Origin of the sequence: Halorubrum aidingense JCM 13560, from assembly GCF_000336995.1 — an archaeon.
GTDB lineage: Archaea > Halobacteriota > Halobacteria > Halobacteriales > Haloferacaceae > Halorubrum > Halorubrum aidingense.
In genome coordinates, this window is record NZ_AOJI01000024.1 from 57,672 (window position 1) to 112,899 (window position 55,228).

The window sequence follows — 55,228 nt, forward strand, 5'->3', positions numbered from 1 at the left end:
CCGAGACACTCGCGCGTGCCGTCGACAGCGCCCTCGCCCAGACGGTCGACGACATCGAGGTGCTGGTCGTCGACGACGGGAGTACCGACGGGACACAGGCGTTGATCGAGGACGGTGAGGATCCGCGGGTCCGGTATCTCGCACACGACACCAACCGCGGTGTGAGCGCTGCCCGGAACACCGGCGTCGAGGCCGCTCGCGGCGACTACGTCGCCTTTCTCGACTCCGACGACGAATGGCTTCCCCGGAAGCTCGACCGCCAGCTCTCGGTGCTGGACGACCGGGGCGAGGGGTGGGTCGGCGTGTACTGCGACATCGTCTCGACCGGACTCTCGGTGGGCGGACGGATCGCCGGCGCCGCTTCGGAGGCAGTCTTCCGCTCGCGCGCCCCTCGTGAGGGAGGCCAGGAGTTAGCTGAAGCGTTGCTATCGATGCAGGTGTTCATGGGGCCAGGGTCGACGCTGCTGGTCGAACGCGACGTCATCACTTCGACCGGCGGCTTCGACGAGGGGCTCTCGATCTACGAAGACTGGGACCTCGTTCTCCGAGTGTTGTCCGTCGGCAAGCTCGCATACGTCGACGAACCCCTCGCCGTGACGCACTTCACGGGTGATGCGCCGGCGGAGGCGTACGTCGCAAACGATCAGCGGTACCTCGAACGGAACGCCGAACTGGTCGCGACCCTCGAACGTCGTGGAGTTCCGGTGCGCCAAGTCCATCAGATGGGGCTCGTCGGACACTTCCTCTCCGAGGGTCGGTTCGGCGAGGCTACGGCGTGGCTCGACGCGTCGATGCTTCTGCGTCCACGGAACCTCATTCGGCTGGCTTTCTGGTCGGCGTTGGGGCTGCGAGTGCTCGCCTCTGGGAGGTCACAATGACGGATTCGAGCTATACCGGCGAGAGGGGTGAGCCGTACAGAGTGTTGGGCTGTTGTATTCATCACCAGAGCCACGCGCTTCCGGTTCGATCACCCTTTAACCACCGTTCGTTCGACGCGTTGAACCGCACTGACGCGGAGGTCGATCTCGTCGTGCCGACGCCGTTTGCCCCGCCAGCGGGTCCGTACTCGGAATACGCCCGAGTCCCGCAAACCGAGCGGTGGGGGACGTACGTCGCCCACTACCCCCGATTCTGGTACCTAGTGCCCAAGCGATTCCTCTACCACGTCTCGGGAGACTCCATCCAGAAACGCGTCACGCCGTACATCGAGCGCACGTTCGAGACGCCACACGACATCGTTCACGTCTCGGACATCTATCTCGACGGCTACGGCATGTTGAAGTACTGCCGCCGGCACGACCTGCCGCTGGTCGTCAACAGCCACGCGGTCGATCTCCACAACTACGAATCCTTCAATAAAGGCGCAAAAAAACGCCTCCGGGAGACAATCGAGTACGCGTCGCGTATCCTCGTGGTCAGTGACGAACTCGCCGGCGTCGCCAAGCGGTTTACATCCGAAGACAAGATCCTCACGGTCCCGATCGGCGAGGACCCCACGAAGTTCCCGACCGACCGCCGCGAGCAGATCCGCGCGGAGCTCGGTATCGATCCCGAAACGAAGGTGCTGTTGTCGGTCGGCGCCTACTCGGAACAAAAGGGGATTCGAGAGCTGGTTAGCGCAGTGAACGCACTCGATCGCCAAGACGTGCTGCTCGTCACGGTCGGCCACGAGGGGGACCTCCGCTGGTGGCTGCTCGATCAGCTCGGGGAGTCACCGCATCCCACACGCTCGTTTTGGCAGCTCGATCCCGTCGCACTTCGACGCTGGCATATCGCCGCCGACGCGCTCGTTCACCCGAGCTGGCAAGAAGGCCGTCCGACAGTCATCTACGAGGCAATGGCGGCGAAGACCCCGGTCGTGGCGTCGAACGTCGGCGGCATCCCGGAGATGGTCGTCGATGGCGAAACGGGGGTCTTAGTGCCGCCACACGATCCCGACCGACTGCGAGCGGCGCTCGAGACGCTCTTAGACGACCCCGACCGAATGCGGGCGATGGGAGACGCCGGCCACCAGCGGCTCGTCGACCAGCAGTGGACCTGGCAGCACCACGCCCGACGGCTCAACGAGATTCACCGCGAGGTGATGGCGGAATGGTGACCGAGCCCGTGTCTGTCGTCGTCCCGTACAGCCCGCGATACACACCCGAACAGATGCTCGAGGAGGCCAGACAGACGGTAGCCGACCAAACCGTCCCGACAGAGCTCATCGTCGTCGACGACGTGGACACTGGCCCCGCAGACGCGCGGAATGCCGGCCTTGACCGCGCCGAAACGCGGTACGTGGCGTTTCTGGACGCCGACGACCTGTGGACGAGGGACAAACTCGACCGGCAGCTCGATCGGATGGCCGAGACGGGTGCGGGACTGTGCGTCCAGGGGTCACCGGGGACGCTCGACGATTTCGTCTACGACGTGTTCGTCGGCGATCTCTCGGAGGTCACCTCGGCTATCCTCGTCGATACCGAACAGGTGAGCGTCCGCTTCGAGACCGGTCTAGATCGGGGAGAGGACCTCTTGTACGTCCTCGAAGCCGCCACTGAAGCGGGGGTCTGCTGCTGTCGGGACCTCTTCACGCGTCGCCGCCACGATCGAAGCATGATGGCCACGGAGATGGCCGTCGACACGTATCTCGACCATGCAAAACGCTTCGGCTACCTCGTGAGCCAGCGGGTTCCGGCGGCACAGCCGTATCTGCCGATCTATTACAACCAGTTGTACACGGACCTCGGCCGGGCCTGCCACGAAGCGGGCGACTACGACCGCGCGGTCACGTTCTTCTCCCGAGCAGTCCGGATCTCCCCGCACCCCGTCTCGATGCTCGCGCTGGTTCGGAGCGCGCTCTACCGAGCCGTGCCGTTCGTCCCGTAGACGTCTTCGAAGCCGTCGTCGCTTCGATACACCCGAACGTGCGTTGTGGTATACACCTTATCGTGTCGCGAATCGGCGGCCGCGAACCGAGAATCGGAAACGGCGAAGCTGTTCAGTTCACCGCTTCTGAGCCCCTGCCCGAGCGCGACAAGGTGGTCGGTCCACCGTTCACGAACGACCAGATACGTTCCGTCGGTTCGTATCCCGCCGGGACGCGCCTGTAACGGACTGGTTGCGTTGAAGCCGCTCGTCTCGAACGCGCGGTTCGTCACGCGGTCGGTGGCGGCGGGACCGTCGCCGTATCGCTGGAGGAACGACGCCGTCATCCCAACCGAGTCGAACTCGGAGTCGGTCATTTCCACCTGCTCTCGGGGTTCGTCGATGTACGTCTCCGGGAGGTCGTCGGCCACCAACACCGTGAACCCCGTCGCCCCGCCGAGCATGGCGATGACGACGAACGCGGCGACGGCGTGGCGGCGATCGACCGAAAGCGTCCGCCGGAGACCCACGCTCAACGGGAACAGCACGACGAGCGCCACGACGAACTTCAGCCGCTCTATCTGGGGGATCGCGACCGGTATCGGGAGTAACAGAGCCGAGAGACCGAGCCCGGTCACGGTGAGCGTGAACCCCTGTCGGTACGATCGGTGTTCGGTCAGCAGTTCGTAGGCCGCGACCAACAGCAGCCCGCTCAGGCCGACCGCGTAGATACCCGTCGGCGTCAGTAACCAGGCGATCGCTCGACCGACCGTGTCTGCCGGAAGCGACACCCCGTAGGTGTATAACTGCTCGGCCGGGACCGTCGCCACGTCGAACAACACGCCGGCGGTCAGTTCGACGATACCGACAGTGATGAGACTCGGTGAGTACGACCAGTAGACGAGGAGTAACACCGCGCCGATCACTCCGGGGAACAGCCACCGGTACCGAAGGGACCCGGCACTCGAGACGGGCTGGCCGAACAGCAACGGACGGACTAAGGCGACCGGGACGGCGACGGCGGCGACAGCGGCAAAGAGGATGTACGTGAGGTGGTGGGTGAGAACCATCGTCGCGACGAGGGCGATGACGAACACCGAGAGTCGACGAAAGGTTCGTTCATCGCCGGCCTGACGCAGTTGGCTGTTGATGTAGAGGGCGATCAGGAGGAACACGGACGCCAAGGCCTGTGGGTAGAAATATACTGCATGGTACGAGAAAAACTCCAGAATCGGCACCGACAGCGCGGCTGTTAACCCGAGTCGCGTCGACCCGAGTATCGACTGGCCGAGAAGATATGCGATCGGCACGACGAGCGTCATGAGTCCGATGCCCGTGAGAACGAGCGCGTCGTACGCCGGGAGCCCAGTGGCGTGTTTGACCGCGCCGATGAGAAAGTGAAAGACCGGATACAGGTCGTAGCCGTGTGGAATCGCAGTCGTATACCGGGCTTCGATGAGCGTGTCGACGGCAGCGACGTGAGCGAACGTGTCAGTTCCACCGAAATAGAATCCCGTGGTGACGTACTTGCCGAGTTGGAGGGCCGCAAACAGCGAGCCCAGTTGCGTCAACACCGCGGGAGGCGACGGTTCGCCGCGGATCTGGTACGCGACGACGATCAACCCCAACGGGAGGACGATTCCGAACGGAAGAAGCCGCGAGTTCAGTTGCGCCGCAGCGATAACGGCCCCCGCGGCACCGATGAAGACGACCTTCGTCGCGAGAGACGGCGGAAGGCGCTTCGAGTGGTCGGGAGGCTCCGCTTGTGAAACGCCGAACAGAATCAGCGCGACGACGGCACCGATACTGGCGTACCCAGCCCGGAGCACTGTTGGCCGCGGTAGAATCCGAAGAGCATCTAATGTCAACAGGCCGACTGCCGCCGTTACGCAAACAAGAACGGGAAGCGTAAGCGGACGACGAAGGTAATCTAGAAGATCCATTGAAACACGATGGTTGCTGGTGATTCCATCGGCGGCGCCAAAAGTGTTTGTAGGCGGTTATCCTTATCCTACTGGCTTCCAATCGGTACACATGTACGACCGACGAACCGTGCTACGGTTGAGCGGGGCCGCACTCGCCACGGGCGTGGCCGGCTGTAGCGGGTCGACCCCCGACGATGGGGGGCCACCGACGGGGAACACGGAGCCGACGACCGTCGCGATGACCGACGACCTCAAATTCGACCCACAGGTGGTGCGGATCGGAGCCGGTGAAACCGTCGTCTGGGAGACGACCGGTGCGGTCCCCCACAGTGCGACGGCCTACGAAGCCGACCTCCCCGACGGTGCGGCCTACTTCGCGTCCGGCGACTTCGAAACCGAAGCAGCCGCGCGCTCGGCGTATCCGAGCGGCGGAAGCGTCGGAGAGGGAGAGACCTACAGCCACACCTTCGAGACGGTCGGCGAGTATCCCTACTTCTGTATTCCACACGAGGCCGGGATGCACGGCACCGTTATCGTCGAAGGTTAAGACAAGTAGCGCTCTAGCCCCTCAGCGAGCGAGACGGTGGGCTCGTAGCCTAGCAGCTCGCGGGCTTTTTCGATGTCCGCAACGCTGTCGCGAATGTCGCCCTGCCGCGGAGAGACGTGTTCGATGTCGGCAGACGGTGCGATCTGATCACGGACAGTTTCGGCGACGTCAGTCACGGTCGTCGCGACACCGGTCCCAACGTTGAACGCTTCGCCCGTCGCGTCGGTGGTGGCCGCCAGCAGGTTCGCCTGGACCACGTCGGCGACGTTGACGAAATCACGGGTTTGGTTTCCATCGCCCTGTACCTTCAGCGGTCCGCCGGCGCGCGCCTGTCTGGTAAACGCGGTGATGGCCCCGGCGTAATCGCCCCCGGACTGGCGGGGACCGTAGACGTTGAAGTACCGGAGCGCGACCGTGGGGAGCCCGTAGAGGTCGGCGTACAGCCGACAGTAATGGTCTCCCGAGAGTTTCTCGAGGCCGTAAGGGGAGGTCGGCTCTTTTGGAGCCGTTTCGGTCACTGGGAGAGCCGTCGGCATCCCGTAGATCGCGGCGCTCGACGCAAAGACGACTCGGGCATCCTCGCGGCGAGCCGCCTCAAGCACGGTGAGAGTGCCGTCGACGTTGACCGCGTGACTCGTAGTCGGATCGTCGACGGACTGAGAGACACTGACGATCGCGCCCTCGTGGAAGATGATGTCGACGCCGTCGACAGCGGCTTCGAGCGCCGTCTCGTCGCGGATATCTCCCTCGATAACCGTCGCCTCGTCCGGGCAGTTGGCCCGGTCGCCGTTAGTGAACGTATCAAAGACGCGGACGTCGTTGGCCGGACAGAGCGCGTCGGCGATGTGGCTCCCGATGAAACCCGCGCCACCGGTCACGAGAACCGTCTTATTGGCAACAGTCGGCGTCATGATGGGTTCTCGTGAGCCGATTGTAAATAGGCGGTGGTCGGCCCGACGCCTATCGGGGGAGGGGTTCGGCACGGACGAACTGGACGACGAAGCCGAGTCCGACGGCGGTCGCGGCAATAAAGATGATTACAAAATTTCGAGTGATTGCCACTTGAGAGAAGAAGTCAGTCAGCCCGACGAAATCGTCGTAGGGGTACGGCGGGAGCAGCGGCCACAGGAGGTAGGTGAGCTCCTCGGGTCGCCAGTAGTAGAGTGCGATATAGCTGTCGCCGACTAAGTGGCTAGCGTAGCCGACGCCGAAGGCGAGTCCCACTTCGGGATGCGTCAGATACCACGCGATCGCGAGGATGATAAGCGAGAGGGGAACGGCCACCAACAGTGAATGGGCCAGCGAGCGTCCCGACGGGAGGATGCTAAACCACCACGCGAGGGGTTTGTCGACGAGGTCCGGAAGCTGGGTCGCGACGATCACGGCGATCAGTTCGGCCCGTGAGAGGCGGTGGTGGAGGAGAACGGCGACAGAGAGTAACAAAAGATAGCCGAACGCAGCGTGAGTCCACGGGAACATCGGTGCAGTACCTGACAGCAGGCGGGTTCTTCAACCTAGTGCTGTCACCGCAGCGGTGAAATTATACCCTCCGGCCAAGTAATCCGCGTAATGACGACCGCCCGCCAGCGTCAGTTTCTGTTCGGGCAAATCGGCTGGACGCTCGGTGGCGTCGGTATTCTGGCGAGTGTGGAGTCACTGACGCTCGAATACGCGTTCATTGTCTCGTTCGTTGGGCTCGTGGTGATAACCGCGTTGACCACGCCGATTCACACGACTGTCGAGTGGCGGACACGTCTCCGATGGCCGCTGCTCGTTGGGACGGTCGTGTTCGTCGCACTGGTCGGTCTCCGGACGTTCGGGAAGTTTATTCGCTCGTTGTAAGGTTTGCAACGACGACCAAATTCCCGTCTTCGCGCGACGTCTCGACGGTGACCGGAACTCCGAGTCCGTGAGCGAGTCCGACGCCGATGACCGAGGCCACGGGGTGGTCGAACAGTTCCGTGGTTCCGATACGGCTCCCGGTGACGGTCACTGTTGCGCTCTCGTCGTCGGTCGTTGCCGTGGCGCGCGCGGCCAGCTCGAGGTCGTTGACCAACACGTCGACTAGCACTGAAAGCTGGGTGCCGATCGTTTCGGCCGTCGTAAGGCCGTCGTGGGCCCGCAGAAGTTGCTCGCCCGTGGGATCGAACTCGCGGTCTCCAGCGACGAGCGTGACGCCGCCAGAATCGGGGACGTATTCGTGATCGGTCGCTGGCCGCGGCTGCTGGACGTTGCGGGCCATCGTCGTGTAGATGTCGGTCGCGACGGCCGACGACACCGTGGTGCCGGTCATCACGAACGAGAGCAGGAACGCGACGAAGAGCGCGGTGCCGCCCCAGACGAACAGCAGCGTGTCGAACTGGGAGATCACCAGACCGCCGCCCACGAGTGCGAGGCCCAGAACACCGAACACTCGCGCGGGGTACCGAGGACCGAACCAGTCGTGAGGGCGTCCCCCTGCGACGATCCTACGGGGCATCGTTCGTCACCATGGATGCGACCGCTATCATGCTGCTGTCAAGTCGAGCCGGCCGTTTAGCTGTTGCCGTCCTTGCGCAGTCTGTTGATATTCGGATGCCGGTTCAACACGTGCATCATCACCGCCGCGATACACAGCAGCACCCCCCCGACCGCGAACAGGATAGGCGGGACCAGCCGGATCGAAACGCTCGTGCCGGTCTGAGCGGCGTGTACGAGAAACTGGATCGTCAGCGTGACGCCGAATAGGGTGATCAGACCGCCGGGGAGCCCGAGGATGAGTAGCGGTTTCCCGTACTCGATCGTCCAGAAGATGTTCCGGAGGAGATCGAGACCGTGAGACACCGACCCCTGTGAGCTGGCGTTCTCGACATCGTAGGAGATCGTCGTTTCGACCTCCGACACGCTCAGGCGGTTCCGGTGCGCGTGATGAAGGATATCCGTGCTCGCGCCCATGTTGTCCCCGATCAGCGGATCGGCCGCGAGCGATCGGACCGCGTACAGGCTATAGCTCCGGTAGCCGCTTTGCGTGTCCCGGATGAACCCGCTGGGGCGAAGCTTTCCGAGGCTGGCGTTCGTGAGGTGGTTGATGACCGCTAACCCCACCGACCGGACGAAGGGGATCTTCGTCTTCCGCTCACCGACGTAGCGGCTTCCGATGACGATATCGGTATCCTGGCGCGTCTGTGTCTCGACGAGCGTTGGAATGTCTCCCGGGTCGTGTTGGCCGTCGGCGTCAATGACGACCAAATGCGCCGCCCGTCGGTCGGCGGCCTCGCGGAAGAGCGTTTTGAGTGCACCCCCGTACCCCCGGTTTCGTTCGTGCACCACGACGATTGCGCCGGCATCGCGAGCGCGGTCGGCCGTGTCGTCACGACTCCCGTCGTCCACGACCATGACCTCATCGGCGTACGCGGCGGCGCGATCAACTACCTTCCCAATGCTGTCCGCGGCGTTGTACGCCGGGATGCCGACGACGATCGTTGGACTGTCAGTTGTTTGATCCCAGTGTTCGGGGATAGCAATGACCTCGTAATCGGCATTCTCAAACGCAACAGCCGTCCGATCGTAGTCGATGCGAGGACAATCACGTGTCTGTAAGATAATCCCCGACAAGCCTCGCTCTCTGGCCGTTCGAGATAACAACTGATGAAACTCGCCTTGGCTGGTCCGCCGTGAAGGCGGAGAGAGAACGACGGCACCGAGGTCTGCTAACGTGTCTAGCGTCTCGTCGTTTTTTAAATTGGAGACCACGAACACCGTATGACCGCGGTGTCGTGCTCGAATTGCAGTCCGTAACGCAGCATCCGTGTTACTATCGGTCAGTACGACACCGACTGCGACGTTCTGTAGCAAACGAGCCGCTGGCGGAGCGATCGTATCGGAGGCGTCCACGGCATCCGGCTCGTCGCGGACGACACGGTTGTTTGCATCAGTCATGATCCAGCATCCGTCCACGCAGTTCGGAGCGGACCGTCGAGCGAGACCATCGAACCGCGGCCAGAACGTAGTGTAGATGACCCCTCCGAGAAACCGAGAGGAGGTGTCACGTCACGACCTGTAACTCGAACTGTTACTGCGTTGGTCCTCACAATCTGTCTCCTGTAAAGCCACATGAGGTGACTTCTATGCGTATATGGGCTGCTTAGTAGATAAAAACTGAGGTCTTGGTAAGCTCATCTTAACGCTCCCCTATGCAGGGGACAACGCCAGCGTATCTGCTTCGTTTCAGAGAAGTCATGGGTTCTTGGAACGGAGAGCGGGAGCGTGGATCAACCGTCTTCCCACGGCTAACGCCAGGACGGCTCACAGAACTCAGGACGCAGAGAGGCTACCAGATTCGTCGATACGGTGAACGGGTACGGCGTTTTACGCTGGTCTTACAGTGAGCCAGACGTGGACTTGCCGGAGTGGAGACTCCGACCCGGTCCGGTAGAGGCGATATGTCATCCGAAGCTCTTCACCGGCCATCGACGGTTGGACAGTGTGGCGACGGATCGTCCTCTCACCGGGAGAGAGCTGAATGTCGATTCTACCGAGGCGACGTGACTCCCTGACAGTGACGTCGTCTCCGTCGACCGTCACGCGTTCGAGCCGTACCGTAACATAGCCATCGAACGACAACGTGCTTGTTCCGACGCCGACACCAGCGGTGATCGGATCGCCGACAGTTGCGTTCGAGGGGTAGGCCCCCGCCGTGAGTTCACCCGACTCGTTTTCGCCGAGAACATACAGTTCGATGACCGATCCGTCGCTGGTCGACTCCTCGGCGACGACACCGACCGCCCCAGCAGCAGCAATGACCATGAGAATCGTCAGGACGACGCTGACGGCGCTCTCATCGATCACGGCAGTGCGAACGGTTGAGCGGACGGCACCGAGGCCAATACCCGCTTGGTAGGCCGTATCGAGACTCCGACGTCGATACCACGCAACGGCTGTTGCCCCAACGGAGACGACTGACAGCCCTACGACAATAGCCGTCCGGTCAAATCCCCAGATCGTGAAATCAAGCATCACACCAACGACGGTGAGGGCAATCCCGCTCCCGGCAACGCTCGCACCGATACGCGCTACCCACGAGATCTCCGTTGCGGAGCCCGGTGCCAAGTCGCCTCTACGCGGGAACACCGCTGAAACGAGCGCGTACCCCGGAACGAGTAGCACAAAAGGAAGCCCGATGACGACGGCGAGACCTCGGATATCACCGAGCGGAGTGAACACGATACCGGCCAGCAGTATGACAGTCGCGACGACGGCAAAGAGGTCCGCGGCCAGCACTCGATTGTTCGGTACTCCAAGATCCGACATGCCGTGTGGTTCACCTGAGATCAATAAAAAGACGCGGGGTATTCGGCTGACCCAGACGGCTGAACGTCGGGCAGCCCGTGAGAGACGCTACAATGCGTTCATATTATTACTAATATATTACTCCGTTGAAATACTCAAAGAGTTACAGGTTCGCGGGGTAGTTTGACTGGATGCAAGCCCTCCCAAGATCGCGGTTACTCCGATGTATTGAGCAGGCATTTCACTTGCTCGTCGAACTGTCACCCACTACTCTTCGAAGTTCTCGAAACGACGGTACACACTTCATCAGCACATCGTTCTCCTGTGTCTCAGCGTTCGGAAGGATGCGACCTCTCGGACGCTCCTCGACGAACTCATCGAGATGTCCCGCAGTCGGAACGCGATGTTTCCAGAGTGTCGTATTTACAGCCTTGATTGACGTGCTTTTTAAGTAAATATTAGGTGAATCTTCTCTTACTTTTCCTACCAGAATTAAGGGGTCGGTTTCCCGGTCAGCGTCTTTCATTGCCTGCCCCTCCTGACGGTATCCCGAGTCATTGCCCCTCGATTTCGGCGATCGCAAGACGGCGTCGGGTTCAATACACCTTGTGAGTCGCATTGCCGTGAACATGGGTTTACCTCTGGTTAGTTCACGGCGAAAATCGGAAGAAGGCGTCGAGTTAGAATGCTCCGGCTGGGATTCGAACCCAGGTCATTGCCGTGAGAGGGCAATATGATTGGCCGGACTACACCACCAGAGCGCACGTCTGTTTGACGCATCTATCGGTACGAAAGGCGATTGTAAAACAGTTCCGTTTTGACCGCGCCGTGCCGTGGTTTACCGTGGATCGTCCCCGCCCGCTGCGGCGGTCGATGCCACCGACTGCGACCGTCGTCCCCGCCCGCCGCGACTCACACGTTGACGACGAACTCGTCCGGGTCGGCCGCGCCGGCGGCGATCGCGGCGAGCAGGTCGGCGACGGCGTCGAGGTCGTCCAGGTCGATGACTTCCACCGGCGTGTGCATGTACCGGTTCGGGATCGCGATGGTGAGCGACGGAACGCCGCCGCACGAGGTGAAGAAGGCGTCAGCGTCGGTGCCGGTCCGTGTGCCGGCGGCCTGCAACTGCACGTCGATATCGGCGTCGGTCGCCGCCGCTCGCGCACGGTCGACGAGCACTGGATGGTTCGCGCTGCCGCGGGTGACCACGGGGCCGTCGCCGAGCGTGACGGGCCCGCGGCGCTCGCGGTCGACGTCGGGGTTGTCGGTCGCGTGGGTGACGTCGACGGTGAGGAACGCGTCGACGTCGTCGAGGTCGACGCCGACCATCCGAGCGCCCTGCAGGCCGACCTCTTCTTGGACGGTCGAGACGGCGTAGACGGTGGCGTCGACGTCGGCGGCGACGGCGCGGCGGAACCCCTCGGCGGCCGCCCAGGTGCCGGCTCGGTTGTCGATCCCCCGGGCAGCGATCCGGCCGCCGACCAGCTCCTCGACGTCGGTCGTGAAGGTGACGGGGTCGCCGACCTCGACGTGATCGCGGGCCTCCGCGGCGTCAGTCGCGCCGATATCGACGAACTGCGCCGTGATCTCCTCGTACTCGTCTTCGGTCGGATCGCGGAGGTGGATCGCGGTCTGCCCGATGACGCCCTGAACCGGCTCGTCGGCGTGTATCGTCACGTGTTGGCCCTTCGAGACGCTGCGGTCGGACCCGCCGATCCGGGCGATCCGAAGGAACCCGTCGTCGAGCACGTCGCGGACGATGAACCCGATCTCGTCGGCGTGGCCCGTGAAGGCGATCGTCGGCGCATCGGGGTCGCCCTCGTGTACGGCGACGGCGTTGCCGTAGGCGTCGGTCGAAACGTCGTCGGCGAATTCGCGGACGTACGCGGCCCACACCCGCTGACCGGCGGTCTCGAAGCCGGACGGGCTGGCGGTTGCGAGCAGTTCGTCGAGGAACGCTCGCTGCGACTCGTTCATGTGCGAGCCTGTCGGGGAGCGAGTAAGAACTCGCCGATCCGAACCGAGAGCGGCGATCACAGGCTCGAACACGAAGCGGGACGATCACGGCCCCGAGACCTCGCTATGTCCCGTTTCGGCGCCCCGATGCAGCCACCCCCGACACGCATAAGCCGTCGGCGCGCAAATAGTGGTGTATGAGTGACACATCGTTCACGCTGCTCGAGATCACCCTCGGCGACGGCGACATCGATATCGGGCCGCTTGGGCTCGTCGTCGAACCGGGCGAGACGGCCGCGGCGGCGAGACCGGCGGACGGCGTCACGGGAGACAGCGTCGCGGACGACGGATCGAATGGTGACGGCTCGAACGTCGACGACGGCGGCTGCGGTTGCTCGGTGGCGACCGTCGGTTTGGCCCTGCTGGTCGCCGGGCTGGTTACCGCTCTCGGGTTCGCCGCGGCGAAGTTCCTCGGCCGTGACGAGGATGTTCCGTCCGGGATCGCCGGCGACGAGTGACCGGCCGCAGACCGACACAAGGGATTTGAGGGCGACTCCCGTCGAACCGATATGGACATTCTCCGAAGCCTCCGCGCGATCTCCGAGGCGTCCGGCCCCGGCGTCGTCGACTGGGAGCGGGCCGCGGCGGCTGCGAAGGCGAGCACCGACCCCGGTTCGCTCGCGCTCACGCCCACGGAGCGCGAGGGGTACGCGGCCGACGTGCGAGACGCGCGCGGCCGGCTCCGCGGCGTCGCCGGCATCGAGTTCGACGTGCCGGACGCGATCGAGGTGCAGAACCGCCACCACTGGATCGACGCGAGCGTCGACACCTTCCGGAACGTGATGGCGCCCGTCGAGGCGGCCGCGGCCGGCGGTGACGAAACCGCGGTCGGCAGCGACGAGAGCGTCCTCGGCGGGTCGATCGTGGAGCCGACCGGCGGAGCGTCGAATCCCGTGTTCACCGTCTCGCGGGACCTCTCGCGGGTCGCCAACACGGGATCGATGGCGTTCGCGCTCGGCTTTCTCGCCCGAAACGTGCTCGGGCAGTACGACCCGTTGCTGCTCGCCGACGAGCCCGACGCGGCCCACGGGCTCTACTTCGTCCACCCGAACATCGTCGCCGTCGCGGCCTCGCTCGATGTCGACTACCCGCGGTTCAGGCGGTGGATCGCCTTCCACGAGGTCACCCACGCGGCGGAGTTCGGCGCGGCGCCGTGGCTCCCCGAGTACCTCGAATCGCGAGTCGAGCGCGGCGTCGACGGGCTGACGAGCGGACGGCTGACGGTCGCCGACCTGGACCGCGAGTCGTTCGCGGAGCTACAGGCGGCGATGACGGCGGTCGAGGGCTACGCGGAGGTGCTGATGGACCGCGCGTTCGACGACGAGTACGACGACCTGCGCCGCAAACTCGACGAGCGGCGCGGCGGCGGCGGTCCGGTTCGACGGCTCGCGAGCCGGCTGCTCGGTCTCGGCTTAAAACGGCAGCAGTACGAGCGCGGCGCCGCCTTCTTCCGACACGTCGCCGACGCTCGCGGCATCGAGGCCGCCGGGGTCGTCTGGGAGCGCCCCGAGAACCTTCCGACGAGCGCGGAGATAGAGGACCCGGACGCGTGGCTGGTGCGGGTCGATCCCTGAGCGAAGCGGCGGGCGACTGACGAGGCCGGGGAGGTGTGAGGGACGATTGCGATGCGGAGCAGCGGGGCCTGTGGAGGCGTCCCCCGGCGATCCGCTGGCAACTCCTTATAAATACGCGGAGGGCGCGAAGCCCTGCTGGCAGCCGGCGTCGGAGCTGTCGACGACTGGTAATCTGTGAGAGCGCGGGGTGTCACCGACGGCAACGCCATTCTCCACTTATAAATAATCGGTCGGTCGGTTCGATTCGCGCACCGCTGCGATCGGTTCTCCACGCCGGACGGAATCGGCGTCGAATCACGACGGAATCGGCGTCGAATCGGTCGTGACCCGCCCGCACCTTACGCCAGTCGCTTGTCCCGGAACGCTCGGATCACGTCTTGCCGGGCGATGATGCCGACGAGCCGCTCGTCGTCGTCGACGACCGGAACCCGGTTGATGTCCGGGTCGTCACCGGTGAGCAGATCGAGCACCACCTCCACGTCCGTGTCGGGCGTGACCGTCGCGACGTCGGTGCTCATCACGTCGGAGATGGGGCGGTCCGCGTTGCGGACCATGTCCACGCCCAGATCGAGGTCGGCCCACGGCGGCTTCACCTGATAGGTGAGCGTGTCGACGAACGGCGGGAGCCCGATCGGAATCCACAGCGTCTCGTCGTCCGGTTCGAACAGGTCGACGAGGTCAGACTCGGTGACGACGCCCACCACGCGGTCGTCATCGTCGACGACGGGGAACCCGCTGAAGTCGTAGCGGGCGAATCGCTTGAACACGTCCGCGACGTCGTCGTCCCGGGCGACCGTCTTCACGTCGGTCACCATCAGGTCACGCGCTTGCATACAGTCATCGTCGCATCGGGAGTCCGTAGGCGTTTCGACTGAAGCCTCGCACCTCTCGGCTGGGGCGTCGCGTTCGGGGAACCCGCCGCGACTCGCGGCGGGACATCGACGCCTCTCGGGATGTGAATTATAGAGTGGCCGGGGTGGGCTCCGAACCCACGATCTCCGCATGTCCCAGGTCCGAGGCTCGGCGGAGCCACGGGAAGGACGCGGACGCTTCCAAGGCGTCACCGCACCGAATCTCCGAACCCTATGAGTGCGGCGCTATGTCCAGCTAAGCCACCCGGCCTCACCTTTCCGTACCGCGATGAAACTCTTTAAGCTTCCCATCCGTCGGAGGATTGTGAGTCGGTGACAGGGAACGGGCGGCGACCGGTCGGCAGCCGGCAAGCGGCCGATCGGCGGCCGATCGGCGGTTGGTGATCGCGGAACTCCGCGTTCGCATTCGTGGTGCCGCGGCCGCTGTGCCGCGCCTGCGAGGCGGCGTCCGTGACGCCACGATCACGCGACCGCAACCGCACGGCTCCGGCGGACCCCGCGGATTTATCACCGGCGGGGCGGATAGCCGCGATATGAGCCTTCCCGAACTGCTCGCGGAGACCGTCGGCGACGAGAACGTCGTCGCGACGGTCCCGCTCGGGGGTGACGACCGCCTGGCGGTCACGCCGACGCGAACCCTCGTCTACCGCGGCGACGGGCTGTTGTCCGACGAGTCGGTCGCCACGTACTCCCACGACGTCGAGCACATCGCGCTCTCGACCGGCCGCCGTAAGGCGAAACTCACCCTCGGCTACGGCCTCGACGGCGACGAAACCATCACCGTGCCCGTCAAGCGCGCCGACGAGGTCCTCCACCCGATCCTCGCCGGCGTCCTCTCGGCGCGAAGCGTCACCGACCCGGGCGAGTCGGTCGTCCGCACGTTCCGATTTTCGGACCTCACCCTCGTCGTCACCAGCGATCGTCTCGTCAAACACGTCGGGTCGGCGGTCTGGGACGAAGAGTTCGAGGAGTTCCCCTACGCCGACCTCACGAATCTCGACTTCGAGGAGGGAACCGTCGCGACCGCCGTCGTGCTCGCGCACGGCGGGCGCTCGGAGCGCTTCAAAGCCCCCAACGAATCGGCCCGCGCGGTCCGGGAGACCCTCGTCGACGCCGTGTGCGCGTTCCACGATGTCGACAGCCTCGAGGAGTTCCGGGTGACGGTCGCGGCCGACGAAGACGGGGGCGGCGACGCCGACGCGACGGCGAACACCGGCAGCACCACCGACTTCGGCGAGGGACCCGATCCGCTATCGGCCTCGCCCGTGGCCGACGCGGAGGCCGAAGCGGAGGCCAACGCAGAGGCCAACGGAGAGGCTAGCGCAGAGGCCGACACGGCGGCGGAGCCGGAGCACGAACCGGCCTCGACCGCCGCGGTGGGGTCCGAGTCCCAAGCCGTGAGTGATGTCGACCGCGGGGACGCCGGACCCGAAGGTGCCGATCCCGCCGACCGCGACGGTTCGGACCCGCTCTCGGCCGGCGTCGGGGATGCTGCGCCACCGACATCGGGGGATTCGACCGCGGCCGTCACGGACAACGCCGGACCCGAAGGCGCCGCGTCGACGGGGTCGACGGGGTCGACAGCCTCGGACGCGTCGGACGCCGATCTCATCCGCGGAACCGACGAGAGCGTGTCTGAGACGTCCGCTGTCGACACCGGTGCCGACCGTCTCAGCGACGCCGACCGCCTCAGCGACGCCGACCGCCCGGACGATGAATCGTCGGCGCCGACGAACGCCGACGCGTTCGACGGCTCGCCCTTCGAGAGCGCCGGCGTCGAGGGCGAGGACCTCGCGACGGAGGTCGCCGCGCTCCGCAGCACGGTCGAAGCCCAGTCCGAGCGGCTCGACCGGCAGTCAGTGCTCATCGAGCAGCTGATCGAAGAGCTCCGACGCGGGCGGTGAGCGGATCAGGTCCGCCATTCTCCAAAACGATAGTCAGGACGGACGTTTTATCACCGCGACGCCGAACGTTCGGAGCGTGATCGCGCAACTCGGAACGCAGTTCGACGCGCTCTTGAGCGGCGTCACGACGACCGAGGCGCGTCTCGTCGCGACACTCGGTATCCTCCTCGCGACGGCCGCGATCGGCTGGCTCCTGCTTCCTCGCACCGTTCGCGCCGGCGAGCGCGTCGCGTCGCGCTGGCTGGAGCGGTTCCTCGACGGCCGCGGCGAACACTCAATCGCGACGCTCCGGGAGGCCGTCCCCCTCTCGTTCGGACTGCGACTGATCGTCGGCATCCTTCAACTGGCGCTGTTCTCGCTCGCCACCGCCGCGATCCTCTCGCTGTGGGGGCAGTTCGCCCTCGTCGTCGCGGCGTTGCCCGTCGCGGAGAACGCGCTGACGGTCGGCGCGCGGGTCGTACTCTCCGGGTTCCTTTTAGCGGGCGCCTACATCGCGAGCGATCTGCTGGAGGCGTACGTCTCGGCGCTGTCGGACGACAGCGACCGCATCACGGCCCATCAAGAGCAACTGCTCACCCGGATCATGCAGGTCGGGCTGCTCGCCGTCGCCGGGCTCACCGTCCTCGGCATCTGGGGCGTAAACCTCGGTGGGCTCCTCGTCGGCGCCGGATTCCTCGGAATCGTCCTCGGGATGGCCGCTAGACAAACGCTCGGGTCGCTCATCGCCGGCTTCGTGTTGATGTTCGCGCGCCCCTTCGAGATCGGCGACTGGGTCGAGATCGGCGACGAGGAGGGGTTCGTCACCGAGATCACCATCATGAACACGCACATGCGGAACTTCGACGGCGAGTACGTCGTGGTGCCGAACGACCTCGTCACTAATCAGGCGATCACCAACCGGAGCCGGGAGGGGCGGCTCCGCATTCACATGGAGGTCGGCATCGGCTACGACGACGACCCGACCCGCGCCAGCGAGATCGCCGAAGACGTGCTGACGGGGATCGACACCGTCGCGAACAACCCGAAACCGTACGTCATCCCCTCCGCGTTCGGCGACTCCGCGATCCTCCTCGATCTCCGCTTTTGGATCGACCCGCCGACGCCGCAGGCGCGCTGGCGGTCGAAAGCGACCGCCGTCGAGGAGATCCAGCGCCGGTTCGCGGACGCCGGCATCTCCATCCCATACCCGCAGCGGACGGTGACGCACCCGCCCGAGACGGCCGCCGACGACGAGACGGTCGAGCGCGTCGAGCGCCTCGATACTCCTCCCGGAAGCCGGCCGAGTGGCGGCGACTGACGTCGGCTGACGCCGGTTGACGCCGATTGCCGCCAATTGACGCGGAGCGGTTCACCGCTCATCCGACTCGTCGCTCGTCCGGTTCCCCGTGGAGTTCACTGATCCCGTTCGAACCCCGCCGCGAACGTCGCCTCGTCGACCGAGAGCACCGTCGGTCGACCGTGCGGACACGCGTACGGTCGCTCGCACTCGCCCAGCCGATCGAGCAGCGAGCGGTGCGCGTCGCGGTCGAGGTCACCGAGGTCACCGCGCTTCACCGAGGGGTGACACGCCAGGTCGGCGAGCAGCGCTTCGCGCGCGTCTCGCGGCGACTCCCCGGTCGACAGCGTCGCGAGCGCGTCGCGGAACGCCCCGGCGTCGGCCGCGCGTCCGAAGGGCGCCGGCACGGTCCGGAGCCGCACCGTCCCACCGCCGAACGGCTCCGTCTCGAACCCGAGCGCGGCGAGATCGGCGGCGTGCGCCTCCGCCGCGGCCGCCTCGGGCGCCGATAGCGACACCGTCGCCGGCGGGTCGAGGGCGGCGGTCGGAACCGGGTCGCCGTCGAACGCCCGGGCGAGCCGCTCGTAGTTCACCCGCTCGTGGGCGGCGTGACCGTCGATCACGAGCAGTTCGTCGCCCGCCTCGACGAGGAGATAGAGGTCGCGGAACACGCCGATCGGTTCCGCGTCCGCGAAGGTCGCAGAGCGGCGCCCGTCCGCCTCCCCGACCGGGTCGAGCGCCGACTCGAGGTCGGTGTCGACGGACGCCTTCCGGCGCAGGTCGGCGCCGGTGAGCGCGTCGCCGACGGCGGCCTCGACGGCCGCGGCCACCGCCTCGCGGTCGCGGAGGCCGACCTCGCGTTTCGCCGGGTGGACGTTCGGGTCCACTCGTTCCGGCGGGACCGAGACGGCGACCGCGGCGACCGGCTCTCGGCCGTCGGGGAGCAGCCGCCCGTACCCGGCCCGGACCGCGGCCGCGAGCCGATCGTTCCGGACCGGCCGCCCGTTCACCGCGATCCGAACGTGATCGCGCGAGGCGCGAGTGATCGAGGGGTACGCGAGGGCGCCGGAGACGGACACCGACACCGCCTCGCCGACGTCGGTCGCGTCGGGAGCCGTCTCCTCGGGAGCCGTCTCGTCGGAAGCCGTCTCGCCGGAAGCCGTCCCGCCGTCGACGCTCGCGTCCAAGACCGTTGATCGGCTCGCAGTCTCCCGATCGTACACGCCCAGCAGGGCGTCCGTGACGCCGGTTCCGGACGTCGAGAGCGTCGTCGATCCGTCGTGATCGAGCGTGAACGCGACCTCGGGGGCCGCGAGCGCGTAGTCGGCGACGACTCGCGAAAGCCGCGCGAACTCGGCGGCGGCGCCCGCGAGCGACTCGCGCCGGGCCGGGCGGGTCGCGAAGAGGTCCTCGACGGTCACCGTGGTGCCGCGGGCGCGCCCGGCGTCGGCGACGGTCGGATCACCGCTGTCACTGTCGCCGACGTCGCCGACGTCTCCGTCGCCACCGTCACCGCGGTCGTCGCGGTCGCCGGGGACGAGCGCGCGTCCGGTGGTCGCCGTCCCGTCCACGACGACCCGCGTGCCGACCGGTCCGCCGTCGCTCGTGACGAGTTCGAGGCGCGCGGCGTCGGCGATCGCGGCCAGCGCCTCCCCGCGGAAGCCGAGCGACTCGACCCCGACCGGGTCGCCGTCGGGAGCGAGTTTGCTCGTCGCGTGGCGCTCGACCGCGCGACGGGCGTCGGTTCGGCTCATCCCGCGGCCGTCGTCGGCGACGCGGATCCGGTCGGTCCCGTCACCCTCGACCGCGATCTCGACGCGGGACGCCCCGGCGTCGAGCGCGTTGTCGATCAGTTCCGCGACGACCCGCGCCGGTCGGGTGACCACCTCGCCGGCGGCGATCCGATCGACGGTGGCGGGGTCGAGTCGGCGAACCCGGGCGGCCGCTTCGTCACTCTCCATCGTCGATCCTCGACTGGAGGTCGTGCAGGGCGTTCAGCGCCTCGATCGGCGTCGTCTGCGCGAGGTCGATGTCGCGGAGTTCGGCCGCGAGGTCGGGTGCGAGGCCGGGCGTCCCGTCGTCGGCCCGGGTGTCGGAGTCCCGGGTGTCGGCAGTGGGGGTAGCGTCGTCGGGAGCGGTGTCGGCGGCACCTCGTGCGGCCTCGTCGTCACCGGTCGCGCCGGACTCGTCGGCCACAATCCCGCCTGCGGGATCGGCGTCTCTCCCTACGGGATCGTCGTCCTCCGTAACTAGCGACCGCGATCGCTCGACGACGGGCGCCGGAACCCCGGCGAGTTCGGCGACCTCGACGCCGTACGACGAGGAGGAGGCGCCGGGGACGATCCGGTGGAGGAAGGTCACGTCGCCGTCCTCGCGGGTGGCGGTGAAATGGAGGTTGAAGACGCGCTCGCGCTCGGCCGCGAGGTCGGTGAGCTCGTGGTAGTGAGTGGCGAAGAGGGTCGTCGCGCCCAGATCGTCGTGGATGAACTCGGCGGCGGCGCGGGCGATGGCGCGCCCGTCGGTCGTGGCGGTGCCGCGCCCGACTTCGTCGAGGAGCACGAGCGAGTCGGAGCCCGCGTCGTGGAGGATCTCCGTCAGCTCGCTCATCTCGCGCATGAACGTCGACTGCCCGCCGGCGATGTCGTCGGAGGCCCCGACGCGGGTGAACAGCCGGTCGAAGACGGGGAGAGTGGCGGCCTGCGCGGGGACGAACGAGCCGGTCTGCGCGAGCACGACCGCGAGCGCGACCGACCGCATATACGTCGACTTCCCGCTCATGTTCGGCCCCGTGATCACCGCGATCGAGCCGCGGGGGAGGGACGCGTCGTTGGGAACGAACGACCCCGACCCGCGCTCGACGACCGGGTGGCGACCCCCCTCGATCTCGACGCCGGCATCCGCGTCGTCGACGATCTCCGGGCGGACGTAGTCGCCGCCGACGGCGACGGCCGCGAACGAACAGAGGGCGTCGAGCTCGGCGAGCGCCTCCGCGAGTCCCTGGATCCGTTCGGTCTCGGCGGCCACGCGCTCGCGGACGTCGACGAACCGCTCGTACTCCATGGCGTCGGCGCGCTCGGCGGCGGCGACGATCTCCTCCTCGCGCTCTTTCAGCTCGGGGGTGACGTACCGCTCGCTGTTCTTGAGTGTCTGTCGCCGGCGGTAGTCGTCCGGGACCCGGTCCGCGTTGGCGTCGGTCACTTCGATGTAGTAGCCGTGGACCTGATTGTGACCCACCGACAGCGAGTCGATCCCGGTGCGCTCGCGCTCGGTCGCCTCTAGGTCGGCGACCCACTCGCGACCCTCGCGCTCGGTCGCACGAAGGGCATCGAGGTCGTCGTCGAACCCGTCCCGGATCACGCCGCCCTCGGTGATCTCGGGCGGAGGGGTGACGGCGATGGCCTCGTCGATCAGCTCGCGGACGGCGACGAGCTCGTCGAGGCGGTCCCGGAGGTCGCGGAGGTGATCGGTGCGGGGGCGGTCAGCGTCGTCGGCCTCGGAGGCGGTGTCTTCTTCACCCGCCAGCGTCGCCTTCAGCTCCGGAACGACCGCGAGCGTCGCATGCAGCGACCGGAGGTCGCGGGCGTCGGCGCGGCCGCGGGAGATCCGCCCGACGAGGCGTTCGAGGTCGTAGGCGGTCGACAGCGCCTCGGCGACGCCCTCGCGGACGAGGCTTCGGTCGGCCAGCTCGCCGACCGCGTCGTGACGGCTCCGGATCGCCTCGACGTCGACGAGGGGGCGCCGGAGCCACCGCTCCAGACGGCGCCGACCGAGCGCGCAGTTCGTCTCGTCGAGGGCGTCGAACAGGGTGTCGCTCGCGCCGAGCCCGCGGTTCTCGAACAGCTCCAGGCTGCGCTGGGCGGCCGCGTCGAGCCGGAGCCGGTCGCGGGGGTCGTACCGCCGGATCCGGGTGACGTACGAGAGCGGTCCGTCGTCGCCTTGAGTGTACTCCGCGTACGCGAGCACGGCGCCGGCCGCCCGAAGCTCGGCGTCGGCGTCGAACCGTCGCTCCGGGGCGGAGAGGTACGCCGAGAGCCGTTCGGTCGCCGCGCACCGATCGAAGACGTCCGCGTCGTACTCGTGAGTGGTCCAGCCGCGCTCGGCGTCCGCGGGCGCGAAGTCGGGGGCGGCGGGTCCGGTGATCAGCTCCGCGGGGGCGACGCGGTCGAGCTCCTCGGCGATCGCGTCGCGGTCGCCGGCGGTGACGAGACACTCGCCCGTGGACACGTCGACGGCGGCGAGACCGACGGAGCCGTCGGGGTCCGCTTCCTCCTCACCGGCCGCCACCGCCGCGACGTAGTTCGTCGTGCCGGCCTCCAGTAAGTCGTCCTCGACGACGGTTCCGGGCGTGATCACCTCGGTGACCGCCCGGTCGACGAGCCCCGAGGCCTGGTCGGCGTCTTCGACCTGGTCGGCGAGCGCGACGCGGTAGCCGGCGTCGAGCAGCGAGTCGAGGTACGGCGCGGCGTTGTCGATGGGGACGCCCGCCATCGGGTAGTCGCCGGTCGAGTCGGAGCGCTCCGTCAGCGTCACTTCACAGACCCGGGAGACGGCCGTGGCCGCCTCGCAGAACGCCTCGTAGAAGTCGCCGACCTGAAACAGTACGAGCGCGTCCTCGTGGGGCGCGCACAGGTCCGCGTACTGAGAGAGCATCGGCGTCAGCTCCTCGCGGGCGGCGGCGATCCCGGGCGGCAGCCCCGTCACCGTCTCTCGGTCCGCCGTTGGCATACCACGGATCCGGTCGCCCGCGGGCATAAACCGTGCGGAGGCGGTCGGGACCTCCGAGACGGCCACCGCGGAGACCGATCGCTCGACAGCCATCGGCGAGACGCTTACAACGCTGGCGCCCCGATCACGGTCGTGACGAATCGAGCGATCATCGTCGGCTTGGCCGCGACGTTCATCGGACTGACGGCGTTGCTCGCCGTCGCCGGAGTCGTCGTCTCTCCGGTGCTTCTGATCCTCGCCGTCCCCTTCGGCGTCGTCGCGTACTTCCTCTGGTACCACGCCAGCGGTCGACTCCGCGATCGGGTTCGGCGGGAGGCCGCGCGGGCCGGGCCGGCAGAACACCGACGAGCGAGGCAACGCGCCCGGGCGGCGGAGCACCGGCGAAGCGCGCACCGGTCGGCCGGCGCCGGCGGCGGCGCCACGGACGGCGGGTTCGGAGCGAGCGGGGCCGCGGGCGGCTTCGGCGGTCGTGACCCGCGTGGTTCCCGTGACCCGCGTGACCCCCGCGACCGCGCCCCCTCGACGAGCGGGATGACCGAGCGGGAGGCGTACGAGACGCTCGGGCTGGATCGAACCGCCGGACAGGACGCGATTCGATCGACCTACCGGGAGCAGGCGAAGCGGCTCCACCCGGACGGCGAAGACGGCGACGAAGCGGCGTTCAAAGAGCTCACCGAGGCGTACGACCTGCTCAAACGGTAAGGCGTTCCGGGGTCTCATGAGGCGGATCGAACTCCGATCAGGCCCCGCGAACTCGGATCGGACCCCGCGAACTCGGATCGGACCCCGCGAACTCGGATCAGTCCTTCCGGAGGGCGTCGGCGACGACCGACGCCGCGTCGGCCAGTTCCTCGCGGGTGTTGACGTTCGTGAACGTACGCGGCGTCGTGCGCTCTCGGATCGACGCGTCGCCGCCGACGACTCGATCGAGTTCGTCGAGCGGCGCCAGTATCTTTCGGTCGCCGCGAGCCAGCGCGCGGTCGCAAGCGGCCGCCATCGCGTCGGCGCGGTACACCGCCTGCGTCGTCTGGAACCATCGGTCGTCGAGCCGCGGAACCGCGGCGTCGTGCCCCGCGGCGTCCTCCACGAGCGTCGCGAGGAACGACGGGTCCGCGAACGGCATGTCGCAGGCGACGACCGCGACGTAGTCGCCGGGGGCCGCCCGGCAGACGTTCCGGATGCCCGCCACGGGGCCGCGGTCCGGTTCGGCGTCGAGCGCCCACCGGACGGGCAGCGACAGGCCGTCGAGCGCGGTTTCGATCGCGTCCCGCTGGTCGGGCCGACAGCTGATCACGAGGTCGTCGACGATCGGGTCGCCGCCGGACGCGCGCGCCGCGCCCGGGGGAACGGGGTCGTCGGCGCCGGCGAACCGGTTCGCGACGCGCCGGATCATCGGGACGCCCGCAAGGTCGACGACGGACTTGTCGGCGTCGCCGAAGCGCGTCGAGCGGCCGCCGGCGAGGATGGCTCCGCTGGTCATGGGTAGTCCGTCGTTAGCGAGGGGCTTTTCCATTGCGGTGAGCGGGGGCAGAGTCCGCGGAACCGCGCCGTTCTCAGACGCCACGCAACGGCCGATAATCGGACGAAAGCCACCCGTTAAGTGGGCGGCGCCCTACCGATCGAACATGGCAGAGGCCACGGATCTAGAGGAGCTGAAGCGGGGGACCGAACTGGTCAAGCGCGGCTTCGCGCAGATGCAGAAAGGGGGCGTCATCATGGACGTCGTCACCCGCGAACAGGCCCGGATCGCCGAGGACGCCGGCGCGGTCGCGGTGATGGCGCTGGAGGCCGTCCCGGCCGACATCCGCAAGCGCGGCGGCGTCGCGCGGATGCCCGACCCCGGCAACGTCACCGAGATCATCGACGAGGTCTCGATCCCGGTGATGGGCAAGTCCCGGATCGGCCACCGCAAGGAGGCCGAGATCCTGGAGTCGCTCGGCGTCGACATGATCGACGAGTCGGAGGTGCTCACGCCCGCCGACGACGAGTATCACACCGACAAGCGCGACTTCGCGTCTCCGTTCGTCTGCGGCGCCCGCGACCTCCCCGAAGCGCTCCGGCGCATCCGCGAGGGCGCGGCCATGATCCGGACGAAGGGCGAGGCCGGCACCGGCGACGTCAATCAGGCGGTCAAACACCAGCGCACCATCAAAACCCAGATCCGGACGCTCACCGGCCTGAACCACGAGGAGCGCGAGAAGTGGGCCCGCGAGCACGGCGCCCCCCGCGACCTCGTCCACGAGACCGCGGACGCCGGGCGGCTCCCGGTCGTCAACTTCGCGGCCGGCGGGATCGCGACGCCCGCGGACGCCGCGCTCATGATGTACCACGGCTGTGACGGGATCTTCGTCGGATCCGGGATCTTCGGCGCGGAGGACCCCGTCCAGATGGGCGAGGCGATCGTCGAGGCCGTCAACAACTGGGACGACCCCGACGCGCTGGCCGAGATCGCCTCCGGGATCGGCAAGGGAATGAAGGGGCAGTCGAACGCCGACATCCCCGAGGAAGAGCGGCTGCAGGGCCGCGGCGTTTAAATAGGAACTCGCCCGCTGCGGCGCCCGGAGCGTCTCTGGCGTCCGGGGTGACCCCGGCGTCGTGTCAACGGCTCCCCCGCAAGCGAACGGTTTTTGCGTCGACCGACGGGAGAGGACGTATGAACGAGGACACCCCCGACGAGACGGCGCAGGGTGCGGCGGCTCCCGAGGCGGCGACTGCCGGGGATCGAGGCGCGCCCCGCGCCGACGGCGGGACCGAGCCGGCCGACGGACCGACCGAGGACGTCGCGCTCGACCCGTGGGGGTCGGCGTCGGTCGGCGATTACGCGGACCTCTTCGAGGAGTTCGGCATCGAGGCGTTCGACGACGTCGCCGACGACGTGATCGACCCGCACTACCTGATGCGCCGCGGCGTCATCTTCGGGCACCGCGAGTACGACGCGGTCGTCGAGGCGATGGCGAACGACGAGCCGTTCGCGGCGCTCTCCGGGTTCATGCCCACCGGCGACCCGCATATCGGCCACAAGCTCGTCTTCGACGAGCTGATCTGGCACCAAGAGCAGGGCGGCGACGCCTTCGGGCTGATCGCCGACCTCGAAGCCCACTCCGCCCGGGGGATGTCGTGGAGCGAGATCGACGAGCACGCCCGCAACTACCTCCTCTCGCTGCTCGCGCTCGGGTTCGACGCCGAGGACGGCGAACTGTACCGCCAGTCCGACAACCGCGAGGTCCAGGACCTGGGATTCGAACTCGGCTCGAAGGCGAACTTCTCGGAGTTCGAGGCGATCTACGGCTTCGACGGCGAGACCAACATCTCGCACATGCAGAGCGTGATCACCCAGACCGCGGACATCCTCTACCCGCAGCTCGTCGACGAGCCGAAACCAACCGTGATCCCGGTCGGGCCGGACCAGGACCCGCACGTCCGGCTGACCCGCGACCTGGCGACCCGCGTGCGCTACTTCAAGGTGACCGAGGCGTTCGCCTCCTTCGAGCTGAACGACGACGAGCGCCGGCTCGTGCGGGCCGCCTACGACGCGCTCGCGGCCGGCGACGGAGGTGCCGAGGACACCGAGAGCGACGAGAACGCCGAGAGCGACGTGCGCTGTGGGGACGCCGCCGACTGGCTCGCCGACTACGAGCCGCCCGAAACCGACTCGGCGGCCACTGACCTCGTCGCCGCCAAGTCGACCGCCCTCGACAAGCTCCGATCGGGGGGCAAGGAGCCGCTCCGCCCCCGGGTCCGCTTCTTCGACCGCAACGCCACCGAGGCGGCGTTCGAGGCGCTTATCGAGGCGGTCGACGGCGAGAAACGCGTCTTCGAGGGCCACGTCGACGCGTTCGACCTCACCCGTGAGGAGGCCGAGGCGCTGGCGCGCGACGTCGAGATCGACCACGACGGGTTCGGCTTCCGCCAGCCCTCCTCTATCTACCACCGCTTTATGACCGGGCTCACCGGCGGCAAGATGTCCTCGTCGGTCCCGGCAAGCCACATCTCGCTTTTGGACGACCCCGAAGACGGGTACGACAAGGTGCGGTCGGCGACGACCGGCGGCCGCGACACCGCCGCCGAGCAGCGCGAACTGGGCGGCGAGGCCGACGAGTGCCCCGTCTACGAGCTGTACGCCTACCTGCTCGCGGGCGACGACGACGAGCTCACGAAGACCGTCTACTCCGAGTGCGTGAACGGTGAGCGCCTCTGTGGCGGCTGTAAGGAGCAGGCCGCGGACCTCATGCGCGAGTTCCTCGAAGACCACCAGGAGAAGCGCGCGGAGGCCGAAGAACTGCTCGACGACCTCGACATCGATCTGGACTCCGACCGCCGCGGCACCGGCGGCGAGCACTGAGGCCGACCGACGACCGCCGCTCGCGACGTCCTATTTATAAGCACCCGTGCGGCGGCGTCCGCGGCGGATCGACCGTTTATAAAAGTGTCCGCGACTGCGCCCGGAAGCGTTCGCGACGAGAACGACTCACGGGCTGCCCTCCGGCTCGTCGCGCGACTACAGCTCTCGTTTCACGTAGCTCCCGATGACCCCGCCGATCGCGCTGAGTGCCATCGTGTAGGCGAACACGAGCGCGATGATCCCGAGGATAAACAGGGCGCTCCCGAGCACGACGCCAGCGTCCGGAGCGACCGGGACGACGAACAGGATCAACAGCAGGATTCCGAACACGGGGATCGAAGCTATCGCGCCCGATATCGCGCCGACACGGAGGCCGTCGTTCGTCTCGCCGCCCTCGAGGTACCCCGCCACTGCGCCGCCGAGCACGGGTCCGATGCCAGTAAATGAGAGTACGAACGTCGCGACCGCGCCGATGAGCGCGTTGAGGAGCGTGTTGCTGGTGTTCACAGGTGTCTCGTCGACGGCGGGACGTATAATTCTCCGGGACGGAGCCGCCGCCGCGCTTCCGGCCGAGTTTCTCGCGTCGGCGCGCTCCGAGCCGATGGTTTATGAGGCGGGCGGTACCTGTCACGGGTATGACCGAGCAGGAGACGATCCACGTCGCGGACGTCAGCGAGGGGATCGGCGGCGACGCGACGGCGGAACCGGGATCACCGGTCGAGCTCCCGGTGGTAGACGTGCTCACCGGCCGCTCCTTCATAACGGGGAAAAGCGGGTCCGGCAAGAGCAACACCGCGAGCGTCGTCATCGAGAACCTCCTCGACAACGGGTTCCCCGTGATGATCGTCGACACCGACGGGGAGTACTACGGCCTCAAAGAGGAGTACGAGATCCTCCACGCCGGCGCCGACGAGGAGTGCGACATCGTCGTCTCTCCCGAGCACGCCGAGAAGCTCGCGAACCTCGCCTTAGAGCAGAACGTCCCGATCATCCTCGACGTCTCCGGCTACCTCGAAGAGTCCGTCGCCAACGAGCTGCTGCTCGAGGTCGTCAAACAGCTGTTCGCCAAGGAGAAGCGCCTCAAGAAGCCGTTCCTCCTCGTCGTCGAGGAGTGCCACGAGTACATCCCGGAGGGCGGCGGCATGGACGAGACGGGCAAGATGCTGATCAAGGTGGGCAAGCGCGGCCGGAAACACGGGCTGGGGATCGTCGGTATCAGCCAGCGCCCCGCCGACGTGAAAAAGGACTTCATCACCCAGTGCGACTGGCTCTGCTGGCACCGGCTCACGTGGGACAACGACACGAAGGTCGTCGGCCGCATCCTCGGCTCGAAGTACGCGAGCGCCGTCGAGGATTTGGGCGACGGCGAGGCCTTCCTCATGACCGACTGGGACGAGTCGATCCGTCGGATCCAGTTCCACCGCAAGCAGACGTTCGACGCGGGCGCGACCCCCGGGCTCGACGATTTCGAGCGCCCGGAGCTCAAGTCGGTCTCCAGCGACCTCGTCGGCGAGCTGCAGTCGATCTCCGACGAGAAGGCCCGTCACGAGTCCGAGCTCGCCGACCTCAGACAGGAGCTCGACAAGAAACGCCAGCGTATCACCCAACTCGAGCGCGAACTGGAGGACGCCCGCGACCTGAGCAGCATGGCCGACCAGTTCGCACAGGCCCTGCTCGGCAAGGCCGAGGCCCCCTACCGCGGTGGCGGCGGCCGGTCCGTAGCGTCCGCGAAGCGACGCGATCAGGCCGACCTCGCCAGCTACGACGCCGACGGCGTCGACGCCGGCACGGCCGAACCGGACGACACGGCAGACACGGACGGTGACGGTACCGCGGCGACGGACGACGCCAAACCGGACGGCACCGAGGAGAAACGGACGGCCGACGCGGATCCGATCGACGGGGACGGCGCCGCCGACGGCGACCGTCCCCGTTCCGCCTCCGACGTAGACCCCGTCACGCGAGCGGACGTGGCCGAAAGCGCGCTCCGGTTCGACGACGCCGTCGAACTCGGCACCCGCGAGGCCGTCATCGAAGAGCTTCGAAGCCGCATCGAGTCGCTGCCGGAGCTGTCACGGGAGATGCTTCGCCACTACCGCCGCGAGGGCGTCAGCGACCCCGTCGCGGCCCACATCGACGCCGGCGGCGACGGCGACTCCGGGCACGCCTACAGCCGCCACCGCCCGATCCGACGGGCCGGGGTCATCCGACACGCCGGACGAGGGCAGTACGCCTACGCGGTTCCCGACCTGATCCGCGAGGCGTACGCCGACCGCCTCGACGCGGAGAGCGTCGAAGAGATCGTCCGCGCGGTCGAGACCGCATTTGTTCCGCCCGCAGCGCGACGCACCCCACGAGACGCGGAGCGTCCCGAAACCGACGGGAACGTCGACTCGGACACGTCAGCGATCGCCGGCGGGAGCGGTGGGAGCGGCGGGAGCGGCGGGAGCGGCGGGAGCGGCGGGAGCAGCAAGAGTGGTGAGAACAGCGGAAGTCGCGAGAACAGCGGGAGCGGCGACGAGGACGGGAGCCACGACGACGACGGGACCGAAGCGGGGCAGCGAGGGTCGGGCCTGAGCGACGCCGCCCGCCGAGTCGCCGAGCGCGGGTACGGCGACGAGTGAGGGCCGTCAGCGGCGATAGCGCGCCCGGCTCACCACCGGTCGCCGGCGTATCGGGACAGGACGTCGCGAACCGTCGACTGCCGGTCCCGGTCCGTGTTCTGCTTGGTCCGGTCCGCGAGCTGTTGGTTCTTCTTCGCGAGGAGTCGCTCGTACCGTTCGATGACCCGCTGTAGCTCCTGTTCTTTCCGTTCGAGTTCGGACTCGAGCCGGTCGGCGCGGCGTCGAGCGGCCTCGGGGTACTCACGGGCGTCGCCGCGGCTGTCGCCACCGGGCCGCCGGTCTGTGGCGTCTCCCGGCGTGTCGGGTGTCGTTCTCGCCGTCTGTCGTTCGTTCCAGTTCCACTCCTCCTGGCCGTTCACGCGCTCTACGGGGAGGTCCGGGATCATGGTTCCTGATGTCATATACCATGTCAGCGCACATAAGTTCGAGTCAGACGGGCGTCATGCTCTCGATCGAACCGATTCCGGACTGATTGTTCGACCGTAAAAGGGTACTCTGTCTACCGGCTTTCTCGCTGCTCGACCTTGTTCAACTCGATCAACAGCCGGAAGATCGCTTTCACGAGGTTGGCGTCGACGTCGAATCGTTCGGCGTTCTCGCCGGCGCGGTCCATCACGCGCTCCTCTTGGCTCTCGTCGGTCGTCGGGAGGTCTCGCTCGTCTTTGACGGCCGCAACGGTGTCGGCGACGTACGTTCGGCGGGCGATCAGCTCGACGATCTCGCGGTCGATGTCCTCGATCTCGTGTCGCAGTTCGTCGAGACTTCGCTCCTCTGTGTTGGGTGTATCACTCATTGGGAATCACTCGTTGGAAATCGCTCGTGGTCGTCATCGGACGCTGGCGCCGTCGTTCCGGGTGGTGGTTCGTCGCAGGGCGCCGGGACGCTCGCTCCAGGCGTCGGCGACCGCGTCGAGGTCGGTCTCGGCGTCGTCGGGGTCCGCGACGGCGACGACGCTCGGCCCGGTGCCCGACAGCGACACCCCGGTGGCGTGGGGCATGGCCTCCACCGCCGGGTCGGCGTCGAAGCCGAGCGCGGCGGAGAACGCGAGCCCGTTGACCGTCATCGCCTCGGCGTACCGACCGTCGAGCGCGAGGTCGGCCACGAGGTCGGCCATCGGCGCGACCGCCTCACAGCGGGCCACGTCGGCGTCCGCGCTGTAGGCGCGCTCGGGCGGGGTCCACACGAGCACGTCCCAGTCGACGGGTTCGCGCGACCGAAGCTCGTCGCTCGGGTTGTCGGTGACGGTGACGCCGCCGAACATCGACGCCGTGGCGTCGTCGAACGCGCCGGTGACGGTGACGCCGGCCTCCCGGGCCGCTCGGACGCCGAGCCGACAGGCCGCCAGGCGAGTCACGTCGACCTCCGGATCGTCCGATCGGTCGCCGACGGTCAGTCCGAGGGCGTCGCACGTCGCGAGCACGGTCGCGTTCGCGGCCGCGCTGGAGCTTTTTAAGCCGGCGGCGAGGGGCACGTCGCTGTCGGTGCGGACCGCGCCGCCCTCGCCGTCGCCCCACCGGTCGGTAGCGAGCGCGACGCAGCGCTCGATCAGCTCGGTGTCGGCGTCGGGCGCCTCGGCGATCGCGCCGTCGACGCCGCGCTCTGCCGTATCAAGCGTGACCGTCGCGCGCGTCTCGACGTCGATACCGAAGGCCGCACCGGTTCCGGTCGCGAGCGCGTTCAACACGGTGCCGGCGCCGAGCGCGGCTGCCCGTCCCTCCATGCACAACTCGCCCCTTCGCGCGGACAAAGAGGTAGCGATCACGGCAGGTCTCCCGAACTCCCACCAACCCGACCGCTCGGCGGGCCGTGGCGCCCGTTATCGGCACCGCGCGGCTCAGACCGGCTCTGCGCGCCGGATCGCCACGTCGACGTCGTACCAGTCGGGGTCGGCGCGCGCCCGGGAGTCGCGGCTGCGGAACGAGATGTCCAGCGCGACCCGGCGAGTCCCGTCGTCGAACCGGTTCCCCGACTCGAAACGCTCCACAACGTAGGCGTAGCCGACCGCGTCGCGCGATCGCGATCCCGGCCGCGTCGCGTACGCGTCGGCCCGGAACTCGATCGTGCCGTACGTGAACCGTCCCGCGTTTTCGACGGTGAACTCGGCGCGAACGGTCGTCTCGGCGCCGCGATCGGTCACCGAGCGCACCGCCGCGTTCGCGACGACGAGCCCGGAGCCGTCGGGGCCGAGTTGGTCCGAGGGATCTTCTGATCCCTCTGTTTGTGTCGGCTGCGACTCGTCGTCCTCGGTCGCACCCGCGTCGTGTTCCCCATCGGCGTCGCTGTCCTCGTCGGCGTCTCCTTCGGCCGCGTCGCCGCCCTCGGCTGTATCGGTGCTGCCGGAAGAATCGGCGGACCCGCCGGACTCGCCGGACTCGCCGGACTCGACGAGGCAGCCGGCGAGCAGGCCGGGAACGGCGGCGACCAAGACTCGCCGGCGCGAGAGGGCGGTTCGCACGGCCCCGGCGGTCGGGTCCCCGTCAGCGGTCGCCTCGGCGGCGGCATCGCCGCGGTCGGGTTGGTCCGTCATCGACTACCCCGTCACCGATCCGATGGCGCCGGCCACCGCTCCGACGGCGGCGGCGACGGCGGCGGTCGCGGCGAGCGGTCCCAGCGCGTCGACGATTCCGTGCGCCTGCGCCGCCGCCTCGCCCTGCGAGGCGACGACGAGAACGACGACGGCGAGCCCGTACGCCAGCGCGCCGAGTCCGGCGCCGCCTCCGCAGGTCAGGACCGCCTCGCTCGCGTCGTACGACTGCGAGCCGACCAGGACCCCGAGGACGCCCGCGATCACCGGAGCGACGACGAGCGACGCCGCGGTGACCGCGAGGTACGTCTGCGCGACGAACACCGGGCCGAATCGAGCCGTCTCGCCGGTCGCGGCGGTCGCGAGAGCGGTCTCCGCCCAACCGGTCGCGACGGCGCCGACGAGGCCGACGCCGACGCCGACGAGCGCGAACACCGCCGCGATCACCCCCATCCCGTTCGCGTTCATCAGGCGACCACCCAGCCGTCCGCCAGTCGACGCTGCCACCCGGCCCGCTCCTCCCACGCGTCGCCGGAGAAGCCGGCCGCGAGGAGGAACTCCCCCGCCTGCACGACGTAGCCGTACTGGACGCCGGCGTGCTCGTCGAACCCGTACCGCTCGCCGGTCGCCTCGTGGTGGTACAGGCGGTGCCATCGGGTCGGACCCGCAGATCCGTCGTCGCCATCGCCGTCGTCGCCGCCATCGGCGCCATTGTCGCCATCGCCGCCACCCCCCGCGCTTCCCGAGAGGTTCGATCCGGCCGCGGTCGCGCGCGGATCGATCGGCGCTCGGCCTTCCGTCTCCGCCTCGTCGAGGACCGTCGTCAGTCGCCGTGCCGCCGTCTCGGAGTCCGGATACCGCTGGACGTAGACCGGCGTCCCGTCCAGTTCGTGAGCCCATCCCTCGAACGTCTCGCGCGGCGAGGCGCCGGCCGGCGGGCGCGAAGCGAACGCGGCGAACACCTCCTCGGTGCGGTCCCCGGGACGCGGGATGGGGCCGAGTCGGGCGCGAAGCTCCTCGCGGCGGTCCGCGCCGACGGCCGTCCCGTAGATCCGCGGAATCCGCGAGCGGTCGTATCGGTCGGTGTCGTAGGGGCGGTGCGCGAACGTCGCGAACCCGCGGGTCGGGACCGCGAGTTCGACGAAGAGCGTGTCGCGAGCGTCGCTTCGACGGTCGCCGTCCTCGGGGAACGGGGCCAGCAACCGATCGAGCAGCCGGTTGTGGACCGGATCGCGAGAGAACGCCTCGTCGGTGTAGGTGGCCGTGGCGAGTCCGGCGAACGCGCTCCGCATGCGCGAGAGCGATTCGAGGAACCGGTCGACGTCGCCGCGCCTCCCGAAGCGCCGAAGGGGCTCGACGTGCCGGTCGGTCCGGGAGACGATCCGAGCGCGCGGTCGAAAGTGCGGCTCCAGCGCGTCGGCCGCGCGGTCGGCGGCGCCGCGACCCGCCGCGGCGAGCCGATCGGCCATCGAAGCGGCCACCGCGTCCTCGGCGTCGACCGCGGCCCGTACCGCGTCGATCTCGGCGACGACGTCGCGGACCGCCGCCCTGTAGCTCGCGACCGCGTCCGGGTACTCGGTCGCGAACCAGACGGCGTCGTCGACGACGGCTCGCGTCGCCGCCGCGAGGGCCTCGTTCGCGTGGGGACCGAGGTCGTCGTCTTGGTCGGTTACGGAATCGTCGCTGTCGCCGTCTGACGTGTCCGAGCTGCCGTCGCCGTCGGGCGCCTCCGGGTCGGCGCTCGGCGGGTCGTCGTCGGCCTCGTCCGGATACTCGACGCCGTCGACGCCGAGACACCCGGCGAATCCGACCGCGGCGACCCCGGCCCCTAACAGGCCGCGTCGCGTCCGTTGCATGATACGTTCTCCCGGCGGAGGGGTCTTAAAGGTGCCATCCCCGATTCTCGCGAGTGAAGGCCCCGTCGAGGAGTTCCCCGTTTCGCGTCCGGCCGCCGCCGAGCGCGTCCCTTTTGAGTCGGGCGCACCGAGCGACGCGTATGTCAGCACCGTCACGCAACGACGTTCCGCCGACGTCGATCGGCGTCGACCTCCGCGAGGAGGGGATCGTCATCGAGTACCTCGACGGGCGAACGACGCTCTACCGCGGCGTCCCCGACGCCGTCGAAGGGTCGGTCACGGCCGGTCCCGGCAAGGAGACGCACGTGCTCGTCACCGACCCGACGGAGACGGAGGGGGTCATGACGTACGTCAACGACTACAACACCGACGACGACATCTTGGAGGACTCGGGCGTCGGCCGCGTCATCGTCGAGGACGGCGAGCGCGACGAGGTGTTCCCCGGCGTGATCGTCGGGCGGACCGGCCAGCGCAACGAGGTGATCGCCGACCCCGAGATCGCCGGCGGCCGGGTGTTCGTCTTCGTCGAGGACGGCTGGACGGAGGGGAGCTTCGAGATCGTCGACGCGCCGGAAGACGGCCTCGACGCGCACCGATGAGGACCGACGCACCGATGACGACCGACGCGCCGACCGCGGACGACGGCGACCGATGAGCCTCGCGAAGCCGTGGCGCGATCTCGACCGCTCGACGGTCGGCGGCGCGCCGGCCCGGTACGCGCTGTACGAACTGGGCGACGGCGACGGGAACACGGTCGGGTTCGGCACGGGCGTCCTCCGCGACGAATTGAAAGAGGCCCTCGCCTACCGGGACGCGGCGCAGGTTCGATGGGAACTCGCCGACTCGGCCGCGCACGCCGAACGACTGCTGGCCGAGCACGTCGAGGAGTGAATCGCGTCCGGCGAGTCCGGCGGCGCCGACGGTATCGACGTCGCCGCCGCATCCGGTGAGAACGACCGACAGAGGAAAGTTCGGTCGGCGCCGAGCAACGGTATGAGCGACGACGCGGAGATCGACCACGATGCGGTCGTGCGCGCGAGCGACATCGGCGGGGAGGGCCCGCCGATCGAGGAGAAGCCGTACAAGATCGTCTTCGAGGCCAACAAGTGCTTCGGGGCGGGCAAGTGCGCGGAGGTCGGCGACAACTGGGTGATGGACATCAAAAGCGGGATGGCGAAGCCGCGGTCGTACTACATCGGCGAGGAGGACTTAGACGAGAACATCCGCGCGGCGGAGGTGTGTCCCGCGAAGAAGGGCGCGGGCGTCATCCACGTCGTCGACCGGCGAACGGACGAGGAGATCGCGCCGAACCCGCACGGCGACGGAACGCTCTCGGTCGATTGGTAGGGCCGCTTAGAACCGAGCGCCGCCGGACGCATCCGAAAGGGGTTTGACCCCACCGCGGGAACCCGAATCTGCGCGGGGGTGGCTGAGCCTGGCCAAAAGCGGCGGACTTAAGATCCGCTCCTGTAGAGGTTCGAGGGTTCGAATCCCTTCCCCCGCATTCCTGCTGCGAGCAATTCGCGAGCAGCAGGACTCGGTCCTGAAGGGATTCGGATCAGGGAGGTCGCGCGCAGCGAAGCGAGCACGTCCGACCGTGGTTCGAATACCTTCCCCCGCATATCGTGGCGCTCACACCTCGTGAGCGGCGCGGCTCACTTCCACCGATCGACTTCAACAGCAGAACATGAAGGGGTAGACGAGCGCGACGCGGTCGCCGTCTTCGAGCGTCGTGTCGAACCCCTGTTCGTTCTCGTTGAAGCGGCCGTTGACGAGGATCCGGGCGTACGCGATCGTCTGCTCGCCGACCGGGTTCTTCGTCCACGTGCCGGGCAACTCCTCCGGCGTCGGCGCCCAGCCGCTGTGAGTCGCGTCGGCCTCGGTCTCCGCGATCAGCATCTCCTGGAGCTGGGGGTAGTCATCGAACAGTTCGTCGAGGAATTCCCGCAGCGTATCGCCCGCGAACGTGTACTCGAACTCGTACACCTCGAGCTCGGTGCGGACGTGCCCGGTACAGCGCACCGTGACGGTCGTTTCCGCGCCCGAAACGCTCGTCGGATCGGGGTCGCTCGCCGACTCTCTGGCCTGTGTCATGGGTACGGATAGGCGCTCCCGGGGGGTGAATCGCCGTGCGAACATGTTCGGGGTCGGTTCCGTTCCGATCGGGCCCTCGCGGGTCGCCCTCTCGATCGGGCGTGCCCCGACCGAATATGTTGCCGTCAACTGAGTAGGTCGTTGAGGCACAACGCCCCGTCGATGGAACTCACTCGCAAAACGATCGCCAAGGTCATCGTCGCGGCGTTCCTGTTGAACCTCGTCGTCATGGGCGCCGGGGCGTGGTTCGCGTATCAGGAGGCGCCACCGATTCCCGACGATGTCGTCGGCCCCGACGGCGAGACGGTGACCACCGGCGAGACGATCCAAGACGGGAAAGCGGCCTTTCAACAGTACGGGCTGATGAACCACGGATCGATTCTCGGTAACGGCGCGTACTACGGTGAGGATTACACCGCCGAGACGCTGGAATTGAAAACCGAGCACATGCGCGAGTACTACGCGCAAGCGGAGCACGACGCCGCCTACGACTCGCTGTCGTCCAGCGAGCGGGCGGCGATCGACCAGACCGTCCGCGACGACCTCGACGGCGCCCACGACGGCACCGGCGTCGTCGAGTATTCCGCGGCGGAGGCGTACGCTCACGAGGAGGTGCGGGCGACCTACGTCGAGCGGTACCACGAGGGCGACCACGCCCGCGGTGTCCCCGAGGGGATGATCGAGTCGCCGGAGGAGGCGGCGGCGTTCGCCGACTTCGCGCTGTGGACCGCGTGGTTCTCTCACACCGACCGGCCCGACGCGGAGCACTCGTACACCAACGACTGGCCGTACTCGCCCGCCGCCGGCAACGACGCGACCGGCTCCGCGATGATCTGGAGCGTGATCGCGATGGTGCTGCTCGTCGGCGCGGCGGGCGCCGCCATCCTCCTGTACAAGTCGGTGACGCTCCCGGAGCCGTCGGCGAAGGGAGTGTCGGTGCCCGAGCCCGGCGACGTGAGCGTGTTCCCGAGCCAGCGCGCCGCACTGCGGTTCGTTCCCATCGCCGCCGGGTTGTTCCTCGCACAGGTGTTGCTCGGCGGGCTACTCGCCCATTTCTACATCGAGCGCGCCGGCTTCTTCGGGATCGAGGAGCTGTTCGGCGTACACATCCTTCAGCTCCTCCCCTTCTCAATCGCGAAGACGTGGCACATCGATCTGGGGATCCTCTGGATCGCATCGACGTGGCTCGGCGCCGGCCTGTTCCTCCCGCCGCTGTTGACCGGTCACGAGCCGAAACGGCAGGCGAGGTATGTCAACGTGTTGTTGGGCGCGCTCGTCACCGTGGTCGTCGGCGGGATGGGCGGGATCTGGCTCGGCGCGAACGGGTACTTCGACGGTCAGCTCTGGTGGCTCCTCGGCAACGAGGGGCTGGAGTACCTCGAAGTCGGGAAGGTGTGGCAGGGCGGGCTGCTCGTCGGATTCGTGCTCTGGGCCGTCCTCGCGATTCGGGGACTCAAGCCGCTGCTCGACCGCGAGCCGGTGTACGGGCTCGCGCACATGATCCTCTACGCCGGCGGCTCGATCACCCTGCTGTTCGTCGCCGGCTTCCTGTTCACGCCGACGACGAACATCGCCGTCACGGAGTTCTGGCGGTGGTGGGTCGTTCACATGTGGGTCGAGGGCGCCTTCGAGTTCTTCATCGTCGCGATCATCGGGCTCACGCTCGTGTCGATGAACCTCCTCTCGCGGCGCAGCGCCGAAAAGGCCGTGATGCTGCAGGCGCTCCTGGTGATGGGCACCGGCGTGATCGGCGTCTCACACCATTACTGGTGGATCGGTATGGCCGACTACTGGGTGCCGATAGGGAGCGTCTTTTCGACGCTGGAACTGCTTCCGCTCGTCTTCATTCTCTACGAGGCGATCGGGCAGTACCGGGCGATGTCGGACGCGGAGTTCCCCTACACGCTCCCGTTCATGTTCATCGTCGCCAGCGGGGTGTGGAACTTCGTCGGCGCCGGCGTGCTCGGCTTCTTCATCAACCTCCCGCTGATCAACTACTACGAACACGGCACGTACCTCACCGTCGGACACGCCCACGCGGCGATGTTCGGCGCGTTCGGGTTCCTCGCGCTCGGAATGGTCACGTACATGCTTCAGCTGTCGATCGACCCCGAGCGCTGGGACGGCTCGTGGCTCCGAGCGGCGTTCTGGTGCTGGAACGTCGGGCTCGCGCTGATGGTGTTCGTCTCGGTGCTCCCGGTCGGCTTCCTGCAGTTGGACGTCGCGTTCACGGAGAGCTACGCGGCCGCTCGGAGCCTCGCCTTCTACGAGGGTTCGACGGTGCAGACGCTGTTCTGGGCCCGGCTCCCCGGTGACAGCCTGCTCATTCTCGGCACGGTCATCTACGCCGCCGACTTGGTCCGCAAGCGGTTCGTCCTTCGGCGGTCCGCCGAGGACCCGAGCGTCGACGACATGGCCGTCGCCGAGGGGATCCTCAGCGACGACGACTGAACCGGATCGAGCCGGCGGATCGACTGTGCGCCTACGCGTGGTGGATCCCCGGGACGGCCGCGATAAATAGCGATCATTTACATCGTCCAATTCGTTTGGACGGGTAGATCCGTCGTCCCGCCGGACTCCGCCGGAGGCGACACCGACCACCATGCAACAGTACCTCGATCTCGTCGACGACACCCTGTCGACGGGCACCTACAAGCCGAATCGGACCGGCGTCGACACGATCGCGTCGTTCAGCGGACAGTACACCGTCGACCTCGCTGAGGGGTTCCCGCTGTTGACGACGAAGAAGATGGACGGCTACCGCTGGAACTCGCTCATTCACGAGGTGCTCTGGTACCTCTCCGGTGAAGAGCACGTCCGAACCCTCCGCGAGGAGACCAAGATCTGGGACGCGTGGGCGGACGACGAGGGGCGTCTCGACACCGCGTACGGCCGGTTCTGGCGGCGCTACCCCGTCCCGAGCGACGACGCCGCGCTCCCGGGCGAGACCTGGCCCGACGACGCCCATCGGTGGGTCACCGTCGAGGAAGGCCCCGACGGGACCGATCGCCGCACCTTCGACCAGATCCAGTACGTCCTCGACACGCTCGAGGAGAACCCGCGCTCGCGCCGCATGGTCGTGAACGCGTGGCACCCCGCGAACGCGGCGACGTCGACGCTGCCGCCGTGTCACTACACGTTCGTCGTGAACGTGCAGGACGGCCGGCTCAACCTCCACCTCACGCAGCGCTCGGGCGACATCGCGCTCGGAGTCCCCTTCAACATCGCCGCCTACGCGCTGCTCGCGAACGCGCTCGCCCAGCGGACGGGCTTCGAGGTGGGCGAGTTCGGTCACACCGTCGTCGACGCGCACGTCTACTGCGGCCGCGGCGAGCGCGGGAAGTGGTACGCGAACAACCTCCGCTACGTGCAGGACCGGCTCGCGACTGTCGAGAGCAAGGCCGACTACCTCGACGTGAAAAGCTGGGTCGAGCGGACCGCTCCCGACGAGGCGGACGGCGAGGCGGGCTACGACCACGTCCCCGGGCTCCTCGAGCAGCTCTCGCGGGAGCCGCGCGACCGCCCGCGGATCAAGATCGCCGACAAGCCGCTCGACGAACTGACCTACGAGGATATCGAGGTCGTCGACTACGACTCCGCGGACGGGCTCTCGTTCGCGGTCGCGGAGTGATGACCGACGACGCGCCCACCGCCACCGATCTCGACATCGTCCTCGTCGCCGCGGTCGCCGAGAACCGCGTCATCGGGGACGACGGCGGGATGCCGTGGCACTACCCGGCCGACCTCGCGCACTTCAAGCGGCTGACGACGGGTCACCCCGTGATCGTCGGCCGCGCCACCTACGAGAGCATCGCCGATCGGATCGGCGGGCCGCTGCCGGACCGAACCAGCGTCGTGTTGACGACTCGAGACCCCGATCTCCCGGAGGGCGCCGCCGTCGCGAACGACGTCGAAGAGGCGGTGGCGCGCGCGACCGCGGACGCCACCGACCGCGGCGTCGACGCGGTGTTCGTGATCGGCGGCGCGACCGTCTACGAGCAGTTCCTCGACCGCGCCGATCGGATGGTGCTGACCGAGGTGCCGGGGCGTCCCGACGGCGACACGCGATTCCCCGCGTGGGACGACGAGGAGTGGATCGAGACCGACCGCGAGACGGTGCCGGCGGAGGATGCCGACGGCGAGATTTCGTTCGTCACGTACGAGCGCGTCGACAGCTGACCGCGGGGAGTGGCTCAGGCGGCTCAGGCGGCTCAGCTCCGCAGCGCCTCGACCGGCCGCTCGTTCGCCGCCTTCCACGCGGGGTACGCGCCGCTGACGAGCCCGACGCCGACGCCGAACACGAGCGCCAAGAGGAGGTAGTACCCGTTGGTCGGGTCTAACACGAGGTCGATGTCGACGGCGGGCGTCGAGACCACGAGCCCGGCGACGAGCAGCACCGTGAGGAGGGTGCCGGCCGCCGCGCCCGCGGCCCCGATGAGACCGGCCTCCGCGAGCAGCACGCGTAACACGTCGCGGCGCGTCACGCCGACGGCGCGCATCACGCCGATCTCCTGGCGTCGCTCCACCGTGCTCATCAGCATGACATTGAGGATCGAGACGCCGGCGACGACGAGCGAGATGGCTCCGAGGCCGAGCAGGAACCTGCTCAACAGGTCGAAGAACCCGTTTATCTCGTCGACGACCGCGGCCAGTTCGAACAGGTCGACGCGCTCCTCGCGGGCGTTCACCTCCTCGCGGATGCCGTCGGCCGCCGTCCGCGCCGCCTCGCCCGATTCGGCGACGACGAGCACCTGGTTGTACCCGTCCGCCGAGAACGCCGACTCGGGGAGGAAGACGGCGTCGTCGGGCGCGACCGGACTGAACGTCTGGCTCTCGGCGAGCACGGCGACGACGCGGATCTGCCGGCCCGCGATCTCGACGGTGTCGCCCGCGTCGAGCCCGAGGTCCTCGGCGATCCCCGCGCCGACGATCGCCCCCCGTCTGTGTCGCTCGGGGAGCCTGCCGTCCGCGGCCTCGAACGCGAGCCCCGGCTCCTCAACGCCGTACACGGTCGCGAACGTCTGTCCGCCAGCGCTCCCGACGACCGCGTTGTCGGTGTACAGCGGGACGACCGCGGGCTCGCCGACGGCGCGGCGGATCGCCGCCACGTCCGCCTCCGAGAGCGACTCCACCCCGGCGTCGGCGTTTGGCGAGACCACGACCTGCGTGCCGATGTCGCCGATGGCGTCGTCGGCGCCGAGCGCGAGCACGTTGCCGAAGATCCCCAGCGCCGCGACCGCGAGCACGCCGATGCACACGCCGAGCACCGCGAGCACGGTCCGTACGCGGTTCCGCCGCAGGTTCCGCCCGGCCATCGACACGGCCGGGCGCCAGCCGCGGAGCCAACCGGACCAGTTGCGGTCCCCGCTCATCGCTCTTCCGAGGGCGTCACCGGGCGGCGATCCTCGGTGACGTCGCGTTCGGCGTCGTTGCGTTCGGCGTCGTCGCGCCCGGTATCGTCGCGTTCGGCGTCGTTGCGTTCGGCGTCGTCGCGCCCGGTATCGTCGCGTTCGGCGGCGTCGACTCCTTCGTCGCCTCCCCGGTCGCGCCCCTTGTCGACGACCCCGCCGACGAGCACGCCGTCGGTGAGTTCGACGACGCGGTCGGCGTACTCCTCGACGAGCGGATCGTGGGTGACCGCGATCACGGCGACGCCCTCGGCCCGCACGCGCTCGAACTCGGCGAGGATCGCCTCACCGGTCTCCGTGTCGAGGTTCCCGGTGGGCTCGTCGGCGAGCAGGACCGCGGGATCGTTGATCAGCGCCCGCGCGATGGCGACCCGCTGTTTCTGCCCGCCGGAGAGTTCGCTCGGATCGTGGTCGAGACGGTCGCCGAGCCCGAAGCGGTCCAACAGGTCGGCGGCCCGATCGGTCGCGTCACCCGGGTCGAACGCCGTCGGCAGCGCGACGTTCTCGACGGCCGAGAGCGTCGGCAGGAGGTGGAAGTCCTGGAAGACGAACCCGATCGACTCCTTGCGCGCGGCGGTTCGCTCGGCGACCGAGAGGCTCGTCACGTCGGTTCCCCCGAGCAGTCGCTGACCCTCCGTCGGGTCGTCGAGCAGGCCGAGCACGTTGAGCAGCGTCGATTTCCCGGACCCGCTGGGACCGACCACCGCGACGAACTCGCCCGGCTCGACCGCGAAGTCGACGGCGTCGAGCGCGACGACCGGCTCGCCGCCGCCACCGGGGTACCGCTTCGTCACCCCCCGGAGTTCGACGCTATACGTCACGGCGGCGAACCACCCCGCCGACGACCGCGAGCGCGGCGGCTCCGACGAGGCCGACGGCGGTGATCGCGCCGGCCGCGGTGCCGCCGGGAGCGTCCGAGACGCCGCCGAGCGCGCCGCCGAAGCGCCCGAAGGTGCCGGCGCCGTCGCGGTCTGCCCCGTCGGCGTCGGGGAGCGCCACGGTCGCCGTCTCGGTGTATCTGACCCCTCGCTCGGTGTACTCGACGCGGATCGGGACCTCGTCGGCGACCGAGGCGTTCGCCGTCGTCCGCAGGTCGAAGCCGACGAAGTCGCTCGCGCCGAGCGTGCCGACGAAGTACGCCTCGCCGGCCGGCGTCGGCTCGACGCCGGGCGCGTCCGCGACGGAGACGACGACGCCCTCCATCTCGCCGCCCCCGACGTTACCGAGGTTGGCGTCGACGGTGAGCGCGCCGCCCTCGCCGATCTGGACGGCGGCGTCGGTCACGGTCGCCGCGGCCTCGCGCGGCGGGTAGTCGAGCGTCGACTCCGCGGTGCGCTCCGCGCCGACGCCCGCTTGCGCGTCGGTCCCCGACCGGAACGCCGCCGTGAACGTCACCGCCTCTCGCCGGTCGAGCGGACCGAGGTCGACGAGCACGCGCCGCTCCTCGCCCGGCGCGACGTCCTCGACGACGAACGGGCCCGCGTCGAGACCCTCGGAAGCGGTTTCCCCGTCGCCTGCGTCGCCCTCGTCGCTCCCGTCGCCGGCCCCGTCGTCACCGTCGACGGCCGTTCCCACTGCGGTCAGGCTCACGCGGTCGGCGGTCGTAGTCCCCGTGTTGACGACGGTCACTTCGACGGGCGAGTCGGCGGCTCGCGCGACCTCTTCGGTGTCGTCACCGGTGTCGAGGCCGCCGCCTCCGCCGCCGAAGATCCCCTCGATACCGCCTAGGTTCACGCCGGTCCCCTCGCTCTCGTCGTCGCTCTGGAGATCCTCGGGAGAGAGCGCCCGGGTCCGGAGGTCGAGCGCGACCTCGGCCGGCTGGACGTCGACGACGACGTCGCGGGTGACGGTCACGGTCTCGCCGGCAGCGTCCTCGTCACCGTCGTCCGCCGCGTCGCCCACCGCCTCCTGTTCGACGACGACCTCGACGGTGAGTCGCTTCTCGCCGGGGTCGTCGAACCGGGTCCGCAGTTCGGCGTCGAGCGAGTCGCCCGCGGAGAGCGCGCCGAGAGCGGTCGCCTCGTCGAGCGTCTCCCCGTCGGCGTCGAGGAGTCGGATCTCGGTCACGTCGGCGGCCGCCGGGCTCCCGGCCGAGTTCGAGACCGTCAGGTTCAGCGACGTCCGCTCACCGACGGCCGGATCGGTCACGCTCAGCCCGACGCCGTCGATCGTGATCCGCGCGTCGGGCACCGCCGTTGCCCCGCCGACGGCCCCGACGATCGCGAGGAGGGCCAGTAGCGCGGCTGTCGTTCGGATGGATGTCAATGTCATTCCGGTTAGGGGACGGATCGGCATATATGCGTCGCAGACGGGGATCTGCGTCGACGCGCCGCTCGGAAACCGGGTCCGGCGTCGGATCCCGCGTACCGGTTAAGGAGGGTTTTTCAACCGTCCGACGTAAGGGAGGGTAATGAGCCAATGCGACACCGCGCGAGCGGGTGATCGGCGATGATGGGCGGCAACGACCAGCAGGCGTACGATCGCGGCACGTCGCTGTTCTCGCCTGACGGTCGGATCTATCAGGTCGAGTACGCCCGCGAGGCGGTCTCTCGCGGCGCGCCGAGCGTCGGCGTTCGCACGACCGAGGGCGTCGTCTTCGTGGCGATGTCCCGCGCCTCCTCGACGCTGATGGAGGCCGAGAGCATCGAGAAGCTGCACAAGCTCGACGACCACGTCGGCACGGCGAGCGCCGGTCACGTCGCCGACGCCCGCCAGCTGATCGACCTCGCGCGCCGGCAGTCGCAGGGGAACCGCCTCCGCTACGGCGAGCCGGTCGGCGTCGAGACGCTGACGAAGTTCGTCACCGATCACATCCAGGAGAACACCCAGCGCGGCGGCACCCGCCCGTACGGCGCCGCGCTCCTGATCGGCGGCATCGACGAGGGGCGGCCGCGGCTGTTCGCCGCCGATCCCTCGGGCACGCCGAACGAGTGGAAGGCGACCGTCATCGGCGGCGGCCGCAAGGACATCCAGGGCCACCTCGAAGAGGCGTGGACCGACGACCTCTCGCTCTCCGAGGGGATCGAGCTCGCGCTCGCGGCGCTCGCGGCGCACGACGACGAGTTCGAGCCCGCGGACGTCGCGGTCGCCACGATCACCGAGGCCGACGGGTACCGGACGGTCCCCGTCGAAGAGGTCGAAGACGCGTTCGCGGCGGCCGGACTCGATATCGAACCCGAGGACGAGAGCGACGAAGACGGCGAGTCCGACGCCGATTCGGAGTAAGACCCGCCGCAGTCCGACACAGATTTTTTTGTACCGTCCCGCCGAACCCGGCGTATGACACGTGTAGCGGACCTCGTCGCGTATCCGTTCAAATCGCTCGACGGCGTCAGCATCGGGCGCGCGACGCTCGGCCCCAACGGCGCCCTCCGCGGCGATCGGTCCTACGCCCTCGTGGAGGCCGGCGTCGACCCGCACGCCGCCTCCGTCGGCGGCGGCGGGGGATACGTCAACGGGAAGAGCGAACCCGCGATCCACCGGCTGCGCGCGCGCTACGAGCTCGCCGGACCGACGGACGCGACCCCGACGGCGGTGACGATAGAGCGGCCGTCACGGCCCGAGACGGCGACCGATGCCGACGAGCGCCGGTTCGCACTCCCCGACGAGGGCGACGCGCTCGCCGCGTGGGTCGGCGAGTTCCTCGGGTACGACGTCGACCTCGTGTCCGAGTCCGCCGGCGGCTTCCCCGACGACCGAGCCGCCCCCGGACCGACCGTCGTCTCAACCGGAACGCTCGCGGCCGTCGCCTCGTGGTTCGACGAGATCGCGGACGCGACGGAAGCGCGCCGGCGGCTCCGTCCGAACGTGGTGCTCGACGACTGTCCGGCCTTCTGGGAGGACCGTCTCTTCGCCGACCACGGGGAGGGCGTTCGGTTCGCGATCGGTGACGAGCCGGCCGTCGAGCTGATCGGCGTCAACCCGTGTCAGCGCTGCGTGGTGCCGTCGCGGGACCCGGACACCGGCGAGGAGATCCCCGGATTCCGGGAGACGTTCATCCGGCGGCGGCGCGAGACGCTCCCCGAATGGACCGCGAGCGACCGGTTCGACCACGACTTCCGGCTGATGGTCAACACCGTCGTCCCCGAGCGGTCGTGGGGGGCGACCGTCGCCGTCGGCGACGCGGTCGCGATCGACGGCGTCGTCGCCGTCGACGACACGGGAGCCGCCGAGACGAGGGAGACGGAGCCATGAGCCGTCGACGCGTCCCGGGCCGGGAGACCGACGCCGCCGAGTCGAACACGCGCCGGACGTGGTACGGGTACGGGCAACTGACTCGAACCGAAAAGCGTGGCTTCGGGCTGTTCCTCCACGACACGCCTCGCGTGTTCGCAGAGATATCGGTCGTTTCGCTGCCCGTGTTGCTGTTCGTGATGGAGTATCCGGCCGACGGGTGGTTCGACGCGAAGGCGACCGCGCTGGTCGCGTGGACCACGGCGGTCGTCGTCGGGACCTTGATCCGTATCGGCGCCCTGCATCCGGTCGCGACCCCGACGCCGGGGTGGGTGACACTCTCGCCGCGACTGCTCGCGCTCCGGGTCCCGTACTTCAACGCCGCGATCGCGGTCGCGATCTTCGGCGGACTCGCGGTGGAAGGGGCGGTCACCGGCGTCGGAGCCGGCGGAACCGTAGGCGTCGGAGCCGGAATCGGATGGGCGGCGACGGTTTCGGCCGGCGCCGTCCTCGCGTTCCCGCGCGTCGCCGACGAGTGGGTGTCAGTCGTCGGGTGAGTGGGTGTCGGTCGGCGGACGATCGGCGGGCTTGGACTCTCGGACTACGACGACGATCACCGCTCGTCGGCGACGATCCAGGGCTTCTCGTCGGGGTCGTACTCGCCGATCGGCCCGCTGTGGCTCCGCGTCTCGGGCGCGAGGACGCCGACGTGTTTCAGCTGCTGGACGAAGTTGAACAGGACGTTGTTGCGGATCACGTCGCGCCACACCGACGGGTCGCGGTAGAGCCGCGCCGTCTCGCCGCGCTCGATCAGTTCCCGAGCACGGGCCGCACCCCGAGTCGTGCAGAACGCGCTTAAAAAGACGTTCGGGTACTCGTGGACGAGTCGCTCGACGAGCGCAAGGAAGTGAACCTGTGGTCCCTCCATCCGAAGGGCGTCGAGCAGCAGTCCGAACTCCGGGTGTCGGACGAACGAGTTCCGAAGGAGCACGGCAAGCGGCGGGTGAACCGCGGCGATCGTGCGCCGCGAGACGTCCGATTTGACCAGTCGCAGATCGTCGAGGTCTTCGACCCCGTAGCCGCGGAGCACCGTCGCCGCCAGGTCACCCTGAGAGGTGAGTTCGAGCGTCGAACCGGCCGTGATCAGCCCCAAGGTGCGCCCGCTCGCGACTGTCTCGGTGGCGGCGCCGAAGCTGTACTCGTCGGTGATCGTGTCGACGAGCTCGTCGCGTGCGAGCGGTCCGTTCCGATCGAGCGCGACGACGGGAGCGAGGTAGTTGAGCGGCTGCGCGAGGCTCAGCGTCGTAATGTCGCCGCCGAACTCGTTCCCCCGGAGTCGGAGGGACAGCTGTCCTTCGATGTCGGCGACCGCCGCGGTCGATTCGGCGCTCGGCGGGGCGTCCCACCGCTCGACCCCGTCCGCGCCGACCGCGATAACGCCGACGCCCTTCGACTGGAGAAGGTTCGCGTGGGGCGCGACGGCGTCGCCGTCGCCCGCGAGGTACGAGACGTGCGCGCCCTGCTGGTAAGTCAGCGCCTGTCCGATGCCCCTGAGCAGGTTCGTCGACCCCTTCACCTCGATCGCGAAGACGCGGTTCGTCTCGGTGAACCCGAGCACGTCCGGGTACCGACCGCGGATCGAGATCTCGTGGCGGCGACACCGGTCAAGCACGTCCGCGTACGTGTCGCTGTGCGCCGCCGGGACGTGGACGAGCGGCTCGTAATTCCGCTCGTCGAGCGCGGTCACCACTCGATCGAACACCGCCGCCTCGTTCATACTCGGTCGTGGCCGGCAGGGCTGATAAACGGTTCTCCGTTCGAAGCGGTGGCGACCGCCGACGAACAGAGCATATACCCGAGTCGCCGTCGGAGCAGACGGCATGTCTCTGTCGGTGACCTGCTACCGGTGTGGCGAGGGCGACGAGAACGCGGCCCGCGTCCGGTGTTCGTGCGGCGAGCCGCGCTGGATCGAGCCCGACGCGTCGTCGTTCGCGTGGTCGGACTGTCGCGACTACGAGGGGATGTGGCGCTACGAGCCGCTGTTGCCGATCGATCGCCCGGCGGGCGTCGCCCGCGCCGCGGGCGGGACCCCGTTGGTCAGAAGCCCCGGACTGGACGACACCGCCGGCTGCCGCGTGTACGTCAAAGACGAGGGCGAACACCCGACCGGCGCGTACAAAGACCGGGGGAGCGCCGTGGCGGTCCCTCACGCGATCGCGGCGGGCAACGACGCGATCGGCACCGTCTCGTACGGGAACATGGCGATGAGCACCGCCGCGCACGCCGCCAGTCTCGACCGCGAGTGCGTCGTGCTGGTTCCCGACGAGATCCCCGCGGGCCGGCTGGAGCTCATCGCGCAGTACGAGCCCACGATCGTCCGAGTCGACGGCGACTACGGGGCGCTCTACGGGGACGCGCTCGCGCTCTCGGACGCGCTGCCGATCGGGATGCTCGTCAGCGATTCGCCGACCCGAATCAGCGGGTACAAAACGGCGTTGTTCGAGATCTGCGAGGCGTTCGCGCCCGACGCGCCCGACGCGATCGTCGTGCCGACGAGCTCCGGCGGCTTCGCCTCGGGGATGTGGCGCGGGATCCGCGACCTCGAAGCGGCCGGCCTGCTCGATGACGCCCCGCGGCTGTACCTCGTCCAGACCGCGGCCGCCGACCCGATCACGCGTGCGTTCGACGCTGGAGAAACCGACCCGACGGCGCTCTCCCCCGACGAGACGGGCGAGACGATCGCACACTCGATCGGGAACCCGGACCCGCCCAGCGGCGGACGCGCGCTGGCCGCCGCCCGCGACACCGGCGGCGCCGTGTTGTCGGTCACCGACGACGAGCTCCGGGCGGCGAAGCGGCGGTTCGCCGTCGACGCCGGGTTCTGCGTCGAGCCGGCCTCGGCGGCGTCGCTCGCCGGCGCCACGCGCCTGTCCGACCGGGGCGATATCGACGCCGACGAGTCCGTCGTCTTGGTGCCGACCGGGACCGGGTTCAAAGAGCTCGGCACCGGCGACGCCTCGGTCGCGACCGAGCGCGTGCGGAGAGCGGACCTGTCGGAGCGGCTCGGCTCGCTGCTCGGTGACCGGCTCGGCGCGCGTTGACACCGTCTTCAGCCGGTAGACGCCACGGCCGCCGGTTCCGTCGAGCGCGACGGGGCGGTCCCGACGGGAGGTCTTGGCGGGTGCCGATGGCGGCGACGCGATCGAGAGTTAGGCTTCGGTGTGGTGTTTTCGGAGGTCCTCGCTCGGATACACCCGGTAGGTTCGCCCCTGCCGCTCTCGGTACAACAGGCCGCGTTCTTCGAGGGAGCTCACCGTTTGGCTCACCTTGCTCTTCGAGAACTCCGATCGGTCGCGCAGTTCGATCTGGGTGATGCCCGGCGAGGCGAGCACGGGTTTGAGGACGCGACGTTCGTCGTCCGGCAACAGATCGAGGACGCGCGCCTGCGGGTCCGCCTCGGGATTGCTCGAACCGACCGACTGCGACTCGGTTTCCGTCGGCTCTGGGTCGCCTGCGGTCGTTGCCCCGGGATCGCCTGCGGTCGTCGCCCGGACTTCCGACCGGGTCTCGTTGGTGGCGGCGTCCGAAGCGACGTTGGCCTCGCGGAGCAGCAGGTAGGCGCCGCCGATAGCGCCCGCGAGGAGCAGCGTCCCGAACGCGTACCACAGCGGATTCGGGCCGTGCATCGCCCCCATCGACCCGTCCATCATCGATCCCATCGACTGATCGAGGGCCCGGGCTTGTCGGTAGGCCTGCCAGGTGAGCGCCCCGCCGCCGACGAGAGTCACCGCGAGGAGGGCGCTGACGACGGCGTCCGTTCGACGGCGTGTCATGCGCCTGCCTCCGTCTGAGACGGCATCTCCGTGCGAACCGGCCTCGCGTGCATGCGACCCCGTTCGAGCCCGAACGGCGAACCAGTTGCGGTCCGCTCGTGAGAAGGCCGTCGGCGGCGCGGGAGGCGAGCGGTCGGTCCGGAGTCGTTCGGGACCGTGGCGAGAGGCTTATGTCTCCCCCCGCGTACGACCGACTCCACGACAACACGATGTGTCCCCACCAGCACTCGCGCGACGATTCGTCGCTCACCGACCGCCTGTCGACTCACGTCGGGGACGAGTCGCGGCTGCTCGACCGCGCGAGACGAGCGTCGACCGCGTCGGAACTCGTCGTCGCCCCCGTCCAGCTGCACCAGCGGAACCTCCAGCGGCGGCTGCGGGAGGCGGCGCGGCCGCAGGGCGGGTTCGCGTTCACCGACCCGGAGTCGATCGGCCGCTCGGTCGCCCGAGAGGCCGGCGGGACGACGCGCTCGCTCGACCGCATCGACCGGCTCGCGCTGCTCGGGTCGCTCTCCCCGAGTGAGTCGCCGCCGTCTCCGGACGACCCCGGCCCCTCCTCGGGCGACGCCCGACCGACGTTTCGGGACCGACTCGGGACCGGCGGGGACGCGGGCGCACGGCACGTCGAACAGGTCCGCTCGACGATCGAATCGATGACGAACTTCCATCCCGACCGGATCGGCGCGCTCCGAGCCGCGGCGAGAGAGCGGCGGCCGCCCGTCGACGCCGACGCGGCGGCGCTCGTCGACGCGGCGGTCGACGCCGAGCGGGCGCTGCGCGACCGGGCGCGCGGGGCGGTCTCGCGGGTGGACGTGCTCCGCCGGGCGACGCGCGACGTCGATCGGACCGGCGGCGCGGCGTGGACCGCGGCGTACCCCGACATCGAGCGGGTCTCGATCGTCGGCGTGAGCACCCTTTCGGCGCCGTACGTCGATCTGGTGTGCGCGGTCCTCGCGACGACGACCGTCGACGTTGAGTTACACCTCCGCCCCGGAACCGGGCCGTTCCTCGACGAGCGGCTCCCGGCCCTGTTGGCCGTCGACGGTCCGGGTCGAGAGGTGTTCGCGTGACCCGATCGGGCCGGCTGTCGCTCGCCGCTCCCCTAGACGCCCCGTCGTGCCCGGCCGCGGAGATCGCGACCGCGACGCGCCGCGACGAGGCGCGGGCGGCGATGGCGACGGTCGCCGCGCTCCACGAGCGCGGCGTGCCGGTTCGAGAGACGGTCGTCGTCGCTCGCGACCTCGACCCGTACGAGGAGCCGCTGTTCCGGGCCGCGATCCGGTACGGCGTGACACCCGTGTTCTGGACGCAGCTACGGGTGACGCGAACGCGGCCGTACGCGCTCCTCGACGCGCTGTGTGCCGCGCTCGACGGCGAGCGCGTCGATCCCGAGACGCTCCTCCGTCCCCTCGAACACCGGTGGGCGCCGGCAGGCGCGGAACCGCCGGGAGCGACGGAGCGGACGACCGGGGCGGGCGCCACGGCGGACGAATCGGCTGCCGTGGCGGGCGGGTCGGACGCCGAACCGGGCGAGTCGGACGCCGCACCAGGCGAGTCGGACGCCGCACCAGGCGAGTCGGACGCCGCACCGGGCGGGTGGCCGGTCGAGCCGTCGACGGTCCAGGCGGCGGTGCGGTCGCTGCCGGCCGAGTCGCGACCGATCGCCGAGTGGACGGACGCGGTCGACGACGCCCGCGTCCGGCGGTACGTCTCGTGGGCGGCGGCGCACGCCGGGGACGACCCCCGCCCAGAGACCGTCGGCTCGGTCCTCGGCGACGCGGTCGGGGCGTACCGCGCGGTCGAGTTACCGCGGACGAACGCCCGGGATTCGCCGGCGCTGCTGGAGACCGAGACCGAGGCCCGCGCCGTGGTCCGAGCGGAGACCCTCGTCGCGCAGGTCGAGCGGAAGTACGCCGACCGGCTGTCGGACGGAACCCTCGCGGCGTCGTGGGAGACCGTTCGAGAGCTGTGCCGGCTGTTCGCGACGCAGCGACCGGGGCGACGGGAGCACTCGAACGCCACCGCGGTCGACGTGATGGAGGCGAACGACGTCTGGGGGCTGTCGGTGCCGTACGTGATCGTCGTCGGCCTCGTCGACGGGGACTGGCCGCGAGCGACGGCGGGCGTCGTCCCCCCGGAACTACAGGAGACGGTGTTGACCGGCGACGGGCGGACCGGCGTCGTCGCGCCCCGAACCGAGTGGGCCGACGGGCGGGACCGCGACCACTTCGCGGACGCGATGCGGGCCGCGACGCGCGGCGTCGTCCTCACGCGGCACCGGCGGACGACGGGCGGGGACGAGCGGCGACCGTCGCCGTACCTCGCGGCCGTCGACGCCGACGCGGTGACCCGCGCCGAACGCGAGCGGCTCACCGGCGTCGACCCCGAGCTGCCGGCGCCGATCGCGGCGATGACGCCGGGAGCGGGTGGCGGCGATGCGTGAGGAACCCCTCCGGCTGCGGGGCGCCCAGCGCGAGATCCGCGACGCGTTCGCCGCCAGCGACGCGGGGCTGTTCACGATGGACTGCGTCGCCGGCGCCGGCAAGTCGGTCGTCGCCCACCGGATCGCCGCCGAGGACGTGCTCCGGCGGTACGTCGACGGCGACCCGACGCCCGAACAGGGGATCGCTGTCGTGTCGTTCACCACCGACGAGGCGGCCGACATCGTCCCGTCCGTCTGCGAACACCTCCGCGACGTCGTCGCGCACGACCTGATCCCCGAAGCGTCGGCGGTCAGCGAAGCGGAGGCCGACGCGCTCGTGAGCCGCGTCCGCCGGGCGCCGCTGTTCGGGACGATCGACGCCCTCCTCCGCGGCGTCTTCGAGGATGTCGCGCCCGCGGTCGGCTTCGAGTCGGTCCCGGCCGTCGGTAACGAGGCGTTGCTCTCGCGCGTCCACGGGGAGTGTTACGAGGCCGTCGCGTCGCGGCCCGAACTCGCACCGCGGGTCGAGCGGCTCGAAACGGCGTATCCCGACGGTGAGTACGACGAGGGCGTCGCGGCGCTGCTCGCGCGGGCGCTCGACTACTGCCGCGACCGACGGCTGTCGACGGCGGCGTTCGAGCGCGACCTCCACCGGACGCGAGAGGCCGCGTATCCCGAAGGGCGGACCGAGTCGCTCGACGACATCGCCGCCACGATTGCGGGGTACGTCGGGGCGAATCCGGGGGCGGGGCCCACGGCGACGCTCGACGACGCGGACGCGGCGCGGCTCGTCGCAGCGGACCGAGAACTCCACGACGCGTGGGGCGACGCGATCGAGACGTTCTGTGCCGTCCTCGACGCGTACCGAGCGGCGTACCGCGAACGGATCCGGTCGGTCGGCGTCGCCTCGCACACGGACGTGGCGTTCCTCGTGGCGAGCTACCTCGACGACGACCTCCCCGGCGACGTGGTTCGCGCCCGGGGGCTCGACGACGCGGACGCGACGCGACGGCGGACGCGACTGCTCGACCGGTACCGATCGCGCCTGGAGAGCGTCGTCGTCGACGAGGCGCAGGACGTGGACGCGATCCAACACGACGCGCTCTCGCGGCTCGTCGCGCCGGACGCGCGCGTCTTCGCCGCCGGCGACACGCTCCAGAGCATCTACCGCTGGCGACACGCGGACCCGTCGCTTTTCGCCGCCGCCTGTCGCGACGGGCGGTACTTCGGGATCGACTGGGACCCGCACGTCTCGGTCACCGCCGCGACGACCTACCGGTGCCGTCCGGGGATCGCGGCCGCGATCAACCGGGTCGTCGGCCCCGTCTTCGCGGACCCGACGCGCGGCGCCGCGGGGGCGGTCGACGCCGAGTTCCCCGGGTTGGAGGCCGACCGAGACCCGGTCGCGGAGCCGACCGTGCACGTCGCGTCGTTCGCGCCCCCGGCGCCGCCCGGCACGGCCGGGTGGGCCAACCCCGAGGGGCGGGCGGGGGAAGCGAACGTGCTCGCGACCTACCTCGCGCGGGGGCTCGCGGACGGGACGTTCACCGACGCCGACGGCGAGCCGCTGTCGATAACGGTCCTGTTCCGACGGCGGGCCCGGATGAGCGACTACGAAGAGGCGTTCGCCGAGGAGGGGCTCGCGGTCTGGAACGCGAGCGAGAGCCTGTTCGACTGCCCGACCGTCGAGACCGTCCTCGCCGTCTGCGACTGGCTCTGTGACCCCGCCGATCCGGCGCAGGCGGACGCGCTGCTGTCGACGCTGTCGACCGACTGCGACGCGCTCCGAGACGCCCTCGAACGGAACGGGGGCGACGTCGACGAGGCGCTGGCCGCCGACCGGTCGATGCCGCGCGACCAGCGCGCCCTCGCCGAGGGGCTCCTCCGGCTCCGGCGGGACCGCGACCGCTTCCGGACCGTCCCGCCGGCCGTCTTCGTGGAGGACATCGTCGAGGCGCTGGCGCTGCGCGCCGACCCCCACGGGTACGTCTCGGACGTGCCGGCCGCGCGGCGCGTCGCCAACCTCGACGCGTTCGTCGACGCCGTCGACGGGTGGACCGGAGACGACCGGTACGCGCCGGCCGAGTTCGTCGCCCTCCTCGATCCCTTCCGCGAGACGCCGCGGAACGGGCCGACACAGCCGAGCGCGGGCGCCGAGTGCGACGTCGTCTTCCGGACGATCCACGGCGCGAAAGGGGACCAAGACGAGGTGGTCGCCCTCGCCGACCCCGCGCCGGACAACTGGTGGCACGGGGTGCAGACGGACCGGCTCGTGACGCAGGGCGACGTCGCCGGGCTCGCGCCGCCGACACACACCGACACCGCCACCGACCTCCCCCTCCCGTCCTTCGACGGCGGCCTCTACGACCCCGAGGGACGGGACTTCCCGTACCGCGACGTGGGGCTCCGGTGGGGGACCGAGCGGTGGATCGCGGACGAGCGGGGGGACGCGGGCGGAGACGAGTCGGGAGACGGAGACGAGCCGGTGGACCGCCGGCGGCTGCTCGGCCCAGATCGATTGGAGCGGGTCGCCGCCGAGTCGCGAGCCGAGTCGTGGCGGCTGCTGTACGTGGCGCTCTCGCGGGCGAGCGAGCACCTGCTCGTGCCGCTTCCGGACCCGCTCCCCTCACCGCGACGCCCGCGGGACCGCTGGTTGGAGGCGCTCGCGGACGCGCTCACCCCCGCCGACGAGCCCACGCCCGCCGACGGGCCAGCCGACCCGTCCCTCGACGTCGCCGTCAACGCCGTCGACCTGTTCGCCGACTTCGAGGGGACGGGGCCGACGCGGACGCCCCACGCCGGCGCGGTACCGCTGGACCGCGACGCGCTCGCCCCGTGGGTGCCCCGCTTTCTCGACCCGAGCACGGCGTACCCGCTCACCGAGGACGCCGACGCGGCCGCGCTCCGACACCTCCTCGACGAGCCGATCCACACGGAGACGGACGCGGTCGCGCCGTCGCTGCCGCTCGCGTTCTGTCTCTTATACACATCTCTGAGC

Annotated in this window: 50 protein-coding genes, 3 tRNA genes and 1 pseudogene (1 of these 54 running past the window's edge); 28 read left to right on the top strand and 26 right to left on the bottom strand. The window is 69.1% G+C overall.

Translation table 11 applies throughout. The annotated features are described in order from the left end of the window. The 3 genes from C461_RS09305 to C461_RS09315 form a co-directional block, all read left to right on the top strand. Positions 1-878 carry the 3' portion of a glycosyltransferase family 2 protein gene (locus C461_RS09305; RefSeq protein WP_008000642.1) on the top strand. 73 nt of this gene lie to the left of the window's left edge, so the window shows 878 of its 951 coding nt (coding positions 74-951); the start codon falls outside the window, past its left edge; its stop codon occupies positions 876-878. A 119-nt stretch (positions 879-997) separates the two neighbouring features. Continuing rightward, entirely contained in the window at positions 998-2,098 is a 1,101-nt protein-coding gene (locus C461_RS09310) for a glycosyltransferase family 4 protein (RefSeq protein ID WP_008000643.1), read from the top strand. Beyond that, entirely contained in the window at positions 2,092-2,868 is a 777-nt protein-coding gene (locus tag C461_RS09315) for a glycosyltransferase (RefSeq protein WP_008000645.1), read from the top strand. Before C461_RS09310 ends, C461_RS09315 begins: the two co-directional genes overlap by 7 nt. On the opposite strand, the gene C461_RS09320 is transcribed toward C461_RS09315, so the two are convergent. Continuing rightward, a complete protein-coding gene (locus tag C461_RS09320) occupies positions 2,841-4,676 on the bottom strand; it encodes a hypothetical protein (protein ID WP_008000647.1) in 1,836 nt (611 codons plus the stop codon). The genes C461_RS09315 and C461_RS09320 overlap by 28 nt on opposite strands. A 205-nt stretch (positions 4,677-4,881) precedes the next feature. Here C461_RS09320 and C461_RS09325 point away from each other — a divergent pair, with 205 nt between their 5' ends. After that, a complete protein-coding gene (locus tag C461_RS09325; protein ID WP_008000649.1) occupies positions 4,882-5,319 on the top strand; it encodes a cupredoxin domain-containing protein in 438 nt (145 codons plus the stop codon). On the opposite strand, the gene C461_RS09330 is transcribed toward C461_RS09325, so the two are convergent. Together C461_RS09330 and C461_RS09335 are read right to left on the bottom strand one after the other, a co-directional pair. Further along, complete coding sequence (locus tag C461_RS09330) at positions 5,316-6,230, bottom strand: NAD-dependent epimerase/dehydratase family protein (protein WP_008000651.1); 915 nt, start codon at positions 6,228-6,230, stop codon at positions 5,316-5,318. The two genes, C461_RS09325 and C461_RS09330, sit on opposite strands and share 4 nt — an antisense overlap. A gap of 49 nt (positions 6,231-6,279) precedes the next feature. Continuing rightward, positions 6,280-6,798: a metal-dependent hydrolase gene (locus tag C461_RS09335; protein ID WP_008000653.1), complete on the bottom strand. Its 519-nt coding sequence runs from the start codon at positions 6,796-6,798 to the stop codon at positions 6,280-6,282. Between the two features lie 90 nt (positions 6,799-6,888). On the opposite strand from C461_RS09335, the gene C461_RS09340 reads away from it, so the two are divergent. After that, complete coding sequence (locus C461_RS09340; protein ID WP_008000654.1) at positions 6,889-7,161, top strand: hypothetical protein; 273 nt, start codon at positions 6,889-6,891, stop codon at positions 7,159-7,161. On the opposite strand, the gene C461_RS09345 is transcribed toward C461_RS09340, so the two are convergent. From C461_RS09345 to C461_RS09355, 3 genes are all read right to left on the bottom strand, one after another. After that, positions 7,145-7,690, bottom strand: coding sequence for a hypothetical protein (locus C461_RS09345; protein WP_239639112.1), 546 nt, complete (start codon positions 7,688-7,690; stop codon positions 7,145-7,147). The genes C461_RS09340 and C461_RS09345 overlap by 17 nt on opposite strands. A 164-nt stretch (positions 7,691-7,854) precedes the next feature. Next, on the bottom strand, positions 7,855-9,237 hold the full coding sequence (locus C461_RS15135) for a glycosyltransferase family 2 protein (RefSeq protein WP_152418377.1): 1,383 nt from the start codon (positions 9,235-9,237) through the stop codon (positions 7,855-7,857). A gap of 429 nt (positions 9,238-9,666) precedes the next feature. After that, positions 9,667-10,608 (bottom strand): DUF1616 domain-containing protein, encoded by a 942-nt coding sequence (locus tag C461_RS09355; RefSeq protein WP_239639113.1) that lies wholly within the window; start codon positions 10,606-10,608, stop codon positions 9,667-9,669. Between the two features lie 170 nt (positions 10,609-10,778). On the opposite strand from C461_RS09355, the pseudogene C461_RS15140 reads away from it, so the two are divergent. Continuing rightward, positions 10,779-10,993, top strand: a pseudogene (locus C461_RS15140) (IS5/IS1182 family transposase); the annotation flags it as partial. Positions 10,994-11,273: 280 nt separating this feature from the next. Here C461_RS15140 and C461_RS09360 read toward each other — a convergent pair. After that, positions 11,274-11,348: transfer RNA gene (locus tag C461_RS09360), tRNA-Glu, on the bottom strand. Positions 11,349-11,499: 151 nt separating this feature from the next. After that, a complete protein-coding gene (locus tag C461_RS09365) occupies positions 11,500-12,564 on the bottom strand; it encodes a M20/M25/M40 family metallo-hydrolase (RefSeq protein ID WP_008000660.1) in 1,065 nt (354 codons plus the stop codon). Between the two features lie 176 nt (positions 12,565-12,740). Here C461_RS09365 and C461_RS09370 point away from each other — a divergent pair, with 176 nt between their 5' ends. Beyond that, positions 12,741-13,061: a hypothetical protein gene (locus C461_RS09370; protein WP_008000661.1), complete on the top strand. Its 321-nt coding sequence runs from the start codon at positions 12,741-12,743 to the stop codon at positions 13,059-13,061. 51 nt (positions 13,062-13,112) lie between these two features. Continuing rightward, a complete protein-coding gene (locus C461_RS09375; protein ID WP_008000662.1) occupies positions 13,113-14,177 on the top strand; it encodes a zinc-dependent metalloprotease in 1,065 nt (354 codons plus the stop codon). A 338-nt stretch (positions 14,178-14,515) separates the two neighbouring features. Here C461_RS09375 and C461_RS09380 read toward each other — a convergent pair whose 3' ends face one another. Together C461_RS09380 and C461_RS09385 are read right to left on the bottom strand one after the other, a co-directional pair. Continuing rightward, the gene (locus tag C461_RS09380) at positions 14,516-15,010 is read right to left on the bottom strand and encodes a CBS domain-containing protein (protein ID WP_008000663.1); all 495 of its coding nucleotides are present in this window, start codon (positions 15,008-15,010) and stop codon (positions 14,516-14,518) included. Positions 15,011-15,145: 135 nt separating this feature from the next. Next, positions 15,146-15,299 (bottom strand) — tRNA-Met (locus tag C461_RS09385). A gap of 283 nt (positions 15,300-15,582) precedes the next feature. Between C461_RS09385 and C461_RS09390 the strand changes: the two genes are divergently transcribed. Beyond that, a complete protein-coding gene (locus C461_RS09390; protein ID WP_008000664.1) occupies positions 15,583-16,953 on the top strand; it encodes a DUF7115 domain-containing protein in 1,371 nt (456 codons plus the stop codon). Between the two features lie 76 nt (positions 16,954-17,029). After that, complete coding sequence (locus C461_RS09395; RefSeq protein WP_008000665.1) at positions 17,030-18,250, top strand: mechanosensitive ion channel family protein; 1,221 nt, start codon at positions 17,030-17,032, stop codon at positions 18,248-18,250. A 95-nt stretch (positions 18,251-18,345) separates the two neighbouring features. On the opposite strand, the gene C461_RS09400 is transcribed toward C461_RS09395, so the two are convergent. Continuing rightward, positions 18,346-20,190, bottom strand: coding sequence for a DNA mismatch repair endonuclease MutL (locus C461_RS09400; protein ID WP_008000667.1), 1,845 nt, complete (start codon positions 20,188-20,190; stop codon positions 18,346-18,348). Next, complete coding sequence (gene mutS / locus C461_RS09405; RefSeq protein ID WP_049906504.1) at positions 20,180-22,954, bottom strand: DNA mismatch repair protein MutS; 2,775 nt, start codon at positions 22,952-22,954, stop codon at positions 20,180-20,182. The genes C461_RS09400 and mutS overlap by 11 nt, the downstream gene beginning before the upstream one ends. Before the next feature lie 132 nt (positions 22,955-23,086). Here mutS and C461_RS09410 point away from each other — a divergent pair, with 132 nt between their 5' ends. Further along, on the top strand, positions 23,087-23,656 hold the full coding sequence (locus tag C461_RS09410) for a J domain-containing protein (protein WP_008000671.1): 570 nt from the start codon (positions 23,087-23,089) through the stop codon (positions 23,654-23,656). A gap of 97 nt (positions 23,657-23,753) precedes the next feature. On the opposite strand, the gene mobA is transcribed toward C461_RS09410, so the two are convergent. Beyond that, positions 23,754-24,434, bottom strand: coding sequence for a molybdenum cofactor guanylyltransferase (mobA, locus tag C461_RS09415; protein WP_008000679.1), 681 nt, complete (start codon positions 24,432-24,434; stop codon positions 23,754-23,756). Between the two features lie 145 nt (positions 24,435-24,579). On the opposite strand from mobA, the gene pdxS reads away from it, so the two are divergent. Beyond that, positions 24,580-25,488: a pyridoxal 5'-phosphate synthase lyase subunit PdxS gene (gene pdxS / locus C461_RS09420; protein ID WP_008000680.1), complete on the top strand. Its 909-nt coding sequence runs from the start codon at positions 24,580-24,582 to the stop codon at positions 25,486-25,488. Positions 25,489-25,607: 119 nt separating this feature from the next. Next, the gene (locus C461_RS09425; RefSeq protein WP_008000681.1) at positions 25,608-27,296 is read left to right on the top strand and encodes a tryptophan--tRNA ligase; all 1,689 of its coding nucleotides are present in this window, start codon (positions 25,608-25,610) and stop codon (positions 27,294-27,296) included. A 156-nt stretch (positions 27,297-27,452) separates the two neighbouring features. Here C461_RS09425 and C461_RS09430 read toward each other — a convergent pair whose 3' ends face one another. Continuing rightward, the gene (locus tag C461_RS09430) at positions 27,453-27,803 is read right to left on the bottom strand and encodes a DUF5518 domain-containing protein (protein ID WP_008000682.1); all 351 of its coding nucleotides are present in this window, start codon (positions 27,801-27,803) and stop codon (positions 27,453-27,455) included. A gap of 128 nt (positions 27,804-27,931) precedes the next feature. On the opposite strand from C461_RS09430, the gene C461_RS09435 reads away from it, so the two are divergent. After that, positions 27,932-29,920, top strand: a complete 1,989-nt coding sequence (locus C461_RS09435) for a helicase HerA domain-containing protein (protein ID WP_008000683.1) — start codon at positions 27,932-27,934, stop codon at positions 29,918-29,920. A 29-nt stretch (positions 29,921-29,949) separates the two neighbouring features. Here the strand turns inward: C461_RS09435 and C461_RS09440 are convergent, their stop codons facing one another. The 6 genes from C461_RS09440 to C461_RS09465 all read right to left on the bottom strand — a co-directional run bounded on the left by C461_RS09440 (position 29,950) and on the right by C461_RS09465 (position 34,300). After that, on the bottom strand, positions 29,950-30,321 hold the full coding sequence (locus C461_RS09440) for a hypothetical protein (RefSeq protein WP_152418378.1): 372 nt from the start codon (positions 30,319-30,321) through the stop codon (positions 29,950-29,952). 98 nt (positions 30,322-30,419) lie between these two features. Beyond that, positions 30,420-30,713, bottom strand: a complete 294-nt coding sequence (locus C461_RS09445) for a chorismate mutase (protein ID WP_008000685.1) — start codon at positions 30,711-30,713, stop codon at positions 30,420-30,422. A 33-nt stretch (positions 30,714-30,746) separates the two neighbouring features. Further along, complete coding sequence (locus C461_RS09450) at positions 30,747-31,640, bottom strand: shikimate kinase (protein WP_008000686.1); 894 nt, start codon at positions 31,638-31,640, stop codon at positions 30,747-30,749. A 114-nt stretch (positions 31,641-31,754) separates the two neighbouring features. Next, on the bottom strand, positions 31,755-32,447 hold the full coding sequence (locus C461_RS09455) for a hypothetical protein (RefSeq protein WP_008000688.1): 693 nt from the start codon (positions 32,445-32,447) through the stop codon (positions 31,755-31,757). A 3-nt stretch (positions 32,448-32,450) separates the two neighbouring features. Further along, complete coding sequence (locus C461_RS09460; RefSeq protein ID WP_008000690.1) at positions 32,451-32,912, bottom strand: hypothetical protein; 462 nt, start codon at positions 32,910-32,912, stop codon at positions 32,451-32,453. Beyond that, positions 32,912-34,300 (bottom strand): hypothetical protein, encoded by a 1,389-nt coding sequence (locus C461_RS09465; protein WP_008000693.1) that lies wholly within the window; start codon positions 34,298-34,300, stop codon positions 32,912-32,914. Before C461_RS09465 ends, C461_RS09460 begins: the two co-directional genes overlap by 1 nt. 140 nt (positions 34,301-34,440) lie before the next feature. On the opposite strand from C461_RS09465, the gene C461_RS09470 reads away from it, so the two are divergent. The 4 genes from C461_RS09470 (at position 34,441) to C461_RS09485 (ending at position 35,804) form a co-directional block, all read left to right on the top strand. Next, a complete protein-coding gene (locus C461_RS09470) occupies positions 34,441-34,899 on the top strand; it encodes a DUF5796 family protein (protein ID WP_008000695.1) in 459 nt (152 codons plus the stop codon). Between the two features lie 52 nt (positions 34,900-34,951). Beyond that, a complete protein-coding gene (locus C461_RS09475) occupies positions 34,952-35,191 on the top strand; it encodes a DUF7508 domain-containing protein (RefSeq protein ID WP_008000698.1) in 240 nt (79 codons plus the stop codon). A gap of 102 nt (positions 35,192-35,293) precedes the next feature. Further along, a complete protein-coding gene (locus tag C461_RS09480; protein ID WP_008000704.1) occupies positions 35,294-35,647 on the top strand; it encodes a ferredoxin in 354 nt (117 codons plus the stop codon). A gap of 72 nt (positions 35,648-35,719) precedes the next feature. Further along, positions 35,720-35,804, top strand: a tRNA-Leu gene (locus tag C461_RS09485). Positions 35,805-35,974: 170 nt separating this feature from the next. Here C461_RS09485 and C461_RS09490 read toward each other — a convergent pair. Then, complete coding sequence (locus C461_RS09490; protein WP_008000706.1) at positions 35,975-36,394, bottom strand: MoaD/ThiS family protein; 420 nt, start codon at positions 36,392-36,394, stop codon at positions 35,975-35,977. Between the two features lie 162 nt (positions 36,395-36,556). Between C461_RS09490 and C461_RS09495 the strand changes: the two genes are divergently transcribed. From C461_RS09495 to C461_RS09505, 3 genes are all read left to right on the top strand, one after another. Beyond that, entirely contained in the window at positions 36,557-38,845 is a 2,289-nt protein-coding gene (locus C461_RS09495; protein ID WP_008000708.1) for a nitric-oxide reductase large subunit, read from the top strand. 151 nt (positions 38,846-38,996) lie between these two features. Continuing rightward, positions 38,997-40,025 carry a thymidylate synthase gene (thyA, locus tag C461_RS09500; protein ID WP_008000710.1) on the top strand — a complete coding sequence of 343 codons (1,029 nt, stop codon included), beginning with the start codon at positions 38,997-38,999 and terminating at the stop codon, positions 40,023-40,025. Beyond that, positions 40,025-40,573: a dihydrofolate reductase gene (locus C461_RS09505; protein ID WP_008000711.1), complete on the top strand. Its 549-nt coding sequence runs from the start codon at positions 40,025-40,027 to the stop codon at positions 40,571-40,573. Before thyA ends, C461_RS09505 begins: the two co-directional genes overlap by 1 nt. 32 nt (positions 40,574-40,605) lie before the next feature. Here the strand turns inward: C461_RS09505 and C461_RS09510 are convergent, their stop codons facing one another. The 3 genes from C461_RS09510 to C461_RS09520 are packed head-to-tail and all read right to left on the bottom strand — an operon-like array spanning position 40,606 to position 44,073. Further along, a complete protein-coding gene (locus tag C461_RS09510; RefSeq protein ID WP_008000712.1) occupies positions 40,606-41,766 on the bottom strand; it encodes an ABC transporter permease in 1,161 nt (386 codons plus the stop codon). Beyond that, entirely contained in the window at positions 41,763-42,623 is an 861-nt protein-coding gene (locus C461_RS09515) for an ABC transporter ATP-binding protein (protein ID WP_008000713.1), read from the bottom strand. The genes C461_RS09510 and C461_RS09515 overlap by 4 nt, the downstream gene beginning before the upstream one ends. Further along, a complete protein-coding gene (locus tag C461_RS09520; RefSeq protein WP_008000715.1) occupies positions 42,613-44,073 on the bottom strand; it encodes a hypothetical protein in 1,461 nt (486 codons plus the stop codon). Before C461_RS09520 ends, C461_RS09515 begins: the two co-directional genes overlap by 11 nt. A 180-nt stretch (positions 44,074-44,253) precedes the next feature. Between C461_RS09520 and psmA the strand changes: the two genes are divergently transcribed. Genes psmA through C461_RS09535 form a run of 3 tightly spaced genes read left to right on the top strand, consistent with a single transcriptional unit; the run spans position 44,254 to position 46,532 of the window. Then, positions 44,254-45,027, top strand: coding sequence for an archaeal proteasome endopeptidase complex subunit alpha (psmA, locus tag C461_RS09525; protein ID WP_049906506.1), 774 nt, complete (start codon positions 44,254-44,256; stop codon positions 45,025-45,027). 54 nt (positions 45,028-45,081) lie between these two features. After that, complete coding sequence (locus tag C461_RS09530; RefSeq protein WP_008000717.1) at positions 45,082-45,996, top strand: MOSC domain-containing protein; 915 nt, start codon at positions 45,082-45,084, stop codon at positions 45,994-45,996. Continuing rightward, positions 45,993-46,532, top strand: a complete 540-nt coding sequence (locus tag C461_RS09535) for a hypothetical protein (RefSeq protein ID WP_008000718.1) — start codon at positions 45,993-45,995, stop codon at positions 46,530-46,532. Before C461_RS09530 ends, C461_RS09535 begins: the two co-directional genes overlap by 4 nt. A 56-nt stretch (positions 46,533-46,588) precedes the next feature. Here C461_RS09535 and C461_RS09540 read toward each other — a convergent pair whose 3' ends face one another. Continuing rightward, the gene (locus C461_RS09540; RefSeq protein WP_008000719.1) at positions 46,589-47,752 is read right to left on the bottom strand and encodes a hypothetical protein; all 1,164 of its coding nucleotides are present in this window, start codon (positions 47,750-47,752) and stop codon (positions 46,589-46,591) included. 103 nt (positions 47,753-47,855) lie between these two features. Between C461_RS09540 and C461_RS09545 the strand changes: the two genes are divergently transcribed. Next, complete coding sequence (locus tag C461_RS09545; protein WP_008000720.1) at positions 47,856-49,076, top strand: threonine synthase; 1,221 nt, start codon at positions 47,856-47,858, stop codon at positions 49,074-49,076. A gap of 108 nt (positions 49,077-49,184) precedes the next feature. Here the strand turns inward: C461_RS09545 and C461_RS09550 are convergent, their stop codons facing one another. Beyond that, a complete protein-coding gene (locus C461_RS09550) occupies positions 49,185-49,808 on the bottom strand; it encodes a helix-turn-helix transcriptional regulator (RefSeq protein ID WP_008000722.1) in 624 nt (207 codons plus the stop codon). 170 nt (positions 49,809-49,978) lie between these two features. On the opposite strand from C461_RS09550, the gene C461_RS16080 reads away from it, so the two are divergent. The 3 genes from C461_RS16080 to C461_RS09565 form a co-directional block, all read left to right on the top strand. After that, positions 49,979-50,878 (top strand): hypothetical protein, encoded by a 900-nt coding sequence (locus C461_RS16080; protein WP_239639114.1) that lies wholly within the window; start codon positions 49,979-49,981, stop codon positions 50,876-50,878. Then, positions 50,875-52,251: a hypothetical protein gene (locus C461_RS16085; RefSeq protein ID WP_080506276.1), complete on the top strand. Its 1,377-nt coding sequence runs from the start codon at positions 50,875-50,877 to the stop codon at positions 52,249-52,251. The genes C461_RS16080 and C461_RS16085 overlap by 4 nt, the downstream gene beginning before the upstream one ends. Continuing rightward, positions 52,244-55,228 (top strand): UvrD-helicase domain-containing protein (locus C461_RS09565; RefSeq protein ID WP_152418379.1); only part of this gene is annotated, 2,985 nt, incomplete at its 3' end. The genes C461_RS16085 and C461_RS09565, both read left to right, overlap by 8 nt.

Excerpts from the sequence above, each read along its gene's own strand:
- C461_RS09355 (WP_239639113.1), bottom strand. The coding sequence starts at position 10,608 with ATGTCGGATCTTGGAGTACCGAACAATCGAGTGCTGGCCGCGGACCTC.
- thyA (WP_008000710.1), top strand. The coding sequence starts at position 38,997 with ATGCAACAGTACCTCGATCTCGTCGACGACACCCTGTCGACGGGCACC.
- C461_RS09390 (WP_008000664.1), top strand. The coding sequence starts at position 15,583 with ATGAGCCTTCCCGAACTGCTCGCGGAGACCGTCGGCGACGAGAACGTC.
- C461_RS09460 (WP_008000690.1), bottom strand. The coding sequence starts at position 32,912 with ATGAACGCGAACGGGATGGGGGTGATCGCGGCGGTGTTCGCGCTCGTC.
- C461_RS09400 (WP_008000667.1), bottom strand. The coding sequence starts at position 20,190 with ATGGAGAGTGACGAAGCGGCCGCCCGGGTTCGCCGACTCGACCCCGCC.
- mutS (WP_049906504.1), bottom strand. The coding sequence starts at position 22,954 with ATGCCAACGGCGGACCGAGAGACGGTGACGGGGCTGCCGCCCGGGATC.
- C461_RS09315 (WP_008000645.1), top strand. The coding sequence starts at position 2,092 with ATGGTGACCGAGCCCGTGTCTGTCGTCGTCCCGTACAGCCCGCGATAC.
- C461_RS09435 (WP_008000683.1), top strand. The coding sequence starts at position 27,932 with ATGACCGAGCAGGAGACGATCCACGTCGCGGACGTCAGCGAGGGGATC.
- C461_RS09505 (WP_008000711.1), top strand. The coding sequence starts at position 40,025 with ATGACCGACGACGCGCCCACCGCCACCGATCTCGACATCGTCCTCGTC.
- C461_RS09445 (WP_008000685.1), bottom strand. The coding sequence starts at position 30,713 with ATGAGTGATACACCCAACACAGAGGAGCGAAGTCTCGACGAACTGCGA.
- C461_RS09335 (WP_008000653.1), bottom strand. The coding sequence starts at position 6,798 with ATGTTCCCGTGGACTCACGCTGCGTTCGGCTATCTTTTGTTACTCTCT.
- C461_RS09510 (WP_008000712.1), bottom strand. The coding sequence starts at position 41,766 with ATGAGCGGGGACCGCAACTGGTCCGGTTGGCTCCGCGGCTGGCGCCCG.
- psmA (WP_049906506.1), top strand. The coding sequence starts at position 44,254 with ATGGGCGGCAACGACCAGCAGGCGTACGATCGCGGCACGTCGCTGTTC.
- C461_RS09465 (WP_008000693.1), bottom strand. The coding sequence starts at position 34,300 with ATGCAACGGACGCGACGCGGCCTGTTAGGGGCCGGGGTCGCCGCGGTC.
- C461_RS09380 (WP_008000663.1), bottom strand. The coding sequence starts at position 15,010 with ATGCAAGCGCGTGACCTGATGGTGACCGACGTGAAGACGGTCGCCCGG.
- pdxS (WP_008000680.1), top strand. The coding sequence starts at position 24,580 with ATGGCAGAGGCCACGGATCTAGAGGAGCTGAAGCGGGGGACCGAACTG.
- mobA (WP_008000679.1), bottom strand. The coding sequence starts at position 24,434 with ATGACCAGCGGAGCCATCCTCGCCGGCGGCCGCTCGACGCGCTTCGGC.
- C461_RS15135 (WP_152418377.1), bottom strand. The coding sequence starts at position 9,237 with ATGACTGATGCAAACAACCGTGTCGTCCGCGACGAGCCGGATGCCGTG.
- C461_RS09370 (WP_008000661.1), top strand. The coding sequence starts at position 12,741 with ATGAGTGACACATCGTTCACGCTGCTCGAGATCACCCTCGGCGACGGC.
- C461_RS09480 (WP_008000704.1), top strand. The coding sequence starts at position 35,294 with ATGAGCGACGACGCGGAGATCGACCACGATGCGGTCGTGCGCGCGAGC.
- C461_RS09330 (WP_008000651.1), bottom strand. The coding sequence starts at position 6,230 with ATGACGCCGACTGTTGCCAATAAGACGGTTCTCGTGACCGGTGGCGCG.
- C461_RS09475 (WP_008000698.1), top strand. The coding sequence starts at position 34,952 with ATGAGCCTCGCGAAGCCGTGGCGCGATCTCGACCGCTCGACGGTCGGC.
- C461_RS09375 (WP_008000662.1), top strand. The coding sequence starts at position 13,113 with ATGGACATTCTCCGAAGCCTCCGCGCGATCTCCGAGGCGTCCGGCCCC.
- C461_RS09495 (WP_008000708.1), top strand. The coding sequence starts at position 36,557 with ATGGAACTCACTCGCAAAACGATCGCCAAGGTCATCGTCGCGGCGTTC.
- C461_RS09450 (WP_008000686.1), bottom strand. The coding sequence starts at position 31,640 with ATGGAGGGACGGGCAGCCGCGCTCGGCGCCGGCACCGTGTTGAACGCG.
- C461_RS09340 (WP_008000654.1), top strand. The coding sequence starts at position 6,889 with ATGACGACCGCCCGCCAGCGTCAGTTTCTGTTCGGGCAAATCGGCTGG.
- C461_RS09540 (WP_008000719.1), bottom strand. The coding sequence starts at position 47,752 with ATGAACGAGGCGGCGGTGTTCGATCGAGTGGTGACCGCGCTCGACGAG.
- C461_RS16080 (WP_239639114.1), top strand. The coding sequence starts at position 49,979 with ATGTCTCCCCCCGCGTACGACCGACTCCACGACAACACGATGTGTCCC.
- C461_RS09325 (WP_008000649.1), top strand. The coding sequence starts at position 4,882 with ATGTACGACCGACGAACCGTGCTACGGTTGAGCGGGGCCGCACTCGCC.
- C461_RS09470 (WP_008000695.1), top strand. The coding sequence starts at position 34,441 with ATGTCAGCACCGTCACGCAACGACGTTCCGCCGACGTCGATCGGCGTC.
- C461_RS09440 (WP_152418378.1), bottom strand. The coding sequence starts at position 30,321 with ATGACATCAGGAACCATGATCCCGGACCTCCCCGTAGAGCGCGTGAAC.
- C461_RS09550 (WP_008000722.1), bottom strand. The coding sequence starts at position 49,808 with ATGACACGCCGTCGAACGGACGCCGTCGTCAGCGCCCTCCTCGCGGTG.
- C461_RS09520 (WP_008000715.1), bottom strand. The coding sequence starts at position 44,073 with ATGACATTGACATCCATCCGAACGACAGCCGCGCTACTGGCCCTCCTC.
- C461_RS09455 (WP_008000688.1), bottom strand. The coding sequence starts at position 32,447 with ATGACGGACCAACCCGACCGCGGCGATGCCGCCGCCGAGGCGACCGCT.
- C461_RS09490 (WP_008000706.1), bottom strand. The coding sequence starts at position 36,394 with ATGACACAGGCCAGAGAGTCGGCGAGCGACCCCGATCCGACGAGCGTT.
- C461_RS09535 (WP_008000718.1), top strand. The coding sequence starts at position 45,993 with ATGAGCCGTCGACGCGTCCCGGGCCGGGAGACCGACGCCGCCGAGTCG.
- C461_RS09545 (WP_008000720.1), top strand. The coding sequence starts at position 47,856 with ATGTCTCTGTCGGTGACCTGCTACCGGTGTGGCGAGGGCGACGAGAAC.
- C461_RS09530 (WP_008000717.1), top strand. The coding sequence starts at position 45,082 with ATGACACGTGTAGCGGACCTCGTCGCGTATCCGTTCAAATCGCTCGAC.
- C461_RS09365 (WP_008000660.1), bottom strand. The coding sequence starts at position 12,564 with ATGAACGAGTCGCAGCGAGCGTTCCTCGACGAACTGCTCGCAACCGCC.
- C461_RS09425 (WP_008000681.1), top strand. The coding sequence starts at position 25,608 with ATGAACGAGGACACCCCCGACGAGACGGCGCAGGGTGCGGCGGCTCCC.